At 45.6% G+C, this 57,671-nt stretch carries 45 protein-coding genes and 1 riboswitch (2 of these 46 cut by a window edge); of the genes, 23 read left to right on the top strand and 22 right to left on the bottom strand.

The genetic code is table 11. The features are described 5' to 3' along the window. Nucleotides 1-1,376: the 5' portion of a DPP IV N-terminal domain-containing protein gene (locus ACVBJC_RS11860; protein ID WP_447160968.1), read on the bottom strand. 865 nt of this gene lie to the left of the window's left edge; only the first 1,376 of its 2,241 coding nucleotides appear in the window; its start codon is at nucleotides 1,374-1,376; its stop codon lies off the left edge, out of view. 275 nt (nucleotides 1,377-1,651) lie between these two features. Here ACVBJC_RS11860 and ACVBJC_RS11855 point away from each other — a divergent pair, with 275 nt between their 5' ends. After that, the gene (locus ACVBJC_RS11855) at nucleotides 1,652-2,641 is read left to right on the top strand and encodes a class 1 fructose-bisphosphatase (protein WP_447160967.1); all 990 of its coding nucleotides are present in this window, start codon (nucleotides 1,652-1,654) and stop codon (nucleotides 2,639-2,641) included. A 752-nt stretch (nucleotides 2,642-3,393) separates the two neighbouring features. On the opposite strand, the gene ACVBJC_RS11850 is transcribed toward ACVBJC_RS11855, so the two are convergent. The 3 genes from ACVBJC_RS11850 to ACVBJC_RS11840 form a co-directional block, all read right to left on the bottom strand. Next, the gene (locus ACVBJC_RS11850; protein ID WP_447160966.1) at nucleotides 3,394-4,050 is read right to left on the bottom strand and encodes a hypothetical protein; all 657 of its coding nucleotides are present in this window, start codon (nucleotides 4,048-4,050) and stop codon (nucleotides 3,394-3,396) included. Next, on the bottom strand, nucleotides 4,038-4,739 hold the full coding sequence (locus tag ACVBJC_RS11845; RefSeq protein WP_447170439.1) for a hypothetical protein: 702 nt from the start codon (nucleotides 4,737-4,739) through the stop codon (nucleotides 4,038-4,040). The genes ACVBJC_RS11850 and ACVBJC_RS11845 overlap by 13 nt, the downstream gene beginning before the upstream one ends. A gap of 748 nt (nucleotides 4,740-5,487) precedes the next feature. Beyond that, nucleotides 5,488-7,278 carry a flavocytochrome c gene (locus tag ACVBJC_RS11840; RefSeq protein ID WP_447160964.1) on the bottom strand — a complete coding sequence of 597 codons (1,791 nt, stop codon included), beginning with the start codon at nucleotides 7,276-7,278 and terminating at the stop codon, nucleotides 5,488-5,490. 405 nt (nucleotides 7,279-7,683) lie between these two features. Between ACVBJC_RS11840 and ACVBJC_RS11835 the strand changes: the two genes are divergently transcribed. Together ACVBJC_RS11835 and ACVBJC_RS11830 are read left to right on the top strand one after the other, a co-directional pair. Next, nucleotides 7,684-9,702: an ATP-binding protein gene (locus tag ACVBJC_RS11835; protein ID WP_447160963.1), complete on the top strand. Its 2,019-nt coding sequence runs from the start codon at nucleotides 7,684-7,686 to the stop codon at nucleotides 9,700-9,702. A 72-nt stretch (nucleotides 9,703-9,774) separates the two neighbouring features. Next, nucleotides 9,775-11,157 (top strand): sigma-54-dependent transcriptional regulator, encoded by a 1,383-nt coding sequence (locus ACVBJC_RS11830; RefSeq protein ID WP_447160962.1) that lies wholly within the window; start codon nucleotides 9,775-9,777, stop codon nucleotides 11,155-11,157. 83 nt (nucleotides 11,158-11,240) lie between these two features. Here the strand turns inward: ACVBJC_RS11830 and ACVBJC_RS11825 are convergent, their stop codons facing one another. The 6 genes from ACVBJC_RS11825 to ACVBJC_RS11800 all read right to left on the bottom strand — a co-directional run bounded on the left by ACVBJC_RS11825 (nucleotide 11,241) and on the right by ACVBJC_RS11800 (nucleotide 21,778). Further along, nucleotides 11,241-12,503 (bottom strand): dicarboxylate/amino acid:cation symporter, encoded by a 1,263-nt coding sequence (locus ACVBJC_RS11825; protein WP_447160961.1) that lies wholly within the window; start codon nucleotides 12,501-12,503, stop codon nucleotides 11,241-11,243. A gap of 483 nt (nucleotides 12,504-12,986) precedes the next feature. After that, on the bottom strand, nucleotides 12,987-14,207 hold the full coding sequence (locus tag ACVBJC_RS11820) for a phosphoenolpyruvate carboxylase (protein ID WP_447160960.1): 1,221 nt from the start codon (nucleotides 14,205-14,207) through the stop codon (nucleotides 12,987-12,989). Between the two features lies 1 nt (nucleotide 14,208). Then, nucleotides 14,209-14,862: a hypothetical protein gene (locus ACVBJC_RS11815; protein ID WP_447160959.1), complete on the bottom strand. Its 654-nt coding sequence runs from the start codon at nucleotides 14,860-14,862 to the stop codon at nucleotides 14,209-14,211. Further along, complete coding sequence (locus ACVBJC_RS11810) at nucleotides 14,862-18,551, bottom strand: ATP-binding protein (protein WP_447160958.1); 3,690 nt, start codon at nucleotides 18,549-18,551, stop codon at nucleotides 14,862-14,864. Before ACVBJC_RS11810 ends, ACVBJC_RS11815 begins: the two co-directional genes overlap by 1 nt. A gap of 424 nt (nucleotides 18,552-18,975) precedes the next feature. Beyond that, complete coding sequence (locus tag ACVBJC_RS11805; protein WP_447160957.1) at nucleotides 18,976-20,346, bottom strand: alanine/glycine:cation symporter family protein; 1,371 nt, start codon at nucleotides 20,344-20,346, stop codon at nucleotides 18,976-18,978. Between the two features lie 207 nt (nucleotides 20,347-20,553). Further along, a riboswitch (glycine riboswitch) is annotated at nucleotides 20,554-20,687 on the bottom strand. Between the two features lie 386 nt (nucleotides 20,688-21,073). Next, nucleotides 21,074-21,778, bottom strand: a complete 705-nt coding sequence (locus tag ACVBJC_RS11800) for a DUF3581 domain-containing protein (RefSeq protein WP_447160956.1) — start codon at nucleotides 21,776-21,778, stop codon at nucleotides 21,074-21,076. A gap of 312 nt (nucleotides 21,779-22,090) precedes the next feature. Between ACVBJC_RS11800 and ACVBJC_RS11795 the strand changes: the two genes are divergently transcribed. The 6 genes from ACVBJC_RS11795 to ACVBJC_RS11770 all read left to right on the top strand — a co-directional run bounded on the left by ACVBJC_RS11795 (nucleotide 22,091) and on the right by ACVBJC_RS11770 (nucleotide 28,412). Continuing rightward, nucleotides 22,091-23,269, top strand: a complete 1,179-nt coding sequence (locus ACVBJC_RS11795) for a porin (RefSeq protein ID WP_447160983.1) — start codon at nucleotides 22,091-22,093, stop codon at nucleotides 23,267-23,269. A 177-nt stretch (nucleotides 23,270-23,446) separates the two neighbouring features. Further along, nucleotides 23,447-23,974 (top strand): FMN-binding protein, encoded by a 528-nt coding sequence (locus ACVBJC_RS11790; protein WP_447160955.1) that lies wholly within the window; start codon nucleotides 23,447-23,449, stop codon nucleotides 23,972-23,974. Between the two features lie 214 nt (nucleotides 23,975-24,188). After that, a complete protein-coding gene (locus ACVBJC_RS11785; RefSeq protein WP_447160954.1) occupies nucleotides 24,189-24,941 on the top strand; it encodes a hypothetical protein in 753 nt (250 codons plus the stop codon). A gap of 381 nt (nucleotides 24,942-25,322) precedes the next feature. After that, the gene (locus ACVBJC_RS11780) at nucleotides 25,323-26,096 is read left to right on the top strand and encodes a PepSY-associated TM helix domain-containing protein (protein WP_447160953.1); all 774 of its coding nucleotides are present in this window, start codon (nucleotides 25,323-25,325) and stop codon (nucleotides 26,094-26,096) included. 285 nt (nucleotides 26,097-26,381) lie between these two features. Beyond that, a complete protein-coding gene (locus ACVBJC_RS11775) occupies nucleotides 26,382-26,816 on the top strand; it encodes a GNAT family N-acetyltransferase (protein WP_447160952.1) in 435 nt (144 codons plus the stop codon). 423 nt (nucleotides 26,817-27,239) lie between these two features. Continuing rightward, on the top strand, nucleotides 27,240-28,412 hold the full coding sequence (locus ACVBJC_RS11770) for a sugar transporter (protein ID WP_447160951.1): 1,173 nt from the start codon (nucleotides 27,240-27,242) through the stop codon (nucleotides 28,410-28,412). Nucleotides 28,413-28,539: 127 nt separating this feature from the next. Here ACVBJC_RS11770 and mrcB read toward each other — a convergent pair whose 3' ends face one another. Beyond that, nucleotides 28,540-30,903 (bottom strand): penicillin-binding protein 1B, encoded by a 2,364-nt coding sequence (gene mrcB, locus ACVBJC_RS11765; protein WP_447160950.1) that lies wholly within the window; start codon nucleotides 30,901-30,903, stop codon nucleotides 28,540-28,542. A gap of 24 nt (nucleotides 30,904-30,927) precedes the next feature. Then, the gene (gene hrpB / locus ACVBJC_RS11760; RefSeq protein ID WP_447160949.1) at nucleotides 30,928-33,432 is read right to left on the bottom strand and encodes an ATP-dependent helicase HrpB; all 2,505 of its coding nucleotides are present in this window, start codon (nucleotides 33,430-33,432) and stop codon (nucleotides 30,928-30,930) included. A 168-nt stretch (nucleotides 33,433-33,600) separates the two neighbouring features. Here hrpB and thpR point away from each other — a divergent pair, with 168 nt between their 5' ends. Then, a complete protein-coding gene (gene thpR / locus ACVBJC_RS11755) occupies nucleotides 33,601-34,122 on the top strand; it encodes an RNA 2',3'-cyclic phosphodiesterase (protein WP_447160948.1) in 522 nt (173 codons plus the stop codon). Nucleotides 34,123-34,187: 65 nt separating this feature from the next. After that, complete coding sequence (locus ACVBJC_RS11750; RefSeq protein ID WP_447160947.1) at nucleotides 34,188-34,499, top strand: hypothetical protein; 312 nt, start codon at nucleotides 34,188-34,190, stop codon at nucleotides 34,497-34,499. A gap of 331 nt (nucleotides 34,500-34,830) precedes the next feature. On the opposite strand, the gene ACVBJC_RS11745 is transcribed toward ACVBJC_RS11750, so the two are convergent. Then, a complete protein-coding gene (locus ACVBJC_RS11745; RefSeq protein WP_447160946.1) occupies nucleotides 34,831-35,883 on the bottom strand; it encodes a winged helix-turn-helix domain-containing protein in 1,053 nt (350 codons plus the stop codon). Nucleotides 35,884-36,154: 271 nt separating this feature from the next. Beyond that, nucleotides 36,155-37,432 carry an aminopeptidase PepB gene (gene pepB / locus ACVBJC_RS11740; protein ID WP_447160945.1) on the bottom strand — a complete coding sequence of 426 codons (1,278 nt, stop codon included), beginning with the start codon at nucleotides 37,430-37,432 and terminating at the stop codon, nucleotides 36,155-36,157. Nucleotides 37,433-37,734: 302 nt separating this feature from the next. On the opposite strand from pepB, the gene sfsA reads away from it, so the two are divergent. From sfsA to ACVBJC_RS11695, 9 genes are all read left to right on the top strand, one after another. Further along, entirely contained in the window at nucleotides 37,735-38,439 is a 705-nt protein-coding gene (sfsA, locus tag ACVBJC_RS11735) for a DNA/RNA nuclease SfsA (protein ID WP_447160944.1), read from the top strand. A 159-nt stretch (nucleotides 38,440-38,598) separates the two neighbouring features. After that, nucleotides 38,599-39,042, top strand: coding sequence for an RNA polymerase-binding protein DksA (dksA, locus tag ACVBJC_RS11730; protein WP_248998233.1), 444 nt, complete (start codon nucleotides 38,599-38,601; stop codon nucleotides 39,040-39,042). Between the two features lie 54 nt (nucleotides 39,043-39,096). After that, nucleotides 39,097-39,975, top strand: coding sequence for a tRNA glutamyl-Q(34) synthetase GluQRS (gluQRS, locus tag ACVBJC_RS11725; RefSeq protein WP_447160943.1), 879 nt, complete (start codon nucleotides 39,097-39,099; stop codon nucleotides 39,973-39,975). Nucleotides 39,976-40,155: 180 nt separating this feature from the next. Next, the gene (pcnB, locus tag ACVBJC_RS11720) at nucleotides 40,156-41,460 is read left to right on the top strand and encodes a polynucleotide adenylyltransferase PcnB (protein ID WP_447160942.1); all 1,305 of its coding nucleotides are present in this window, start codon (nucleotides 40,156-40,158) and stop codon (nucleotides 41,458-41,460) included. Continuing rightward, a complete protein-coding gene (gene folK, locus ACVBJC_RS11715) occupies nucleotides 41,460-41,954 on the top strand; it encodes a 2-amino-4-hydroxy-6-hydroxymethyldihydropteridine diphosphokinase (RefSeq protein WP_447160941.1) in 495 nt (164 codons plus the stop codon). Before pcnB ends, folK begins: the two co-directional genes overlap by 1 nt. Before the next feature lie 135 nt (nucleotides 41,955-42,089). After that, entirely contained in the window at nucleotides 42,090-42,884 is a 795-nt protein-coding gene (gene panB, locus ACVBJC_RS11710; RefSeq protein ID WP_447160940.1) for a 3-methyl-2-oxobutanoate hydroxymethyltransferase, read from the top strand. A gap of 64 nt (nucleotides 42,885-42,948) precedes the next feature. Further along, nucleotides 42,949-43,800 (top strand): pantoate--beta-alanine ligase, encoded by an 852-nt coding sequence (gene panC, locus ACVBJC_RS11705; protein WP_447160939.1) that lies wholly within the window; start codon nucleotides 42,949-42,951, stop codon nucleotides 43,798-43,800. A 489-nt stretch (nucleotides 43,801-44,289) separates the two neighbouring features. Then, a complete protein-coding gene (locus ACVBJC_RS11700; protein WP_447160938.1) occupies nucleotides 44,290-44,796 on the top strand; it encodes a DUF4124 domain-containing protein in 507 nt (168 codons plus the stop codon). Nucleotides 44,797-44,881: 85 nt separating this feature from the next. Continuing rightward, on the top strand, nucleotides 44,882-45,220 hold the full coding sequence (locus ACVBJC_RS11695; protein WP_447160937.1) for a DUF4144 family protein: 339 nt from the start codon (nucleotides 44,882-44,884) through the stop codon (nucleotides 45,218-45,220). A gap of 128 nt (nucleotides 45,221-45,348) precedes the next feature. Here ACVBJC_RS11695 and ACVBJC_RS11690 read toward each other — a convergent pair whose 3' ends face one another. The 5 genes from ACVBJC_RS11690 to mpl form a co-directional block, all read right to left on the bottom strand. Further along, the gene (locus ACVBJC_RS11690; RefSeq protein WP_447160982.1) at nucleotides 45,349-46,119 is read right to left on the bottom strand and encodes an ABC transporter permease; all 771 of its coding nucleotides are present in this window, start codon (nucleotides 46,117-46,119) and stop codon (nucleotides 45,349-45,351) included. Between the two features lie 2 nt (nucleotides 46,120-46,121). Continuing rightward, entirely contained in the window at nucleotides 46,122-47,066 is a 945-nt protein-coding gene (locus ACVBJC_RS11685) for an ABC transporter ATP-binding protein (protein ID WP_447160936.1), read from the bottom strand. A 147-nt stretch (nucleotides 47,067-47,213) separates the two neighbouring features. Next, the gene (gene hpt, locus ACVBJC_RS11680) at nucleotides 47,214-47,747 is read right to left on the bottom strand and encodes a hypoxanthine phosphoribosyltransferase (protein WP_447160935.1); all 534 of its coding nucleotides are present in this window, start codon (nucleotides 47,745-47,747) and stop codon (nucleotides 47,214-47,216) included. 7 nt (nucleotides 47,748-47,754) lie between these two features. Further along, nucleotides 47,755-48,408, bottom strand: a complete 654-nt coding sequence (locus tag ACVBJC_RS11675; protein WP_447160934.1) for a flavin prenyltransferase UbiX — start codon at nucleotides 48,406-48,408, stop codon at nucleotides 47,755-47,757. Continuing rightward, nucleotides 48,405-49,799 carry a UDP-N-acetylmuramate:L-alanyl-gamma-D-glutamyl-meso-diaminopimelate ligase gene (gene mpl, locus ACVBJC_RS11670; protein WP_447160933.1) on the bottom strand — a complete coding sequence of 465 codons (1,395 nt, stop codon included), beginning with the start codon at nucleotides 49,797-49,799 and terminating at the stop codon, nucleotides 48,405-48,407. The genes ACVBJC_RS11675 and mpl overlap by 4 nt, the downstream gene beginning before the upstream one ends. Nucleotides 49,800-50,173: 374 nt before the next feature. Between mpl and ACVBJC_RS11665 the strand changes: the two genes are divergently transcribed. The 3 genes from ACVBJC_RS11665 to ACVBJC_RS11655 all read left to right on the top strand — a co-directional run bounded on the left by ACVBJC_RS11665 (nucleotide 50,174) and on the right by ACVBJC_RS11655 (nucleotide 53,172). Continuing rightward, the gene (locus tag ACVBJC_RS11665; protein ID WP_447160932.1) at nucleotides 50,174-51,490 is read left to right on the top strand and encodes an anaerobic C4-dicarboxylate transporter; all 1,317 of its coding nucleotides are present in this window, start codon (nucleotides 50,174-50,176) and stop codon (nucleotides 51,488-51,490) included. A gap of 128 nt (nucleotides 51,491-51,618) precedes the next feature. Beyond that, complete coding sequence (bluB, locus tag ACVBJC_RS11660) at nucleotides 51,619-52,263, top strand: 5,6-dimethylbenzimidazole synthase (RefSeq protein ID WP_447160931.1); 645 nt, start codon at nucleotides 51,619-51,621, stop codon at nucleotides 52,261-52,263. A gap of 195 nt (nucleotides 52,264-52,458) precedes the next feature. Further along, entirely contained in the window at nucleotides 52,459-53,172 is a 714-nt protein-coding gene (locus ACVBJC_RS11655; RefSeq protein ID WP_447160930.1) for an oxidative stress defense protein, read from the top strand. 348 nt (nucleotides 53,173-53,520) lie between these two features. Here ACVBJC_RS11655 and ACVBJC_RS11650 read toward each other — a convergent pair whose 3' ends face one another. The 3 genes from ACVBJC_RS11650 to ACVBJC_RS11640 form a co-directional block, all read right to left on the bottom strand. Beyond that, nucleotides 53,521-54,702, bottom strand: a complete 1,182-nt coding sequence (locus ACVBJC_RS11650) for a porin (RefSeq protein ID WP_447160929.1) — start codon at nucleotides 54,700-54,702, stop codon at nucleotides 53,521-53,523. A 236-nt stretch (nucleotides 54,703-54,938) separates the two neighbouring features. Continuing rightward, complete coding sequence (locus ACVBJC_RS11645; RefSeq protein WP_447160928.1) at nucleotides 54,939-56,798, bottom strand: diguanylate cyclase; 1,860 nt, start codon at nucleotides 56,796-56,798, stop codon at nucleotides 54,939-54,941. A gap of 326 nt (nucleotides 56,799-57,124) precedes the next feature. Further along, a protein-coding gene (locus tag ACVBJC_RS11640) for an O-acetylhomoserine aminocarboxypropyltransferase/cysteine synthase family protein (RefSeq protein ID WP_447160927.1) crosses the window boundary here: on the bottom strand, nucleotides 57,125-57,671 show its end. 734 nt of this gene lie beyond the right edge of the window; 547 of the gene's 1,281 nt are visible here — the last part of the coding sequence; the start codon falls outside the window, past its right edge; the stop codon is at nucleotides 57,125-57,127.

Below are 57,671 nucleotides of genomic sequence, written 5' to 3'. Positions count from 1 at the left end.
GGCGGCTGTGAAAGACTACTAAAATAATCGAGGTACACTGGTTTATTGTCGGCAAATACCGCCTCGTGCATACCGCTACGCTGGCTGATGCTTTCAACCTTGCCACCACTGAGTGCCACGCGATAAAGTTGCTTCTCGGTGACCTTAGTCTTGCGACCGGTGAAGTAGATATCTCCAGCTTTTTCGTCAACATATTCAACCGCATCGACCGCCCAATCACCAGAGGTTAGCTGGCGAAAAACCTTGCCATCTAGACCAATCAAATACAGATGATTAAAACCGTCTCGCTCTGACGCCCAGATAAATGCCTTTTGCTGCTTTAAAAAGTGCAAATCGTCATTGAGGTTGACCCAAGCTTTGCTGCGCTCTTTAACTAGGTCTTTACCGTTTTTAATATCATCAATTGCCACAACACGTAAGTCTAGCGCTTGCTGATCTCGGCTCTGCCACTGATAAGACAAGTGCTTACTGTCAGGTAACCATTTTACTCGCGGCAGGTAAATATCAGTGTCTTTACCTAAATCAACCCAAGCCACTTTTTTACTGTTAAGTGATACGACGCCCAGCTCAACGCTAACGTTATTTTCACCGGCATAGGGATAACGCTGCTCGGTCAGCTTAATTCCATCGGCATAAATTTCGTTGCGAGTCACCAACTCAACACCTGACTCGTCGATGCGAGTATAGGCAATCGCAGACTCATCGGGCGCCCACCAGTAACCCGTCATTCTGCCCATCTCTTCTTGAGCTACAAATTCGGCCATGGCATTTTTAATCGCGCCGCCGCCATCGGTAGTCAGCGCGGTGATCTTTTGCGTTTTTAAGTCCAACACATACAAGTTTTGCTCACGCACAAACGACACAAAATGCCCTTTAGGCGAGAGTCTCGCATCAGTCGCAAAGCCCTCACCCGTTTCAAGCAGTTTTACCTTGTTGTCATTGACCGAGTAGTAGTACAGCAAGCCCGCAGCGGGAATTAAAATCGCCTCACCATCGTCAGACCAAAAGTATTCCATGATCCCCTGACCATAAATACGCTGACGCTCACGGCGCGCCTTTTCTTCGTCAGACAATTCACCCGCTTCAAGCTTATCAGCATCAATCAATACGCTTTGCTTGCCGCTTGCTACGTCCATCTGCCATAAGTCATACAAATGTTGATTGTCTTTGCGTCCAGCAAGATAGGTAACACGCTTACCATCTGGTGACAGCTTTAGCCCGCGTGGGCTGCTTCCAGCAAGAGCAGGAGATGCGTACATACGCTCGATAGTGAGTGGCTCGGTGCCACCGGGGAGTGATGATGCTTGAGCAGTTGCTGTAGAGCTCAGCACCAAAGGCAAAGAGGCTAGCAGTAAACTCATCCAATTCTTTTTCATTATTATTCCCTGGATTAATCGCGAAATCTTATTCAGTCGTTCCAAATTGAAAGTTAGACTGAAAATTCGCCTACATTGTGCCTTAATCATTAGCAAAACAAAAACTATGCACTCAAACCCTGCTTTAGTCCTACTTGAGAGCAATCAAGCAGAAAACCAATCTTTACGGCTGAAAAAACTAGCGCACTGAGGTATCATCGCCACAATAATAAAGAATACACTTTTGTCCTGACCTCAAACTCAATTTACTCACGTAAAATTGTATAGGAAACAAGATGCAAACTCTGGCTGAAAACCTGACATCACAAGCAATTTCTCCTACTCTTGAAAAACTTATCCTTACCCTAGCTAACACCTCTAAAGAGATTAGCCACGCAGTACGCCACGGCGCACTAGCAGGCGTGTTAGGCGCAACAGAACAAGAAAACGTTCAAGGCGAAACGCAGAAGAAACTCGATATCATCACCAATGATATGCTCAAAGATGCCCTAAAGGCCGACGGCACAGTGCGTGGTATCGCATCGGAAGAAGAAGACTACGTGGTTGAAGCCGATGCTAACGGTGAGTTCCTAGTGTGTTTTGACCCACTAGATGGCTCATCAAACATCGACATTAACTCACTTGTGGGCACTATCTTCTCAGTATTACCAGCGCCAGCAGGCGAACTAACCGAGAAAAGCTTTTTACAAGCAGGTCGCAACCAGGTTGCTGCAGGTTACGTGTTATACGGCCCATCAACTATGCTAGCGCTAACCACAGGTAAAGGCGTACAGCTATTTACCCTAAACCCAGAAACTAACGAGTTTTTGCTAACAGATGGCGCAATGGCTATCAGCAAAGACACTGGCGAGTTTGCGATTAACATGTCAAACCAACGCTTCTGGGAAGCGCCAATGCAGACTTACATCAGCGACTTACTGCTAGGTCAAATTGGCCCACGTGAAAAGTCATTTAACATGCGCTGGATTGCAGCCATGGTTGGCGACGTACACCGCGTACTTTGTCGCGGCGGTATTTTCACTTATCCGACAGATAATAAGAACCCAGAAAAGCCATACAAGCTGCGTTTAATGTACGAAGCTAACCCAATGGCATTCTTGGTAGAGCAAGCAGGCGGTAAAGCGTCTACGGGTTATGAAACCATTATGGATATTGAGCCAACTGAGATTCACCAACGTGTAGCGGTTATCTTAGGCTCAGCCAATGAAGTTGATGCTTGTCTTGAATACCACGGTATTGATTACAGCGAAGAACCTGCTGTATAGGTAATAAGATAGGTCCTAGGTTCTAGCAAAAGCCGAAGAAAAAGCGCAATCCTATGTTAGTAGGGTTGTGCTTTTTTTTGCGCCTAGCTTTTTGGCACAGGGAGCTTGTTGTTATCAGGCTGCGCCTGACTTTTAAGTTAGACTGCGTCTAACAACTGAAGCAATCAAGCTGCGCTTGATAAACGTCGTTGCTATGCAACCTATCAGGCTGCGCCTGAACTCTAAGTTAGACTGCGTCTAACAACTAAAGTCGTGAGCTTCCAGCTCACACACGGCCAAGAGGGGATCAAAAAGCCAACAGCAACACTCTCTTGGCTAATTCATTCAAAAAGAGTCCCTGCCGCCCCGACGAAGTTACATGCATTAGATACGGGCCTCATACTCCTATAAAAATCGCCTAACGGCTCAGATGGGACATCCATGCCCCCCCGAGCCTGAACCATCACCCATGATGGTTCTACGGCATTTTTATCTACGTACTTCGGCAACTTCGATGGTGAATAGGTGTTTTCTGTAGGCTAAATCGTGAACGTTAGATTTAGGTGTTTGAATGTTTACTCTGACCCGACATATAAAGGAACGGCCTGTCCCGCGAAATCTATGCCCACATCCGTGTGGGCATCACGCGATTCTTGTTTATAAAGAGTTTCCAACGTATTTCGGCAACTTCGATGGGGAGTAGGTGTTTTCTGTGAGCTAAGTCGGGGTCATTAGATTAGATATTTGAATGTTTACTGTGACCCCTCATATCTTTATTGTTTCTGTGCACTTTTAGTCACATTAACTAAAACTTTTTCACGATCTTCATTTAAAATCGAAACTATCGTCAGTGTTTTGATATGCTCTTCTCTTGTTTTAGCGAGCAATAAACTATTTTCTTTAATATCACTTGTATTGTCATCAAGGTCTCCCAGTTTCGTTGTAATTTCACCGAGCTGTTTTGATGTGTCCGTTTGAAAAGTACTAACTTCATTTTTCATTGTTTCAAACTTTGAATCTAAATACCAATAGCCACCGACTACTGTTGCTAATGATATTGCCGCGATACCAACCAACCAGATAACATGTCCATTTTTATTGCTCTCCACAGCTCCTTTATAAGCTAAAAGCTCCGCATTTAGATCAACGATTCTTTGACTTTGTTCGACAAATTTTTGTTCCTGATCCGTTAACTTCCTGTTGATCACGGCTACATCTTTTTGATGTAGCTCAAATTTCATCTCAAAGTCGCTGTTTAGCTTATCTGTTTGCGTTAAAAATCCTTTTATCAATTCAGCTTTTTCATCTTCAGCCTTCACCGTTGATGTTTTAGAATCTATTCTTGACTGAGAGTCTACTGTCGAGCTAGATGTGCTACTACTACCAAAAATCATATCCTTAAAAGTAGAGTTACTACCTATTCTTCCCATGAACTTATATCCCTAAATGAATCCTCTGATAAAAGAATGAAACTCTTATCCAACAATACATCTATTTCTTGTTCATTTAGAATAATTTCAGGTTGCGGAACATTGTTAATATCCTGATTAACCAGCACCCCTTTAGTCGATACTCCATTGTGCACATACTCAATAATTTCATAGCTAACTATCTTATTGCAGATCTTATTTCCTATAGTCTGCAGTTTGTTTTTACGGATACTTAGTTCAGATAAGTCATCTTCAAGGGGTAACTTGTTAATTTTTTGAACAGCCTCAATGGGATTCTCTGCAGGAGAGAAATAGCTTCCCACAACGCCTACTCTTTGGATGGATAAAGTGGGAAGGCCAAAAATATAGTTAGCAATTTCCTTCGAGATTTCGATATAAGTTTGGTAAATCTCTGAATATTTGTAACGGTTAAAGTTTTGTCCTAGATCTACTTTAAAATCAAGACGACCGGAGGCAATTTCACACCTAAAAACGCTATTAGCTGATTTAAATGTGATGACTGGTATCGAATCAGAATGAATCCCCGGCGGGAGCGCTTGGATATTAGGCATAACATCAAACTGACGGATCTGCTCAGAAAGGTTGAAAAATAATTTATCAGGACGCTCAATCTCTCTTGAGAAAAAGAAAGCAGTTTGAAACATGAGAATATTCTTTGAAGTAATCATTTTATTAATTCTTTAACTAAATAGATAAGACTATAGATAATTTTAACAGCTAAAATGATTGATGTAATCTAGTCTAAATCACTTCGCCATTGATAATTTTGTCAATTTCTACGATATATTGGCCACAGGGCTTCCTTTATTGCCCTCAATTTTTAGCCCTACTTGAAATTGGGGCGTTGGTGCGATTACTAACAAAGATAGGACAGGCATAACTTCTTCTACTTTGAACGTGGCGACGGCTGGCTGCCTAGCTGGCCGGCGGGAGGGAGGGGAATCAAGCTTTCGGGCAAAATCGAGCTACCACTCTCACAAAAAACACCCAATCCCCATCGGAGTTGCCGAAATACGTAAATGAAAATGCCGTGGAAGCATCATGGATGATGGTTCAGGCTCGGCGGGACATGGATGTCCCATCAGAGCCGTTAGGCAATTTTTATTGGAGTATGAGGATCAACAACTTCGTCGGGGCGTCATGGTGGATGCAAGGAGGATAAGGACGAGCAGTCCTCCTTGCCAGGGGGTGGGATGGAATCCCACGACGTTGGTCAGGCGCCGCCTGATGCATTGCCAATGTGGAGCGAAGCACCACGACCTTTATCACGCCTTTGGCATCAATCACTCTCAACTGAAATTGAGAAAATAAAAAAGCCTCCATCTATAAGATGAAGGCTTTTGTTTTCTAGTCTGAGGCTGAAACTTAACTCAAATCCCAACCCCGACTAACAATCTAAGATTAGTTTTTCTTAGACTAATTCTTCTTAGAGTAAGCCGCTGCATTCTCACCAGCCATTCTACCGAAGGTGACGATATCAGAGATAGCGTTACCACCTAGACGGTTAGCACCGTGAACACCACCAGTTACTTCACCTGCGCCATATAGACCTGGGATAACTTGCTGCTTCGCGTTCATGATTTCAGCTTTAGAGTCAATCTTCACGCCGCCCATAGTGTGGTGAACACCAGGAGTCACTTCGATTGCGTAGTAGTTACCTTCGTTAAGAGCACGAGGTAGGTTAGGACGTTCAAAGTCTGCATCCTTACCGCTCTTAACAAGTGTGTTGTAGCGTGCAACAGCTTCAGTTAGGTTCTTACCGTCAATACCTGTCTGCTCACCTAGTTTAACTAGCGAGTCAGCACTTGGTACAACACCTAGACCGATGTACTTATCAATCTTACTTAGCGACTTACGTACTGAGTCATCAAAGATTAGGAAGGCTGATTTGCCTGTTTGGTTCAAAATCGCTGCAGAAGCCTTATCACGTGTGGTGATTTCGTTGACGAAGCGCTTACCTTCACGGTTAACCAAGATTGCGCCGTTACCACGAACCGCTTCAGTAACCATCACACCACCTTTAACAGATAATGTTGGGTGAGCCTGAATGTACTGTAGATCTGTCATCGCCGCGCCAGCATTACCTGCTACGTCGATACCGTCACCTGTGGCACCAGGTTGGTTAGTTGAGATGAAGCCTTTTAACTTAGGATCAAGTTTTGATACACGCTCGTTGTTCTTAGCAAAACCACCTGTTGCTAGGATAACTGCGTCAGCTTTAATCCAGTAGTAACCTTTGTACATGCCTTTAACGAGTAGGCCTTTAACATTGCCTTTATCGTCTTTAAGAATTTCGATACCACGGGTGTTCATACGCATATCAACGTCACGCTTAACCGCGTTATCGTAAAGTACTTGGATTACGTGAGCACCCACACCTGCACCACCTGTTGGACGGTGTGAACGGTTGGCTGATGCGCCGCCCATACGACCTACGTCGTTAAGATCTGCGCCCATTGCGGTTAACCAATCAACAGAACCTTTAGAGTGTGAAGTGAGTACTTCAACTAGCTCTGGCTCGTTTAGGTCACGACCACCTTTCATAGTGTCTTTGTACATAGACTCAACACTATCTTTAATGCCTTTGGCTTTTTGCTGATCAGTCCAAGCGGCGTTCATGCCACCTGCTGCAAGCTTAGCGTTACCGCCAATAACAGGTTCTTTTTCAATTAGAATCACTTTAGCGCCGTGATCAACTGCAGATACCGCTGCAGAGAAACCTGCGCCACCTGAACCGACAACAACCACATCAACGGTGTCACGTGGTGCTGCAGCAAGGGCTGCTTGACGATCTTCAGTGTCTTTTAATAACTCATCGATGCTTGGCTCATGACGTTCCCACTTCTTAGTGTAAGGCATGTCAAAGTCGAAGCTATGGCAAGAGTCACAGTAGACCATCGATTTTTCGTGAGCGCTGTGACAAGAAGTACAAGCCACTTCGCCAGGGAAATGAGAGTCATGGGCATTGTAGTGCTCATGTTTAGTTTCTTCAGCAACTTCAGCGAGTGTACCGTGGCAAGCTACACACTGTTCATTCTCGTAAGTTAAGCTGTCGTTTGAAAGCTCACCATCTGGCATGTGGCAGCTATCACACTCTTGGTTTTCACCGTGGAATTCTGCCAAGTTGTCTGCCGCAATGGCGTTAGACATAAAGCCTGCTGAGCCGAGAAGTGTTGCAATACACACTGCTTTTTTAAAGTTTTTCATCTCATTTCCTCGCCTTTTTATTGCTGTTCTTAGCAGCGCAAAAAGCTATCACGTTATATACGACAGTCATAAACGCTGTCTTAAATACTCAATTCGAGGTAATTGTCTGCCTATTGCGTTAAGGCATCAACTGCATGTACCAAGTAGCTAGAGAAACTGAACACTCGATCACAGCTTGTAAAAGCGTCCATGCAAACATGCATAACCTGATAGGCAGTTATGCAAAAATGCATAAGACTAGGTTAACAAGATCACAAACCGGCCAAACTCAAAAGCTAAAGATGCTTACAATGATAAAAACCTGATAAACCAAGGGTTCGGTAGCACTTAAAGCCAGTACGTATTGCTTTAAAAGCGAGAAACCCCGCACAGTTATGCTGCATAAGCTCATGCTAAGATTCAAATATGAAAACATTTGTTAACTTAGTTTGCAGTCTTTGCACTCTCTACATATTAGCACTCTCGCAGCCGTTGCATGCTGAAGAGCCACACCTTAAGCAAAACATCGTCTTTGGGGTTCATTCAAAAACTGCGCCGCTAGAGTGGCGTAACAACGGTGTCGACCAAGGCTTTAATCTTGAGTTAATGGACCGCATCGGCCAGCTCACAGGTAAACGCATTGTCACCCGCCGCAAAAGCTTTCAACAACTGCTCAATGATGTACATAATCCAGATTCATTAATTGATGTGATTGCGGTTGTGAGCCCGATTAGCATCGACAGAGAGTTGAGCCAGTCAGACCCTATTTACGCTACCCATGCCAAAGCGTATACCCTGCAAGGTAAGTCATTTATTAATGGCTGGGCTGATCTAGTAGGTAAACGTGTCGCCATTAAAAAAGGTGCGTTTGTCGATGTGTATATTTCAGGAAAAAAGCAGGACTTTACCCGCGTCGATGTCGACCTGTATGAAACCGGCTTTCAAAAGCTGATAAAAGGTGAAGTTGATGTAGTCATCGCTGAGAACTTCGTGGCTAGACGTTTAATGCCACTGTATCCATCAGTCCGTAGCTCAAGTGATCCGCTTATTTATGGCGCCTTCAACTTTGTGAGTAACCATAAGAATGATGCGCTGATGGCTCAGATAAATGATGCCCTCAGACAATTAAAGCTATCGGGTGAGTACGACCGCTTAGTCAATAAGTGGTTTGGTACTGGCCGCGAGAAAGTTGATCTGAACTCCGCTCAAAAAAGAATGTTATCGTTAGCCATCTTTGTCAGCTTGCTCTCTGCCGTCGGTATGCTACTCACCGGCTTTATCAGTCTCAGCCTACGTAAGCGTTCTAAGGCGCTTAAAAAAGAGCTAGCCCAGCGCAAAAAAGCCGAGTTAGCCATATCTAGCCTATCGAAACAGTTCCAGTCAGTGCTCGACGGCATTCCCCATGGTGTGACTCTGTTTAACCAAGACGGCGAATGCTTATGGAGTAATGACAATAATAACGACCTACTGACAAACTCTGAGTTTCACTACATTGATGGCGAAACCTTTAACTTGAGCCATGCGCTATCTGGCGCACTAGCTGAGCAAAAATCGCAAACCGCAGATATGCAGATCAACAATCAGTATTGGCAGTTGCAGTTACACCCTATCAGCAAACTACAGGTGGTAATTCTGCTAGAGGAAGCCACTGAGCAGCATAGGCTACGCCAAGCTAATGATGAAGCCAGCCGCCTGGCATCCCTCGGTGAACTGTCGGCGGGTATTGCCCACGAAATTAATAATCCTACCGGGATTATCGTCCACGCTATCGCCTTTATTAATGACGCGCTAAAGGATCTTTCTGAGGCCAGCAACCATTATCAGAAGCAGAACCCGTTTTGGACAGTGGCAGGCTTGCCTCCAGACTCTGCAATGGGCGAACTTGAGTTAAGTGGCCAGTCTATTCACGAGGGAGCAGAGCGGATAAGTCGCATTGTTAACGATCTCAAACGTTATGCCTTACCGAGCCTAGCCAACGAATATCAGCCAATTAGCCTTAATGAAGTAGTAGCGGTATCGCTGCGCCTTACAGCCAACCAGACTAAGATATTTAATGTCACTACCGACCTGCTAACTCCCTCACCTGTTGTTATGGGTGATGCCCAGCAGCTACATCAAGTGCTGATTAATCTTATCCAGAATGCCTGTCATGCCATAAGGCAGGACGCAGAGTGCTATGAATGCGGCAATCACATCGATATCAAAACCTGTGTAGAGCAGAGCCATATCTGCCTTGTCATTAGCGATAAAGGAGTCGGTATGGATAGAGCAACATTACAAAGAATTACCGAGCCCTTCTTTACCACCCGCCGCTCAAGTGGTGGCACTGGACTGGGCTTATCGGTGTGCAGCCGCATCATCAAAGAACACAAGGCCGACATGCAGATCAGTTCACGTCTTGGCGAAGGGACTGAGATTAAAATTCGCTTTCCGTTGGAGTACTAATTTCTTCATCAATACACCTTGAATTGAAAGCCACTGGGCTCTAGAACAGATATTTAATAGGATTGGTATCAAATGAAACTTGCTAGAAATATTCTTCTTGTTGACGATGAAGCCTCTTGGCTTAGAACGCTTTCTATCACGCTTAATCGCTTAGTACCGGAAGCGAAAATTGATACCTGCGTCGATAGCCGCCAGGTGATGAGTCGATTGCAGACCGGTGACTACGCCCTTGTGCTGCTCGATCTGACCATGCCATTTCACTCCGGCGAAGACTTACTAGAGATGATCCGTAGCGAGTTTCCTAAAACACGAGTGTTGATAGTCACAGGTGTGAACGAAGTTGACACTGCCGTGCGCTGCATTAAAAACGGCGCGTATGACTACTTTATTAAAACCGATAACGTCGACGACCTTGCCCGCACAGTGCGCCGCGCATTAGAAGTGGTTGGCCTTGAGCGGAACTACTTAAGGATTAAAGAAAGCTTTTTAAGCCGCACCTTAAATCGTCCCGAGGTGTTTAATAATATTCTCACCTGCGAGCCAGCGCTGCTTGACCAATTCCGCTATCTTGAGGCGGTCGCCTTAAGCCCTGAACCGATTTTAATTCAGGGTGAAAGTGGCACAGGTAAAGATGAATTTGCCAAATCGTGCCATCAGCTTATTTGTGCTGATGCGCCGTTTATTAACGTCAACTTAGCCGGTATTAGCACCTCAGCCTTTGAGCTGCAGTTATTTGGCCAAATTCATACTCAGGACGATGGCCAGATCAGTGCTCAAGCGGGGGTATTGCACCAGGTGCAAACGGGCTTACTCTATTTAAATGAAATTGGTGACTTGCCAATTGAAGCTCAAGCTAAACTTGTCGATGTGATTGAGCATAAACAGTATTACCCAATCGGTAGCGACAGAGCCTATCCGGTAATGTGTAAAATCATTACCTCGACCCAGCATGATCTGCTTGCACTTAATCAAGCGGGGAAATTTAGAAGTGATCTTTTATATCGCCTACGATCACACACAATCAAACTGCCACCATTGAGACAGCGTAAGCTAGATCTATCTATGCTTATCAATCACTTTATTAGCTTAGCAGCGAAGGATATGGGGCTTTCAGAGCCGCAACAACCCAGCTCACTGGCGCAGCAGTTATCGGAATACGATTTTCCTGGCAACTTGCATGAGCTTAAAGGCATGGTGTTTGATGCGGTCAGTCGCAGTGACGGGATCTCTCTTAATATCACCCCGTTTATGGAAGCAATGAACCTCAGCAAACCGGCTAATACGTCTGATAGCGACCAGTTTATCTTCCCTAAGAATTTGCCGACATTAGCACAGATGAGCGATGCGTTAATTCACGAAGCCTTGAACCGCACCGCTAACAATCAAACTGCAGCGGCGCAAATGCTTGGCATCAGCCAAAGCGCGCTAAGCCGGCGCATCACTAAAGAAAAGTAAGCAGCTTCTATGCTGTAAACTGAACACAAAAATGCCAGCAAATTGCTGGCATTTTTATCCTGAAATAGCGGTTCTAGTGCAGTTTAAGCTTGAGCTTGAGCCTGAGCTGCTGCGACCTTAGCCTCGCTGCTCTTTTCTGTTTCATCAACGATGGTCAAAACAGCAGTGTCACCCACCACGTTACAAGAGGTCAGTACCATATCGATTAAACGGTCAAGTGCTGCCACAATGGCGAAGGCTTCTACGGGAAGACCCATTTGGTGAATAAGCACCCCAATCATCACCATGCCGCCACCGGGTACACCACCAGCGCCAACTGACAGTAAGAAAACACTGAACATCAATGCTGGTAGCTGCTCCATTGAAATTGGTGCGCCGAACGCATTAGCCACAAAGAAGATAGCAATCGTGATATAAATCGACACGCCGCCCATGTTCATGGTTGCGCCAAGCGGCACACCAAAACCAGCTACAGCACGACTAACACCTAGCTTATCGGTTAGCGTACGCATGGTCACTGGGATAGTGGCATTTGAGCTCGCTGTCGACAGTGAAAACAAAATTTGCTCGCGGGTCTTAGCGCGAAACTCTTTTGCTGAAACTTGTGTGAACATGCCAACGGCAAATGGATACACTACGAAAATCCACAACAACAATAAGCCTAAGATCAACGCCAGATATTCAACCACACTGCCAAATATCGCCGCTTCAAGCGTCGCACCAAGCTTTAACATCAAGGCAAACACACCGATAGGGGCTAATTGCATCACGACGCTAATCAACTTCATCATGATCTTGTTAGCAACTTGAAAGCCATTTACCGCGCTTTGCGCCGCATCGCCTAAGGATTTAATCACGCCACCAAGTAGCAGCGCCATAAAGATAACCTGTAGCATGTTACCCGAGCTAAATGCCGCAACGGGGTTGCTCGGCACTATGCTCACCACTAAATCTACAAGGTTAGGTAGCTCAGTGGCGACAATATCGACACCGCCGCCACTGGACATATCGACGCCTTTACCAGGAGCAAGCAATAACGCCACCCCTAATGCCGCGACAATAGCCACTAGAGTATTGATGATGTAAAAACCGAATGTTTTACCGCCTAGGCGGCCGAAGCTGTTGAGATCCTTAAGCTCGCACACACCGCAAACGATACTGACGAACACTAACGGTACCACTAGCATCATGATCATATTAACGAACATGGTGCCTGCGCCTGAGGCCAAGTCAACGATAGTGCCAGAGAATAAGCTGATATCAGCGAGGAAGTATTGGATGATAGAGCCAAAAATTAGCCCTGAAAATAGACCGATAAAGATCCGAGTCGAAAGTGATTTAGTCATTTGCTTGCCTTATTAGGACATGTCTTAACGCATGCCTTCTATTGCCTTCAATTTTGATGAATTATAGGTTTTCATCTCTATGTGCCAAGGATAGTGAAACATGCTGGCAAAAATTTCAATCAAAATGGCATAATAAGTTTTTGATACAGGCAGGTAACCACTCAGCACAACAGTAGTCAAGCCATTGATAATAAACGCTTTTTGCCAACCATAAAACACGACTTAAATTTCACAACTTTTACACCAGCAACATATCTGCATCATTTTCCACACAGAAACTTAAAAACGGAATAGTCAAAAATACCACCAGCAAGCCACAAAAAGGAGAAATCAACCACAAAATACCGCACGCACAGCACGATACCTCCACCCCAAGACAACAACACCGATTAATGCTCATAAAAAAAGCACCTTAAAAGGTGCTTTTTATTAAGCTGTTTTGCGGCCTATTAGGCTTGCTTTAGCCTTGATTTAGACTGGCGATTACGCCAACCACAGCTCCACATCCTTAATGATGAAGTTACCGCTATACACAGGGTCTGGCTCACCGATATGCTCAAGCTCGAAGTAGCTACGATGCTCTTCTGGCAGGCCCTCATAACCGCAGATCACCTGATACAACCATGATTCTCTATCCCAAGGCAGACCATGCTCATCGAGGTAATCCAATGCTGACTGGCTCTTGCCCGAGTCGATTACGGCACAGAAATAGCCATCTACCGCTATCTTGAGCGGGTTATCGGGAATATCGAAATCTTCCACCTGGGTCAAATCTACTGAGACATCTTGCTCACGCATAACGCCAACATCATTTAAGCGGTCGATACGTTTAATATTTGAGACTATCTCTAATAACTCAGGCTCTAAGCTATGGTTTTGTACATCTACTGCCGCAGGCGCAAGAAGTGGCTCAGCGATATTAAACAACGCCGGGAGCTGCTTGTGGCTAACGTGATCTGCAGGGCGATAATCAGGGTGTAAGTCGGTATACAACAACCAACCTTTTAGCAATCGAGTACGGCCACGAATTTGACGAAAACGCCCAAGCAATTCAAGTAAACGTGCCTGCACAACACTAAGCTCTTGAGTACAGTCACTTAAGGTTTCTTGCAAGGTAGTAACCAGCAGCTTTCTAAGCTCTCGAATATCGCCAGCGATCTCACCGAGCTCACTAAACTGGAACATCTCAAGGCCATTTAGCAGCTCAGATACCTGGCTCTGAGCTAACTCATTTTCGCGGATTTTCGCGTTAATGCTGCCTACATAGCCAAATTCGTTGTTGATGCGGCTCCACAGCACACGAATTGAGTAACGTAGACCATCGGCAAAACTGTAAACATGTTCACTTAAGTCGGCAAGGTAAGCCTCAGAAGCTGCAAAGTCGACATTATGACGCGCCTCTTTATAGTGAGCAGCCAAGGTTTTAATGGTCGCCAGTGACGAGCCAACATTAGAGTCAATCTGGCGATTACGCTCATCGCTCAAGGCTTCCTCAAGCAAGGCTCGCACCGAACGCTTAAGGCGCAGCTCCTGCTCAGGCTCTGGTCGCCACAAGATATCGCTTTTCTGTAGCTTATCGATGGCGCCAGCGTTGCTCTCATCAATCGAGACCGAGCCTGACAAGTAAACGTCCATCACCAGCTCTGCATGGCGTCCAAGCTGTTTTAGCAGCTTAACACCAGCTTGGTGTAAGTTACTGCTCATATTAGATCAGATCCCTTTGCGTTGCGGTCTCGGCCTGCGCTTCAAGACTTAAGCCTTCGGTCTCATCGATAAAGCGGATCACTTCATACAGGTAATCGAGCTTACCGGTGGCGATATAAATTTGCTTCTCACTGTTAGGGCGAGTCAGATAACCTAGCTCGACCAAGCGCTTAAACACTAACTTTATCTGTGCATCTACATTGGTACTGGTAGAGCCAAACAGGCGGTAGTGACTGATTTTGGCTAACTGCTCACGAAATGCTGGCGTGTCTTCAATGCGGGTTTGCAGCTCAGTTAAACGCACCGCAACACCTTCAGAAAGCGGGGCGTCTTGGCCACTGCCCTCTTGCACTAACACTAGCCACTCCACCAGCGGGATAAGCGCATTACAGATATCTTTAAACTGCGATGAAATGACTTTACGCTCGCTATCACCTAGCTGCTGATAACCACAGAAAAACACTTCGCCTTCACTGGCAGAGCCGATAGTACGGTTGATCTGGTTAAGGTAGTTTTCAACATGTTCACGAGTCGACGGGCTTTTAAGTGCGCGCCAACCGTCTTCATCAGTGGTGCGGCAGATAAACTGACCTTTAAGTAAACGCTCGATCAGGGCGCTAGTCCCTACAATGGCGGTTTCGGTTACTTGGCTCATTACACGGCCTCCTGAGTGCGTCGCTGATTAAGTTTATCGGCGATAGGATTAACTTGAGGCTTAACCACCTGCAGTTTCTTAGTTTGTTTATTGATGATGTAACGGTTAGCAAACAGGCTCAACACCTCTGACTCTGGGTTCGGAAACGCGCCCAGTACTGAGATGTTGTTGTTCTCACAGGCATCAAAAATCTTCTTCACGTTACCGTGGTGCAAGGTACCTAGCTCATCAATCGGCCAGTGAATGGTCACCTCGGCGCGGCCACGAAGCAGACGGGTAAATGCCAGTAAGAACTTACACAAAATCAAGTAAGCCATACCGTGACTCGATGATTCATTTAGCTGTCTGTCGGTTCGAATAATCAAATCGCTATTGCCCTCTTTTAGGCGCAATTCAATCTCTAGCAGCTTAGCAATGCCACCTGACAGTGCTGCGCGGCCGATAATGTCTAACGCGCGGCGCATGCTGTTGGTGTAATCCTCGCCCGGTAAGTCATTAAAGCCATCGGCTTTCCAGCGCTTAAACGCCTTAACAAACTGCTCCAGCTCAGGCCAGAACTCAAGCTCACTAATGCGTGAACGAATTCTAACGGCTGATTCTGATACGCCGTCAAGGAACAGTTCTTCACCCACCTCGCGTGTAATACGCGCACTTTGTGAGGCGATACGGCGGTCGATATCGGCGAGTACATCGTAGAAGGCCGTTAAGTCGACACCAAAAATTCGCCCTTGCTCACGTAGCGCCATAATCGATTGCGGCACCATCACGTTCAGCAGCTGCTCTAGCTGTGGCACCAACTTGCGGTAATCGATAATGCGAATGCCTTTGTCATTAACAAAGCTTGATTCTTCACGGGCGCGCTCCCAGGTCTCTGATAAACCTGAACCTGATTTGCTGGCGATCACTGAGTCAAAGTGCTCAACATATTGCTTAACTGAGCCCATCATAGAATCACGCTTAAGCAGTTGGTCTTCACCTTGACGCAAACGCTCAGACAGGCTGCCCTGTGCATCATCATTATTTGGCGGTAGCTTAAGCTCGCTCAGTTTACGCATCACGCTGCGCAGTTTAGTTAAGTTCTCCGATGCTTCAATTTGCACCGCATCAGAGCGCTTACGCTCACCATCTAGCTCGTTACGCTTAGCTTTAACTTCGTTAGCTTTACTCTTTAGCTGTTGCTCTAGATCTAGGCTGGCATGTTTAACTTTGCTCAGCTCAGATTGTAGCTTTGGCTTACGTTTAAGCCAGGTGTGCTGATACCAGTCTTCGTAACGCAATACTTCGCTACGGCGCTGCTCGGCTTTACTGATATTGCTTTCTAGCGTGCGGATCTCCGCTTTTAGGGCAACGATTTTGGCTTCGTCGACACCACGAGACTTAAGCTCATTCTTGTACCACTGCTCACAGGCTTTTTGCTCGCTTGCAGCGTGATCTCGGCGGTTTTGAATATTGGCTTTCACTTGCCCAAGTTGATTGTCTAATGCGCCAACCACTTCTTGCCAGTAAGCATTTTTCTCCATGCGCGCTTCAAGCGCTTGCTCTTTTTGCTCTGCAAGCCACTCCTGCTGCTGGCTTTGCAATTGCTTGATATCACTATCGATACGGGCAAGTTGCTTTTGCGATGCTGCTTTGCGCTCATTCAGCGCTTGGTTAATCTTTTCTTGCTCGGCGCGCTTGTCATCAAACAGGCGACGCAGATCATCACGGCTATTCTTATAAGCCGTACGGGCAAACGTTAGCTCGCGCAGCAGGTTATCCAGCTCAGTGTTGCTAGCAACTAAGATATCTTCCGCTTCCGCTTGCAGCTCTTTAGCGCTGGCTAACATCTCTTCGGCAGCGGCGTGCTTAACTCTTAGCTCTTGCTCTGAAGCGGCATATTCTGGCGCGTCGATAGCTTTTAAGTCGAGTGCAATGCCGTATAGCGCTTCTAGGTTGTCGCTGTTTAACTTATCGCTAATTAGGCTTGGGTGTAGATCGCTACGGTGCAGTAGCTCAGAGTTAATCACCTTACCTAAGGTGTTTTCCCAGCCGTTAGCTTCTTTACGTAAAAACTCCAGCAAGGTATGCGACTGCGGGAACAAAATATGTTGCAGCTCTTCAAGCTCACTTTGGCGCTCGGTGACTCGAATACCGGCGACACGCAGGCTCTCGTTGGCTTGATCGCGCTTGGCCCTAAGCTTACGCTCCTCGCTCGATAGGCGATCGACTTTAGCATTGCAGGCCTCTTGATTTTCATCCGCGCCAGATATGCGCTCATCAAATACCGCAAGGGCAAGCTTTTCATCTTCTGAGTAAGTCACGCTGTCGACGCGAACCTTAAGCTCAGCAGCAGAGACTTTGAGCTGGTAGGCTTGCTCGCTAAATTGGGCCTGGCCTTTTTCGGTCGATTCACGCCACTCTTGCTCAAGCTCAGCAAGCTCACTGCGGCCCACCTCTCTTTGCTTATCGCGCGACTCTCGCAGGCTATCTTGCTCTTGATGCAAGTTTTCTAGCTCACGGTTAAGGCCTTCGCCAATCTTGCTGCGACGGGCGTTATAAGCCGCCTCAATATCTTGATGCTTTTCAGTTTGTAACTTATGACGCTCGCTTAGGTTCTCTAAACTGCCGCGCCAGCTCGGTAGCTGCTCTAAATCTAACTTAGCTTGTTCAATGTCGGCGTCTTGGAAGTTAGCATGCTGATCTTCAATTGAGTCCAGCTCATGCTCACACTTAGCCACGTCACCTTTGGCGGCTGACAAGTCGAGGTTAAGTTCGTCGCGCTGCTCTTTCCACTCATCATCTAACTGACGCAACTGAGCATTTAAAGCTTTAGACAGGTCTTGATGATGCTCCTGGCGCTCAATTTCTGTGGTTTCGTCTTTGCTATAACCACGACGTAGGCTAGCTAGGCGCTGCTCGGTACTGAGTAATTGGTTAAACTCTTGCTCCAGCTTTTCAAACTCTGGGCGAATTTGCTCAAACCCCTGGATAAGCTGACTCTCACGGATCCACGCTTCAACACGTTGTGGATTAAGGCGAGAGCTAGGCGGATTAACACCGTCCTCTTCTAAAATGGCTGCGATCATTGATTTGATCGTTTCCATCTTGCCCTCTTTCGAGTGCACCGCTTTAGCCAGTTTTTCGATATGGCGCAGTGAATGCTCAGCTTCACACAAGGAGAACTGGCGCGCATAGTTGCGCAGTTCATTGCGATTACTGCCGGTGCTTAATAGCGCGCGATCATTCTGGATAATGGCGCGATATTCGCGAGTATTGAGCAGATTAGTCACCGCCACACCTGCGCGCTTCATCTCACGGCCAAGTTCAGCCATGGTGTAACACTGAATGCTATCCCCCTGTTTTGTCTTGATGTAATCCTCAAGCTCAAACCCCTTCGCAATAAAGCGGTAATTAACCCCTTTACCATCACCCGCAGAAGCGAGCACAGCCTGATAAGCGAGGCCGTCAGACTTGATGTATTCATAAATGATGTAGCTTGAATCATGAGGCAAGTACCAGCGCTCAAAGCTGTCACGGGTTGATGGCACCACTCGACTCGGGTATTCACCATAAAAAACCGGTACCAACCGCTGTAGGGTAGTTTTACCCGATGCGTTAGTGCCGCAAATATTGGTGTGGCCATCCAGAGCCAGTTCTACCACGCCAGGTAGATGAGTATCGATAAGTATGATGCGATTTAAGCTTGGCATTGCATTCCTTAATCCAAACAGAGCCGTAACGGTAAGCGCTATGGGCTTACATTAAGCTAAAAATGTCAGGTCTAATGTTAGGGCTATAAAAAATTTTGATGGTCACTAAATTAAAGGAAAGCACCGCGCTTGGCAATCGTGTCTAAGCGACAAAAGAGGCGGTTTGCTGTAATTTTGTGACCAAGTATCTGAAGCGAGATCATACGCCATTTTTGGGTATTTAGATGCTCAATCAATCGGCAGTTAACAAGCGACGCCATTAGCGAGAAACTTAAACTGACAACCAATAAAAAACCCGTCTCACCAATGATAAGACGGGCTCGAATTTTGACTTTGGCTAAATTACTGAACTCTTTACAAAACGCTGCAGTTAAGCACTTTTTTGTTCTTGTTAGCGCTAAGCATTACTGAGTGTACGAGTCACTTAAGCCAGCGAGCTTTGCGTTGCTAAGGCTTGCTGCTTAGCAAAATACTTGCGCGTCTCTTTTAAGATCACGTGTCTTAAACCTAAAATTGCAATCAAGTTGGGAATAGCCATTAAACCGTTAACGGTATCAGCCAGCATCCAGATAAGATCTAAGTGAATAAAGGCACCACCAGCAATCAAGGCTAGAAAGGTAAATTGATAAAGCTTAACCCCCTTCTCACCAAGACGACTACCGGTTAGGTAATACCAACAGCGCTCGCCATAATAATGCCAACCTAAAATGGTGGTAAAGGCAAAACAAACCAGCGCAATAGTCACCACGTATTGACCTACGATTGCCGAACCTCCCGCTGCAAATGCCGCGCTGGTCATAGCGGCACCTGCGGTATCACCACTCCATACGCCGGTAATGATCAGCACAAGCCCTGTCATGGTACAGATCAATATGGTATCGAAGAAAGTCCCCGTCATGCTTACCAGACCTTGCTCAACCGGTTCGTTGGTCTTAGCCGCTGCAGCAGCAATCGGTGCGCTCCCCAGGCCTGACTCATTGGAGAACACGCCGCGAGCAATACCAATTTGCAGCGCCTGCGCAACGGTTGCACCAAGGAAGCCACCCGCTGCCGAGATAGGCGTAAAGGCTGAATGGATCACTAACTCAAACGCTGGCATGATCTGATCTGAAAAGGTAAACAGCACCCACATGCAAGCAAGTACATATCCCAGCGCCATCGTCGGCACCAGCTTTTGCGCCACGTTCGCGATGCGCTTAACACCGCCCAATGTCACCGCTGCAACCATTAAGGTAAGAACGACCGCGGTCACCCAGGCTGGCACGTCAAAGGCGATCGTCATGGCATCGCTAATCGCGTTAACTTGCGCAAAGGTACCAATACCAAAAAACGCGACACCCACACCGAAAATAGCGAAGATTTGAGCGAGCCACTTAAGGCCGAGACCACGCTCGATATAGTACATTGGACCACCGGCGATATTACCTTTTGCATCTGTGGTGCGGTATTTCACCGCCAGCATACATTCGGCGTACTTGGTTGCCATGCCAAAGAAGGCGGCAAGCCACATCCAAAAAAGTGCCCCGGGGCCGCCAATCTTAATCGCGGTGGCCACACCAACAATATTACCGGTACCAATAGTTGCCGATAGCGCGGTACATAAGGCAGCAAAAGAGGATAAGTCGCCCTTACCACTTGCAGGTTTAAACAATAAACCCAGCGCCATAGGCAGCTTAAAGACTTGAATAAGTTTGAGTCGAACTGTGAGATAAAGACCGGTACCGACCAATAGGCAAAGGGTAACAGGTCCCCAGACTATGGCATTGATATCGGCTAAAAGCGCGTGAAAATTCATGGTATTCCTCGAGTATTAAACAACAAAACTCTCTAAATAAGAGTTATTAATAATCGGAGGAGGAAAAGAAATGGCTGTTGCACATCACAGGCGTTTGCAACGAGCAATTGAGTCTAGCTAACATTACTAAACGTAAGTTAGGTAGAAAAAGGCGCAGCGACAAACGACAGTGACTGGTGTATGTGGTTAATATTAACCAACACAGTCATCCTCTCCTCTGTCCTTTTGCCTGAGCGTTTCGCGTTTACTCAGTGTATAGAGTAAACACTTTCGCCTTCGGCGCTGTGTGACAATTAAGCTTCGAACACTTAGCTGCTCACAGTCTCTCCAGAGGCTCGTCCAGTAACAGTCCTCACCACTATGTGGCACCTGAAAGAGTGCTTTGTTAACTGCGATTAGCAATAACAAAGTTGCCTCGTCGGTGTGGGGTTACTCCCCACTCTCCTGCTACCTTCATCCGAACGGATCCCAATCCTTGTCTAACCATTAGGGTCAGCAAGTGATGGGGACACGTAGAATGCGCCCTCTGCGCGCTGGCATCAAGTGAACTTAGTCACATTTTTAAGGTTAACCGTTCATTCGAGCGCTTTTAAATCAAGCTGGCGCTATTTTGTTCTAAAACTACAAAGCTAAAAAACATAAAAGCCACTCAAGCAAGTAAGCTTAAAGTGGCTTAAAGCAGGTATATAAAGCGCAGTTTTAATACCAAGTCGTATAAAAAGCTAACTTAGCCGAAGGCGATTCTGCGGCTTTCATAGGCATCAAACATCTTCTGCGCGGGCTCATCTTCGTATGGGCGCAGACCACTCATGACCAAGGTTTTAACCCCGGTACCGACTACGGTATCACCACTGAGTAGCTCAAAGGTTAGCGTCACATCGCCGCGTTTGCCTTCGATCGCTAGCTCTTGCTTAACCAGAGACAAGCTTACCTCGTTAAAATCTAGGGTGGTTAAATCAAAAGACATGCTCTCGTAGATCACCAAGGGGCGAGCAGGGTTAATCATCATCTGCTGCTGCTTCATCATAGGCACCAAAATGTGCATAAAATTAAGACCTGAGAACGCCACATATTTACGAATAAATGACTCTATCTGTGTCTCGCACTGACGCACATCACCGCTTCGATGTACTTCCAGATAACGTTTATCTTTGTCATCTCGGATATCAAAGTCTTCAGCAACAGCTACAGGAAACTGCAACTTGACACCATCGCCAACCATACCGGCAAAGTTGAAGGTCATTTTCTGGCTTAAACCATACTCATTAAGCACTAAGGCGAATAACAGGTCGCCAGGAACACAAAAGCGTTTGGCAGCAACATCATGAATTGGATTAAAATCTTGCGCGACGATTTTGGCAAAATCACTCGCCTGCTGAGGAGTGATAGATACAGATTGATTTTCTTTTTTAAAATAAGAACTTAGAAACATATTCACTCAAAAATCTATTTAGCCATAAAAATGACCAGACAGTGTATACCAAGATTCAATTTTCACTCACCCGATGACTTGGTGAATGCCGATGAAATGAACCTGCACCGTCGAACAGAATTTTTCAGTCTAAATAAAGCCTCCCTCTAACCCCATGAATAAAAATTAAAAAAACCACAAATCGCCCAAAAAACTCCCAATAAAACCCAACTCAAACACAAAGCTGAATGAGAATAGTTTGCATTATGATAAGCAATTGATACAATCTGCGACAAATAAAGCAAATTGATTTAACATTTGGGGAATGAAATGATGAAAAAAACCTTACTTGCCACAGCGCTAGTTGGCATGTTTGCGTCTCAAACTGCCGTTGCAGCCGATGATTCAGCAGAACTACGAAAAATTATCGAACAACAACAGCAAGTACTTCAAGATCTTGAAAAACGTCTCGACGAAACAGAAAAGCGTGTTGAACAAACTGCTGACGTTGTTGAAGAATCAGTCTCTGTATCGGTCACTGAAAGTTCGACGACTATCGGTGGTTATGGTGAGCTTCACTACAACAACATTACTGATAACAAAACTGGTAACGATAAGAAGTCCATCGATTTTCATCGCTTCGTATTATTCTTTGGCCACGAATTCACTGAAAATACACGTTTTTTCTCTGAGCTGGAAATTGAACACGCTCTATCGGGTAACGATAAGCCTGGTGAAGTTGAGCTAGAGCAAGCTTATATCGAGCATGACTTCAATCAAATGTTCACAGGTAAAGCGGGTCTATTCCTCATCCCTGTCGGCATCATTAACGAAACTCACGAGCCACCAGCATTTTACGGTGTTGAGCGTAACCCTGTTGAGAAGAACATCATTCCAGCAACATGGTGGGAAGCAGGTGCACTGCTAAATGTTAAAGCCGCTCCAGGCCTTGTATTTGATGGTGCTATCACTTCAGGTCTTAAAGTGGATGACACTTATAATATTCGTGGCGGCCGTCAAAAAGTTGCTAAAGCAGACGCCTCTGATCTTGCTTACACCGCCCATGTTAAATACACAGGTGTGACCGGTTTAGAGCTAGCAGCAACTGCGCAGTATCAATCTGATTTAACTCAGGGCGCTGCTGGCGTTGATAATGCCGCGGCGACATTACTGACAGCACATGCTATCTATTCTATTGAAGCGTTCACCGTTAAAGCACTGTATGCACAGTGGGATATAGACGGTAAAGAAGCAAAAGCCCTTGGTCGTAACGAGCAAAACGGTTGGTACATTGAGCCGTCTTACCGCATCAACGAAAGTTTTGGTGTGTTTGCTCGCTATAACGAATATGACAACAATGCGGGTAATAACGAAGACACTAAAATTGAGCAAACTAACGTAGGTATCAACTACTGGTTGCACGAGAACGTAGTGTTTAAAGCTGACTATGAAACCGTGGGCGGCGCTAAAGATGCTGACGGTTTTAATTTAGGTGTTGGCTACCAGTTCTAAGCTAAACAGCCCGCTCCCAATGACGTTAGCTGCAATGACGTTAGCTTCTGTGGGATTAGCTTTAACAACGTTAGTTTAAATGACGTTAAGCTAATACAGGCTGTTACCAAAAGAGCGTCCAACTCGGGCGCTCTTTTAAAATCAATTCGAATAAGCTGTTAAAATAAGTTGTTATATATGAAGTTACCCTTAGTCATTTTTATCACTGCTATCAGCTTATCGCTGCTGACAAGTGTGGCGCACGCTCGCGGAACCTATCAAACTCCTGAAGACTTTATATCTCAAGCCTTTAATAGCACAGTTCCTAAAGCTAAAGTGCTATGGATTGATGACGAGACCAAAAGCGTAATTGAATCGATTCTCGCCCATAGTTTTAAAAAAATGCGTCTGCGTTATTGGCAACAAGGCGATGAAAGTGTGTGGGTGATGAATGAACTCGGTAAAGAAGCCCCTATCACCGTCGGCATTCATGTTAAAAACCATCAAATAGCCCAAACTAAAGTCTTGGTTTACCGAGAAAGCCGCGGTGATGAAGTCAGGCATGATTTTTTTACTGACCAATTCAAGTCAGCCAAGCTCACCCCAGCACTCAAGCTTGATACCCATATCGACGGCATTACCGGTGCAACATTATCAGTAAGAGCGCTGACCAAGTTATCACGTATCGCGCTTTACCTAGATGGGTATATCACCACCAAAAACTAAGTAATAACAACGATAAAGTGAACCAGAGTAACCTCGAGTAAAACCATACCAGTAACGGCGCAACATAACTGCAGTTCGCAGACATGATCTCTGTTGCACCGGCGCTAATACTCAGATGCGCTAATGGTACATCTGAGTAAATATCACTACTCTTGCCAATAAAAACAGTGCTAAATTATGCTTACCGTTTGCCTTATCAATGGCAGAGTAACTAATGAATTCTAAAGTCAAAATACTAGCGACAAGTTTGTTATGTCTGAATATCAGTGGCTGTGAATATATCGACAATATATTGCACCCAGATGATGGTAATGAAGTGATCGTCGATAACAACTTCAGAAATGATGCGCTGCAACTCGGTTTATCTGATGACACCATAACCCGTTTATGTACAGCGACAAATAAGGTTAGCGTTAAATGCATCACCCAATTTAATGTTGAAACAAGTCAACAAGAAGTCAGAGTTGAATACGCTTACAACGATGTGATTCAGAAAAATGATTACGCCAAAAGCACCGCTGTAAGCCGAGTTATTTTTCATCTGCCCGCAGACGGCGCCACTGCCAATATTGAATTTGAAAACAGCCGAGTTTACCAGTTCAATGATGGTTATCAGTACACTTGGCAAGAACCCACTGATTTTGCTACAGCTGATTTGGTAAATGATGCCAAAGAGTCAATTGCAACACTCGATAATTTATCTGTGACAATTCGTGTATCTGATTCTCAGCTATCAAATATTTCTGCAGTTTCAATAAGTAATGATGATTATTCATTAACTGAAGCGCAAGATCTGATTAATGCAGCCAACAGCCTGTTATTTCCAGAATTAATCGTCAATGTCACCAGTAGTGAAGTAACAGTGCCCACCGATGCATCATTTGCGATGTTTACTACGGGTCATCGCGCTATTTTAGCTGATTATTCTTCTGTTTATTCAACCGCGATTGAACAAAGTTGGTTCTAGCTTTAAGGCTTAGTGAATGACCGACTAAATAGCCAACTAAGTGATTGATTAAGTCAGTAAGTGAGTAACTTTAAGTTAGTCTTTCCTTGAGTAGGCCTGCTGTTAGGCTGGCCTATTCGCTTGAACGACATTCTTACTCAACGCCATCAACCCCATTGCTTTATTCTCTATTTTGAGAAGTAAAGCACGACGAAAAACTAAACAACCCATTAGCAACAACATTTAACGGTTCAGTAGTGGCAGCGGTTGCTGTAAAGTAAATGAGCAGCATTCGTATTTAACGTCTTAACTGAGTATGCCCTAAGCAACCAATTAAGCAATGCGCCTTAAGCAACACAATGACGACTCATTAAAACAACTAGAAGGTCAACAGGCCCTAAAATGACCCGAAAACACCCAAATTTTAGAGTTAGACTATTACGTCAACTTCGCCCCTGGCACCGCAGAATCGGTATTTTTTCTACCTTGTTGGTTATTTTTATCGCTATCACTGGCGTGTTAATCAATCACAGCAATCACCTATCTCTCGATACCGCACATGTTAAGCAGACCTGGTTACTCGATTACTATGGGATAAAACCACCCACTGACGTTGCCATATACCAACTCAGCCCTTATCACCTCGCCAGCTCTGACAATGAGGTTTGGTTAAACGATAAGTTAATATTAGAAGCGGGCAGTGAGGTTTTGGCCGTCGCCGTCAACCAAGAGATGATTGTCGCCATCGATAGCCAACACCTGTATTTACTCTCCCCTCAAGGCGTATTACTTGAAACCCAAAGCTCAGCCACGGGGTTACCTGATCATATTCAGGCAATTGGATACAGCGAAGCGTGGTGGCTACAAACAACAAGTGGCCAGTATAAGGCCGATAACGATATTATCGAATGGACTGCGGTAGCGCCTTCGGCTGTTATTAATTGGGTTAGCCCTATAGATAACGCAGAAACAATCAAGGTTGCAGAGCAAATTAGATCGAGTCGGTTAACGTGGGAGCGGGTATTACTCGATATGCACAGCGGTCGATTCTTCGGTTCTCTCGGCCCTTGGATAATGGATCTAGTGGCATTAAGTTTATTGATTATGGCGTTTACAGGATGCTATATCTGGTTACAGCAAAAACCGCCTAGAACAAGGAAAGGTCCTAGGTCCTAGGTCCTTCTTTGTAATGTAGGTCGGCATTTATGCCGTCAATCCAGGTATGTTTAACGGCAAGGCTGATGGGCTAAAGCCCAACCTACATCAGAAACACCATACACATCTTTGACTGTATAGCAGGACGAAGTCCGCTCTAGCCGCGAAGCGTTCTAGATTCTAGGTCTTAGAGAAAGCAGGTTATAGGAAGGGCTGAGACGGAATAGCACAAAGCTAAGATGGTTTAAGCTGAGACGGAAAACTAAAGTAATAACACTAAAATAGTAACGCAACTTGGAAGTTGAAATGAAAGTTAAAATAGATGTGATCCATGGCGAATCTCAGTCCGTATTTGATGCTTTGGTTGATGGCGTCAGGCAACACAACTTTGCCCATATGGGGCCTGAAACCTCCAAAGCTCTTTCGGTGGTTGCCCATGACTCTAGTGATAGTAGTGGCAGCGGCAAACTTATTGGTGGCGTTGCCGGACGTACTATTTACGACAACTTTCTAATTAACGTGGTGTGGGTAGATAAAGCAGCGCGAGGCACAGGACTTGGCCGCAAGCTTATGCTGCAAGCCGAGACTGAAGCCAAAAAGCGCGGTTGCACTATGGCGCAACTCGATACCCTTTCTTTTCAGGCTCCGGTCTTTTATCAAAAACTCGGCTTTGAAATTATTGGCACTGTACCTAGCACCGCGAAAAGCCCCGAACGCTATTTTTTATTGAAGAGGTATTAAAATAAGGTTCTAGGAAAAGCAGGTTCTGGCTCCTAGAGCCTAGAGCCTTCTTTATAGTAGCTCGGCATTTATGCCGTCATTTCCCCTTTAGTTAATCCTCATCCGTGATGGGCTAAAGCCCAACCTACATTGAAAACACAATGCAGGCTCTTGCCAGTATAGCTGGACGCAGTCCGCTCTAACAGCAAAGCGTCCTCGCAGCGAGTTTACGAGTGCTCTAGGCTTTTAGCTTTTAGGACCTAGGTCTTAGGTCTTAGGTCCTAGGTCCTAGGTCCTAAATAATCAAAATAATATGCGTTAAGTCAAACTGTCTCACTGCTCACAAGTTAAACATTTTATATCTCACACCATCGCTAACCCTCTCGCCAAAAATCCGATTTGGGCGTAGACTTGCCGCCCTTTCAATTTTGGATCTTCAACCCGATGAAACAGCGCCTCCTCGCTTGGGCTCCAGTGTGGCTACTGGCACTAACGGCCTTCGTTTTTGTCTCTACTGAATTTGTTCCTGTAGGCCTATTATCAGCCCTTGGCCAAAGCTTTAATATGAGCGCGGTTGCTATCGGCCCGATGCTCACAGTGTATGCCGCCGTGGTTGCGCTGGCATCACTGCCTGCGGTGCTGCTGTTTGCACGCTTTGAGCGTAAAAAGCTGCTGCTTGGGTTAATGTCTATCTTTATCATTAGCCATGGGATCTGCGTCTGGGCGCCAAGCTACGACATCTTACTATCTGGCCGCATCGGCATCGCCTTAACTCACGCACTCTTCTGGGCTATCGCTCCGGCGCTAGTGGTACGTTTAGCCCCTGAAGGACAAGGCGCAAAAGCGTTAAGTATCTTCGCCACTGGCTGCGTATTGGCGCTAGTACTTGGTATTCCACTGGGACGAGTAATAGGCCAATTAATCGGTTGGCGTAGTATTTTCGCCTTAATTGGCTTACTCACTCTAGGCATGATGTTACTACTGTGGCGCGGTCTACCAAACTTACCCGCAACCCATGGCGGTAGCTGGAGAAGCCTACCAAGCTTGGCTCGTAATAAAGCGCTACTCTGGCTGTATCTGTTAACCATGACGCTCGTTACTGCACACTACAGCGTTTACACTTACCTAGAGCCTTTGTTGCAAGAGCACTTTGGCTACTCAGCCAATATCACCACTATGATTTTGTTGATATTCGGTGCGGCAGGATTAATTGGCAGTGCGCTTTTTAGTCGCTATCAAGCACGTCATGCTCAACAACTGCTTACCTTAGCGATAGTATCGCTCGGTACTTGCATGGCGATATTACCTTTCATTGCGAGTCAGATCTGGTTATTGCTGCCACTGTGTATTTTATGGGGTACGGGCATGATGTTGATGTGCCTATCTTTACAATCAAAGGCGCTCAAGCTCGCGCCAGATGCTACCGATGTGGCTATGGCTATCTATTCTGGTCTATTCAATGTTGGCATTGGTGGCGGCGCTTTGCTGGGCAGTATCGTTGCGGCAAAATATGGTGTCGTTCAAAATGGCAACTGGGCCGCTTTCCTGGTGGCTCTAGCCATTATTCCCTTGATTTATCTACTAAGGGCTCGTCGTGTGCAAACGCTAGCAGGCTAGTATTACTCGATTCTACAAACAAAGATGGCCAGAGATACAAAGCATCACTGGCCATCTTCACTTTATTAGCTAATACCTTAGCGCTTGACCTATTAGTCACCTACGTATTAGTTATTCATCTAATCAGTTATCCACCTATCAGTTTCTTCCACCAAGGCAGCGGTTCACCGCAATTGGCCGCAGGTTGATAGCTGTCTCTAAGTGCTGGCACCTTTACCACATTGGCGCATTGTGGCTCTTGCGCTTTACCTGTGTCACGCTCAAAGTAGCCCTGCACAACCCCATCAACTGGCGCCATACGTAAGCTTAATGGCGCACGATGATTAAGAAATGCCTGATAAACCGCCATAGCGCCGCTACTGCCATAGAGTCCGGTTTTGCCGTTATCATCTCGGCCAACCCAAATGGCGGCGACATTGCGCTCATCGAAGCCGGCAAACCAGGAATCGCGCGAGTCGTTACTGGTGCCAGTCTTACCCGCTAGCGTCACATAAGGGAATGCATTACCCAAACGTCTAGCCGTACCTGACTCAACCACTTGAGTCATGGCATATTTAACTAAGTAGTTACTGGCTGCAGGAATACTTTGCACCGCTTGCGGCCTAGAGGCTGCCAGCGGCTGGTTTTGGGCATTCAATACCGTAGTCACCGAATTTAAGTGGCGGTAACGACCATCATCGGCAATAGTTTGGAACACCTGCGCAACCATTAATGGTGAGCCATTGACTGCGCCAAGTAGCATAGAAGGATACTCAGGGATCGTATCTTTCCAGCCTGCTTTATCTAGCGTGGTTGCTACACTACTCACGCCTATCGCCATGCCAAGGTTAACCGTCGGCACGTTCATCGAGTTCTTAAATGCTGTCAGTAAAGGCACTTGATCTCGGAACTTTTTATCAACGTTTTGCGGCGACCAGGTCTTGCCTTGGCCATTTTTCAGCGTAATGGGCTGATCTTTTAAAGGCGTCATCAAGTTATATTGCTTACCATCATTCAACGCTGTGGCGTACACAAATGGCTTGATCAATGAACCTATAGGCCTGCGAATTTCTACCGCACGGTTAAAGCCTTTATAGCTTGGCACTTTATCGCCCACCATCGCAGCAATACCTGCCGAATACTTATCGGTCAGAACCATACCCACTTGCAGACTTTTATCATTTTTACCCAGCTGCTTTAAGGTGTGTTCGACCGCCTTTTCTGCCGCCTCTTGCGCCATTGGATCTAGCGTGGTGTAGACTTTTATCCCTGACTCTTGCAGTAAAGCGTCACCATAGCGGCTAGCAAGTTCATGCTTCACCACAGAAAAGAACGCAGGCAGTTTCTGGTGCACTGACTTGTTGGCTAATCGAAGCCCCAAAGGCGACTCTACCGCCGCTTGATACTGGCTCACATTCAAGTCACCAGCTTCCATTAGCAAACGCAATACTAAGTCACGTCGCTCCTGCGCACGCTCAGGGTAGCGCCACGGATTGTAATAAGATGGCCCTTTAATCACCGCCACCAAAAATGCCTGCTGCGGTACCGTCAATTCTGCAATTGGGCGACCAAAGTAAAACTGCGAAGCTAAGCCCATACCGTGCACGCCACGGGCTTTATCTTGGCCCATATACACTTCATTGAGGTAGGCTTCTAAAATCTCATCTTTTTCATAACGAAAATCGATAATGATCGCCATTAGCGCTTCGCGCAGCTTTCGACTCAGTGAGCGTTCACTCGATAGGAAGAAGTTCTTTGCCAGCTGCTGAGTCAAGGTAGAACCACCTTGTACTGTGCGCCCTGCGCTGATATTCACCATAGCAGCACGTAATATGGCGAACGGATTAACGCCGTGATGCTCATAGAAACTGCGGTCTTCAACTAAGATAAGTGCGTTAACAATAGGTTGAGGGATCTTATCGGTCGCCACAAACAGTCTATCTTCACCATCACCAGTGATAATTCTGTCGAGCAGCACAGGCTCTAGATGGAATACGGCCAATTGACGTTGATCGCTATTACGCGCTACAGATCCCACACCATTACTGTCGAAGGTAATCATCACCCTCTGCTCAGCTTGCTCGCCTTGAGGATGCAAAAATGGTCGACGCCATAGATCGATTTTAGTCTTGGATGCTGAAAACTCGCCGACCTGACGCGGATTAGCCACCTTACGATAGCCAAGCAATTTAAGCTCTGACATCAATTGCTCATGGCTCACTGCAGCGCCAGGATACAGCGCCATCGAGCGACTAAAGACCTGGGCTGGCAGATGCCATTTTTGCCCTTCAAACTTACGGGCAATAATTTGGTCAAGATAGATAGCATAAGATGCGATGATCACGGCTAAGACAAGGCCCAGCTTCCAGCTGATGGACCAGATTTTTTGCCCCCAACCACGACTCGTTTTCTTTTGAGTGGGCTTTCTTGTTGCTCGCGGTTTTTTCGCGACGGTTTTCTTCTTCGCCGGCGCTCTTTTAGCGCCTGTTTTAGGTGTAGCTTTATCTGTCATTATCGGTCCGCGACGTGCTCAAGCTTATTGCGAGCTAAACGTCTTCTTTTTAGTAAATTTGGTCGGTTGGGTATTGGCGGGATCATCGGGCCATAAATGCTTCGGATACCTTCCCTTCATCTCTTTCTTAACATGCTCATAGGGCCCTTGCCAAAAACTCGCAAGGTCAGCGGTTAACGCTAACGGCCTATGTGCAGGGGACAACAACTCCATCGTCACAATGAGTTTGCCCTGTGCAAGTATTGGGCTTTGTGGCATACCCAATGCTTCTTGTAGCCTTACGCTCAACAATGCGCGGCCGTTAGCATCATAATCGATGCGAACTTGCGTCCCTGTCGCCATTGGCCAGCTTCTTGGAAGTAACGCCTCAAGTTGCTGCTGCAACTCCCAAGGTAATAAATTAAGCAGCAGAGTATAACAATCTATTTGCTGTAATTGTGCCAAACTGCGCACGTCATCTAAGTAAGGGGCTAGCCAGTCATCAAGCTCATTTAGCAATGAGTCATTATCTAATGCTGGCCAAGCATGTTCTGGGCAGTACTGCGTCGCTAAGGCGACACGATTTTGCAATTGCTGACATTTGCTGTTGAAATTAACTAATGCCAAGCCCTTTAATCTTATCTGCTCTAAAAGGGCGCCCTTTATTAACCGCTTATCGACGACTTTAATCGCCTCTTTGGTTAATAATATTTGGCCAACTTTACGCTGTTTTTCAGCATAGAAACGCCCTTTTACCTCATCCCAGCCGCAATACTCTACGCTTTCAACCAAGCTGGCTAACTGGGTATCAAACAATTGCTCATTGAGCGATGCCGCTAAATATACCTTACCTTGGCTGCGACCTTCAGTTTCTTGCAGATCTGCAACCACTAACCAACTTGCCCCTGCTAGCGCATCTTCACTCGCCAGTTCAACACCACTACCGTTCGCCAATTGATATCCACTGACCCCACGGGCCTTGGCAATTCTGTCTGGAAAGGCAAAAGCCAATAACATGGCGATATCATCATTGCTGGCATGGCGCACCGCCTCGTTCAGATCAATGTTGCCTAACGCGGTGAGGTTTAATGTGCTGACCCAGTTACGGATCTGCTGGCGTGTCTCACCCTGAAGCGCTTCATGTAAGTAACGACTGATATCCGCCCCTTGCCTGCTACGACTTCGTGACTCCAAGGTTGCCGCCAATATACAGGCCAGCACGGCGAGATAAATATCTTGTTGTTGCTTCGCTTGCTGCTTAGCAAGCAATAACATGTGCGCCAATCTTGGATTACAACCAAGTTGGTGCGCGGCGCGGCCGTGGCTGGTAATTGAGTGTGAGTCACTCACCATGCCCATCATTTGAAGTAAGTGCCAACTTACATTTTCATTTGCCACCGATGGTGGGGTGAGCATTGGCAGCTCACCTAAGGATTTAACGCCCCAATAGGCACCGTCGAGTACCATTGACAGCAGATCGCTATGAACAATCTCTGGCTCATCGGCTTTTAATAACCGCCCATGCTCCTCTTGGCTCCATAATCGAGTACAAAAGCCTGCCATAAGACGCCCAGCTCGGCCCGCACGCTGTGCTGCCGAGGCCTGACTGATGCGCTTTAGTGATAACCGAGTGACACCGGTTTTGGGGTTAAAACGCGCCTGGCGTTTATAACCGGAATCGATGACCTGAGTGATCCCCTCAATAGTCAGACTCGACTCTGCCACGTTAGTGGCAAGTACCACTTTTCGCATCCCGCTTGGCGCTGGGGCAATCGCCAGATCTTGCGCCTTAGCACTAAGGCTGCCATATAGCGGACAGATAATGATCGTTTTAGGGTCTAAACGTGCGCTCAGCATGGTGTGTAAGCGATTAATCTCACCCTGACCAGGTAAAAATGCCAACAACGATCCTTGTGAATGCTCATTAAGGCTATTGATGATCACCTTCGCCATATGGTCCAGCCAGTGACCCTGACTCGGAACACTGCTATAACTATGCTCAACAGGAAAGCTGCGTCCTTCACTGTTAAGCATTATGGCCTCAGGCATCAGCTTGGCAAGCGGCAAGCCAGACAGCGTCGCTGACATGGCGAGGATTTTTAAGTCCTCTCTAAAGCTCGCTTGGATCTCTAGCGCCAGCGCCAAGCCAAGATCTGTGGTGAGATGCCTTTCGTGGATCTCATCAAAAATCACCATATCAATACCCGTTAACTCGGGATCTTGCTGGATCATACGAGTAAGAATACCTTCGGTAACGATTTCTAAACGGGTATTAGCACTGACCCGCGAGTCACCTTTGACTCGGTAGCCCACCTCTTTGCCTAATTCACCTCCCCGCTGCTTGGCAATAAACTGCGCAACATTACGTGCAGCTACCCGCCGAGGCTCTAGCATTAAAATTTTACCGCTTATTTCTGGCCAATCGAGCATATCAAGTGGCAGAGCTGTTGATTTACCAGCGCCAGTAGGAGCTTCGAGGATCACCTGCTGCTGACACTTAAAAGCGTCACGCAATGGTTGTAGCAGTGCATGTATTGGTAATGAGGTCACGAGAAGGTCTTTTATACCGTTATAATAAGTTCATGCCATGAGTGATTCGGGGAAAATGCCCGTTAATCTGCATGAATGAAATGAAACCCATGCTCGCTAGTGTACTCTAAAAGCCACCTAGGGCTAAACGTATCATCGGCTTTAATACCTAAACTTTGAGAACCTTAAATGCCAGCGACAACTAAACGTGTATTCTTAGGCTTTAGCCTCAATGCCGCGCAAACTGAGCAGATAACGGCGGTCCAAGCTCAACTTGTCGATACGGTGAGATTAGTTCCGAGTGCTAACCTGCATATGACGCTCGCCTTTTTAGGCGCTGCCACCCCAAGTCAACTGCAAGCACTTATCGATAGTGTCGATAAAATGAGTAAACCTACGTTTAGCGTCACGCTCGATACCCTGAGCCATTGGAGTAAGCCCAAAATTATCTGCCTCAAAGGGGATGCGAGCGACAACGGCTTGCGCCAATTCGCCCAAGATGCGCAGCTCATTGCAGCAAAGCTTGGCTTACATTGTAGTGAGCACAGTTATAACCCCCACATTACTCTTGCGCGCAAGGCTAAAGGTGAAGCAAGAACAGTCGTTTATCACCCCATCTGCTTACAACCGTTACAATTGCATTTGTTTGAATCCTACCCCGGCACCAATGGGGTCGAATATCCAACACTCCAGCACTGGGATTTAGCTTAAGCCTTTGTCATCGATTCAATCTGAGCTACCCTATGCAGTATTAAGTTCTTGCTAATGAGATAACGATGGAAAACACCGAAATAACCAAAGCGCAACTGCTTGCTCTACTCACTTCTTGGAAGCTAGGTGAGATCGATGCCGAAGCACTACAAAACTGGATGGTAACTCACTACGATCCACCAGAAGTGAAAATTGGTACAGGTGAAGCCGAGTGGACTCAAGAAGCGATGAATATCGTGATGAATGAGTATGAAATTGCCAAAATCGCCAAGTTTAGATTAGACAATGCTCAATACGCTATCGACTTTGTTAATTGCAGTGAGAGCAACTTTAATCAAACTAAGCATCTATTTATTCATGATGGATTTATCGATTAAGCGTCTTAGCCAGATTAACAAATCTGACAAAAAGCAGACAAAAAAATGCCACCTGGTTTAGGTGGCTAATCGAAGAAGCTTTAGTGTCTAACCATTGATAATCATCAAATGAAGCTAAACAAGCTAAGATAAATAGTGAGCAGTTAGAGCCCTAAAATTCGTTACCAACTCAATTCATTCATAAAAAATTGTGGGCCACTCTGCCTGCAGACAAACGATAACTTGTCGTCGCTTGCTGATTGTTTGCTGTCTCTATTGGTACCATAGACTCCCTTAATGACCCACTTACAAACTTTGAAATAATCTGAAAAGTGTTGAATTCATTCCAACCCTATCGCTTTTCAGGCTCAAAATGAGCAAGCACCAAGTTATATAACGATTCAGAGTCGAGCACGACGGCCTGCCCGCCGCTTTTATAAATCGCATCCACAACCCCCGCCGACTCGACATAGGTGTATAGATAAAATGGAGTCTTATTACCACTCGCCCTAATCGATTGTAATAACTTGAGCCCAGCTAATGAGTCTCCGTGGCGGCCCATGTCAGAGATCACCGCTTGATAGCTATACATAGATAACAGCATTAAGGCTTCTTCCGAAGTCACAGTGTTATAAACACCGATCCCCTTTTGCTCAAAAAAAGCTTTTTCTAGCAAATTATTTTCGGGATGGTCATCAACCCACAGCACTCGCCCTATCGAACCATGTTGTTCACTGTAAACCAGTTGCTTTACGGGTTCATTATGCTCAAGGGTTACACTGTTACCATGCTCGTGACTTGGACGACTAACATGCCAAAACTGCAATATCAGACCGAGTAGCAACAAAAATGCAATGACAAGCTTAGCAACGTTCTCCCACCAAACTGGCAGCCAGTTCAAACCGGCCTTACGCTGCGGATGTGAAGCTGCAGGCTGCGGCTTATCTTCTGCACGTTCAACCGTTCCCTTTTGCTCTGCTTTATTAGCGCGCTGCTTGTGCAACAATGCTTGTTGCTGGCTTTGCTGTGCTAACTCTGCCTGCTTTAACTCAACCTGCTCTAGCTCAGCCTGTTCTAGCTCAGCCTGAGCCATGAGCTGCTTGCCCAGCACCTGCTCTAAGCGATAACCGCGACCATGAACCGTATGAATGAGTGGGCCTTGGTAGCCAGCTTGGCTAAAGAGTTTTCGAGTATCGGACACAAGCTTAGATAAAGACATATCTGAGACGACCGTGTCTGGCCAGATAAGGCTTAAACAGTCTTGTTTACTGCAATGTTCAGGGTAGGCCTGCGCCAAGGTAAGCAACAGAGTGATATTTCGTTCATCGATAGCCACACCATTGCCATCGATATACAGTTCTAATGCTTCACTGTCTATGGAGAACTCACTAAAACTCAGCATCATTGGGAGAAGAGCCTATGTTTTGTTGAAATGGTAGTTAAGCAACAATACTGCAACATAACACAAGATTTGGCAAAGACTGATTGCTAGGCCTTTGGTATTAGTGGTTGATTATTAACCGCTAACCACCCACTGTCACCACAAAAAGAAAGCCCCGCTATTGCGAGGCCTTGAATGGTAAGTCGTTGTAATCTTAAAAATCGTTAAATCTTAATCAATCATCTTAATGGCACATTTAAACCACTCATTTTAGCAATGATCACAGCCTTACAAATTAGTCTTCAAGTAAACCCGCGATAGTCAACACCCCATGGGTCGTCGCGCCCGGAGACCAAAGGTGATCACCCGCATCAGAAAACGCCGAGGCTAAATCAATGTGCAACCAATTAGCTTGTGGCGAAACAAAGCGCCATAGGAACCCCGCTGCATTTGATGCACCGCCTGCTCCGCCGCCTTTCATTGGGCGACTGTTTGCCGTGTCTGCGTATGGGCTAGGGCAATTGTCTTTATGCCAAGGATCCAGTGGCAATGGCCAAACACGCTCACCCACAGCCAGTGCCTTTTGCTGTGCAAGCGCCAGCACTTCAGCCTTTGGCGAGAAAATCGCATTATAGTTAGTGCCAACCGCCATCACAGCAGCGCCTGTCAGTGTCGCAGCATCAATAATCAGTGGCGCACCGGTTTCTGATGCAGCTTGTAAACCATCAGCTAACACTAGACGACCTTCAGCATCGGTATTCACCACTTCAACTGTTACGCCATTTTTGTATTTTAAAATGTCACCTAGCTTATAAGCATGGCCACTAATCAAGTTTTCCGCGCAGCATAAAAACAGCTTAACGCGCTTATTAAGGCCAGATTTCATCGCAAGACCTAAGGCTGCGGTCACCGTTGCCGCGCCGCCCATGTCACATTTCATACCCAGCATGCCTTCTGAGCCTTTAATGCTATAACCGCCTGAGTCAAAGGTGATGCCTTTACCCACTAGTGCAACAGAGACTGGCGCGTCATCAGTTAATGGGTTGAAGTCTAACTCTAGTAATGCTGGGGGGCGATCACTGCCGCGACCTACAGCATGAATACCAATCCACTTTTTCTCTAATAGCTCTTCGCCTTCAATAATGCGATAGCTCACCTTGTCGCCACCGATAGCACTGAGCCACTTTGCCGCCTGCGTTGCCAGAACAACGGGAGAGAGATTTTCAGGTGTTTCGTTGATCAACTGACGCGCAAAAGTGGCGCTTTCTAGGCGACTAGTCAGCAATGCCTGAGTGGCATCATCGCCAGTCCAGTGAATAACAGGTGTTGTCATTGCGGTAGCAAAGCCTTGGGCAAATGCCCACTGCAGATCTAACGTCCATAGAGCGCCTGTCAGTGCCACTTGAGTGACCCCTTGCAGTTCGAGTTTGCGTGCGGCTTGCTGAACATGAAGCAGGGCGTCGCCCTCAATCAAATGAATACAGGCAACGTCGCCTTGAAAGGTAACATCTGCTCTGCCCCAATGGGCTGCAGCAGCTTCGTGAGTTAGGGTGACTTTCATTAAATCTATCATTCTAGGTCCTTTATATGAATCTATGTTGCCAAGACTGTAGCTATGTAGCCTGAGTTTTCGACAACCAGCCTATTTTTAGTGCAAGCAGTCTACTGGATCCTTATCTATTTCTAAAGGCAGCGCTTCAAACTGCGCAGCTATAGTAGTGGAACTATTTAAAGACAGGTTAAAGCCCTTAATACAAAATGACTGCTGTAGAACCACAGCTACAAAACCACTGATACAAAGCCTTCGCCATCCACCGCCAACTTTAACCAAAACTCTGTTAACCTATCGCAAAATCATTCATATAAAGAAGCCTTATGCAATTTATCCCTAGCTTCGAAAGTGGCGTACTCATCCAACGTTACAAACGCTTTCTAACCGACATTACCCTTGATAATGGTGAAGAGGTGACAATTCACTGCCCCAACACTGGCTCGATGAGAAACTGTTTATTTGTAGGTGAAAAGGTGTGGTTCTCCGTGTCTGACAATCCTAAGCGAAAATATAGCCGTACTTGGGAGCTAGCCGAAACACCTGAAGGCCATATGATTGGCATTAACACTGGCCGCGCTAATGCTCTCGCAGAAGAAGCGATTAACAACGGCGTTATCAGCGAACTGCAAGGTTATGGCTCACTACGCCGAGAAGTAAAATATGGTAGCGAGAATAGTCGTATCGATATTCTGCTCGAAGATGCTGATAAAGCTAACTGCTATATAGAAGTCAAAAGTTGTACTTTATTAGAAGAGGGGCAAGGTTACTTTCCAGATGCTGTCACTACACGTGGGCAAAAACACTTGCGAGAACTGATGGAAATGGTCCAGCAAGGTCAACGAGCCGTATTACTATTTGTTGTTCAGCATTCGGGTATAAATAGTGTGCAAGCTGCGGCGCATATTGACCCAGATTATGCCGCACTACTTAGCGAGGCTCATTTAAAAGGTGTAGAGATAATCGCCTATAAAGCCGACTCATCGCCTATAGAGACACGTTTGGTTAAATCCTGTCCAGTTAGGCTTTAATTCAAAATATAGGGTTGAAATTGTCCGTAATAGCGGACATAGTCAAAGAATAGACCCCGATTAACACAAATTATTTGCCTAGTATAAAGCTTTCTGGTATAGATAGCGGCCGTTATTAAATGACGCCCTACAACGCAAATGATTAACAGGAGATGCGTTATGCCTCAAGGCACTAGAAAACTTGGCGTGCTCGCTATCGCAGGTGTAGATCCTTACCAGGAAAAACCAGGTGAGGAGTACATGAACGAGGCTCAATTGGGTCACTTTAAGAAGATTCTTGAAGCATGGCGTAACCAATTGCGTGAAGAAGTCGATCGCACTCTTAATCACATGCAAGACGAAGCTGCGAATTTCCCAGACCCTGTCGACCGTGCAGCTCAGGAAGAAGAGTTCAGCTTAGAATTACGTGCTCGAGATAGAGAGCGTAAGCTTATTAAGAAGATCGAAAAGACAATGCAAAAGATTGAAGAAGATGATTTTGGCTTCTGTGAATCTTGCGGTATCGAAATCGGTATTCGTCGATTAGAAGCTCGTCCAACAGCCGATCAGTGTATCGACTGTAAAACGCTTGCTGAAATCAAAGAAAAGCAAATGGCAGGTTAATTTCTGTCTGAAGTGCGGAGCTTAGGCTCCGCTCTTTCGTTTTATTATCAGCACATGATTAATACGACTCCCTATATAGGCCGTTTTGCGCCGTCCCCATCTGGTCCTCTTCATTTTGGTTCATTAATCGCTGCCCTCGGCAGTTTTTTGCGTGCCCGCTCGCAAGGCGGAAAATGGCTGGTTCGTATCGAAGATATCGACCCACCACGTGAAATCTTAGGCGCAAGCAGTGCTATTTTGAAAACCCTTGAAGCCTATGGCTTAGAGTGGGATGACAGCGTGCTCTATCAGAGTCAACGCCTTGATGCATACCAAGCTAAAATTGAGCAGTTACTTGCTGATAATCAAGCTTATTATTGTCAATGCACACGCAAACAGATCCAAAGCATGGGCGGTAGTTACGACAGCCGATGTGGCACGTTATTACAGCCTCTGACACAAGGCGCGATTCGAGTACGTAATCCGTACGCAATCGAGCATTTTGTCGACCAGCATATGGGGCGAGTGTCAGTTGATAAAGGCTTTGCTAGTGAAGACTTTATTATCAAGCGTAGCGATGGATTATATGCTTATCAGCTCGCAGTCGTGCTCGATGATATTCATCAGCAAATTACTGAGGTGGTAAGAGGATGTGATCTGCTGGAGCCGACTTGTCGTCAAGAAAGCTTATATCAGATCCTAAAAGCACCGGTGCCCAAATGGCTACACTTGCCGTTAGCCTGTGCAGAAAAAGGCAGAAAACTGTCTAAGCAAAATCATGCTGCTGCGATCGATAATTTACACCCGCAAGCCAGTATTAACGCGGCCTTAGCTTTTCTAGGCCAACGTCCGGTGACTATGGAGTCTCACGTAAGTAAGATGATTGAACAGGCCGTGAGTCAGTTTGATTTGGCCAAGGTGCCAAAACAATCGGAAATACTGCTTGATACGTGAGATCAATCGTATACTCATTAAGCTTTAATTGAGTTATCATAGCGCACTTGTTTTTACCCAAATTAAGATCCAAATCAGAGGTGTCCCATTTTTCGCCGTATTAGCCAATTCTGTAAACAGCTATTTGAAGATAGTCCAAAAGCTGAAGAACACACACAGACAGGTCTTAGTTTAGAGGTCGTGTCTAGAAATGCGCACGCTATTTCTCGCAAACAGATCAGTGACAATGCGATCAAAGTACTCTATAGACTGCACAAGTCAGGCTTTAAAGCTTACTTGGTAGGCGGTGGTGTACGCGATATTTTATTGGGCTTGCAACCAAAAGACTTCGACGTTGTTACCAATGCCACCCCTGAAGAAATTAAACGCTTATTCCGTAACTGCCGACTAGTTGGCCGTCGCTTCCGTCTCGCGCATATCGTTTTTGGACGCGATGTCATTGAAGTTGCGACCTTACGTGGCCATCACGTTGATAGCGGTGAAAAAATCTCAAAGACTAATGAGTCGGGTCGTCTATTACGCGACAATGTCTATGGCAGTATTGATGAAGATGCCGAGCGTCGTGATTTTACCGTCAACGCCCTGTATTACGATATCAGCGATTTCTCTATTCACAGCTACGGCGGTGGATTACAAGATTTAGAGTCTCGTACTATTCGCTTAATTGGCGATCCTGAGACGCGCTATCGTGAAGACCCTGTGCGTATGCTACGTGCAGTGCGTTTCGCCACTAAACTGGATATGACTATTGAAGCGAAAGCCGCAGAACCGATTAAAGGTTTAGCGGGTTTGCTTAAAGATATTCCAGCTGCCCGCATGTATGAAGAAGTACTGAAGATGTTTTTCGCCGGAAAAGCGCTGCAAAACTTTAATATGATGCGTGAATTTGGCCTTTTCGAACCGTTATTCCCATTAGTAGAAACACTGCTAAAAGAATATCCAAACGGTGAAACCGCTAAGTTAATGCAAGAGATGATGCAAAGTACTGATGAGCGGGTCGCCCAGGATAAACCGGTTACCCCAGCATTTTTCTATGCAGCACTGCTTTGGTATCCATTGAGCCAGCGTGCCGATGATATTGCAGTAGAAAGTGGCCTATCAACCTATGATGCATACACTGCAGCTATGGGTGATATTATGGAGCAGCAATGCCGCTCGATTAGTATTCCGCGCCGCTTTAGCACTGTAACCAAAGACATTTGGCAGTTACAACTTAGATTCGAGCGTAACAAGGGCACCAAAGCTTATCGATTTATGGAGCACCCTAAGTTTAGGGCCGCTTACGATCTACTCTTGCTACGTGGCAATGCTGAAGGCGGCCTTACCGCTAAAAATGCTGCTTGGTGGAAGAGCTTTGTCGAAGGCAATGAAGATCAGCGCAATGTGATTGCTCGCTCAGCCAATAAAGGCGGCCGTAACCGTAATTCTAATCAACGCCGACGCCGCAAGCCTGGTACAAAACCGGCGCCAAATTCTGCAGAATAATGGCTCAAGTATATATTGCATTAGGCGCAAACTTAGCCGATCCGATTAGCCAGCTCAATAGTGCTTGTGAAGCATTATTGAGTTTGGCAAGTCCGGGCTCTCTTGTCATTTCTCCCTACTATCGCTCAGCCCCTATGGGAGATGTCGAGCAGCCTGATTACGTTAATGCTGTTGCTGGATTTCACACCCGCTTGCCTCCTATTGAACTCCTCGATGCATTGCAACATATTGAAAACCAGCAAGGCCGTTTACGCGCACTTCGCTGGGGACCAAGAACACTCGACCTCGACTTGTTACTCTATGACGATCAACACATCGATATTCCTCGCCTAGTGGTGCCCCACTATGGCATGCGTGAACGCAGCTTTGTACTGGTACCTCTGAGCGATATCGCCCCAGAGCTCATCTTGCCAGATAATACGCCGCTATCGAGTCTTATCAATAAGTCATTAAAAGCAGAGTTAGTATTGGCACAAGCGTCAACTGTGAAATAACAGACATTCAGTCAATGTTGATTTCTGCTAGTATGGCGAGCATCTGTTTAAATAAATATTCGACACCGAGATCATTGAAGTTGAGCCTTTATTGGCATATAACAACCTCACAAATTGGGTTTTAAAATTACCATTATGTCCAAAATTACAAGTTCTACACTGCGTACCTTTAAGCAAGAAGGTAAGAAATTCACTGCATTAACGGCCTATGATGCCAGCTTTGCTAGCGCGTTCGATAGTGAAGGTATTGACGTGTTATTAGTCGGTGATTCAATGGGAATGGTACTACAAGGACATAGCGACACCCTGCCAGTAACGGTTGACGATATTGCCTACCATACTCGTTGTGTACGTCGTGGTATTGAGCGTTCACTGCTGATCGCTGATATGCCATTTATGAGCTATGCCACGCCTGAACAAACCATGATTAATGCCACAACGCTGATGCAAGCTGGCGCTAGCATGGTTAAGGTTGAGGGCGGTAAGTGGCTGCTAGAAAGTGTCGCGATGCTGACTGAGCGCGGCATTCCAGTCTGTGCTCATTTAGGACTAACGCCGCAATCAGTTCATGTTTTTGGTGGCTTCAAAGTACAGGGTCGTGACGCCGATAATGCCCAGCGTATTCTTGATGAGGCTAAAGCCTTAGAATCCGCAGGCGCACAGTTGTTGGTTGTAGAATGTATTCCAGCACCGTTAGCAAAAGCGATTACTCAAGCACTTACTATTCCGGTGATTGGTATTGGTGCAGGTAAAGACACCGATGGCCAGATCTTAGTTATGCACGATGTACTTGGGATCTCTAGCGGCTATATTCCCCGTTTTTCTAAAAACTACCTCAAGCAGACCGGTGAGATCCGCGCAGCTGTTCGTGCTTATATTGACGAAGTGGCTCAAGGCGCTTTTCCTGGCGAAGAGCATACCTTTAACTAATTATCTGCTCCTAGTCCATCCACTGGGAGCGCATTTTCAAATTGAGTGTTAGAGCAGTAAAACCATGATCACGACTCAATCTATTTCAGATATCCGTGCGCAAATCAAAGCATGGCGTCAAAAAGGTGAAACCGTTGCATTTGTCCCCACTATGGGTAACTTGCACTTAGGCCATATCACCTTAGTCAAAGAAGCTAAAACCCGTGCCGACCATGTCGTTGCCTCTATCTTTGTCAATCCGATGCAATTTGGTCAAAACGAAGATTTAGATGCCTACCCAAGAACCTTGGCCAACGACCAAGCCGCATTGACGGCAGCGGGAGCCGAACTGCTGTTCACCCCAACGCCAGCCATCATCTATCCAAAAGGAGTGGATGCACAAACCTATGTTGAAGTACCGAGTATTTCAGAGCAGCTTTGTGGCGCTAGCCGCCCTGGTCACTTTAGAGGTGTGGCAACTATCGTCTGCAAGCTATTTAACATAGTACAGCCCGATATTGCGGTATTCGGACAAAAAGACTTTCAGCAGTTATTAGTGATCCGCACTATGGTTGAAGACCTCTCTATGCCGATTGAGGTTGTCGGCGTTGATACCATACGTGAAGCTTCTGGCCTTGCCATGAGCTCGCGCAACGGTTACCTAAGCGAGGAGCAAAAAGCTCAGGCATCACAGATTAAGCGCAGCTTAGACAAGATGGCCACGGCGCTCACTGCTGGCTTAGCAATTAAAGATGTTATAGCACAGGCGCAAGCCGAGTTAACCGAGGTAGGCTTTAAAAACGATTACCTTGATGTACGAAATGCCAATACTTTTGCTAGCGCGACTGCGGATGATAGCGAATTGGTCATTCTGGTTGCTGCCTATATGGGCTCGACACGATTGATTGACAATCTCGTCGTCAATTTGGCGAACTAACATTTATCTATCTGTGCTTGCAGTACTTGCGTTCAGTGCTTAAGTTCCAGTACTTGCGTTTAAGTGCTAGATTTAAGTGCTAATTTAAGTATCGGCCCATAAGCATTTTGATGCTGTGCAATTTAACGGTTCACAACTTAGTTTTGAGCCGTTTTTTATTGCACAAACATCAGCAGAGCTTGCCAAAAATGGCCATTCTCCACAGTTACAGCACCAATCACTAGATTAAAGAACCATCAAGCAATAGCTCCAAAAATCATCAAGTTAATAACTCATCCCTGCCTGCTATATAGGAGTTATCGATACTTTTAAAGTGCAATTTTTTAGTGTCAAAAAACTGGTGTTTTCAGTCAACTTAAGCCATAGTACGCACGTTGTTAATTTTTAAGTACTATTGTTAATCAAAAACAACCTGCACGCTAAATCAACATAGATTTACTGATATCGACTAAGTACTGTTATCGACGGTCAATAAGGATAGTTAGCCGGATGGCGAGAGTAATTTTCACTTTAATTTGCCTGATTCTTACTGCTTCTGCACAGGCCAATAGTATTTTTAAGTGCATAAAAAACGACAAAATCGTTTTTAGTCAGCAGTCGTGTCCAAAAGAATTCCGTCAGCATAAAATCGAGTATCAGCTAGGGATCACCACTGAAACCGATTCAGATAAACGCACCAAAGTGCAAGATCCGCTACAAGCCTTACTTAACAAAAAAACCATCTCTAAAAAACGCTTACTTCAACTACTTGATAGCGAAGTGTATCGCCTACGCCAAGAAAACAGCTATTACGAAATACTCAGAGCCAGCGAATTGCAAAAACTTGAACGTGACCGTTATTGGCAGAAGAAACCACTTAATGATCCTGAATATGTAGCATCACTCAAAGAGATGAATCTACACTTCGACCAACTCGTGCAAGTTAACGCTGATGCCATTACCCTGCTTAGTGATAGAAAATCATTGATAGAACAAGAAACCACTGCAGCAAACTAAGCAGTGATTGCTATCATCTCTTACCTACATATTTAAACAACATCTTTTAATGGCCGCCCGAGTCGACGACAAGGAGACTTTTCAAATGGATATCCAATCCCTTAATTGGCCTATTTTGTTAAAACAAAAGCAGCAAGACGAGCTTTTCTACCTTGACTCTATAGATGACTATGCAGAGCAGACAAGCATGCTCGCTGAGCTTCACAACGCCATCTTTATCGATAGTGATGGCAAAAGCTATCAGCTAGATAAGAGTCATCACACGCCATGTTTGCATTTGTGTTCACCTCAAATCGATTTTGAGACCCTGCTCCAATGGACACGTCTGCATGCTAGCCAAGCAGGACACTGCTGCACCAGTAAACTCAGTGCTAAGGATATAAGGTCATTGTTTGAGATTATCGCGTTTATCGAGCATCAATAAGCCAATACAAAGATCAATACTAATACCAACAGAAACAAAAACGCCAACAGCAAAACTGTTGGCGTTTTTTCAATCAGCATCTCAATTGCTATTATACCAATTGAGATGCTGTAAGCGCTCAGCGCTGATCAACTTCTAAGGCCAATGCCGCGAGAGATCAAGTAGTAAGCCACACTCCACAAACCAACACAGAACCCCACCATCACAGCTACAGATAAGGGGATGCTCATATCTGCGTATCCCAAGAAGCCATAGCGAAATACGTTGATCATGTACACAACAGGATTAAGTGCCGACACGCCTTGCCAGAAATCTGGTAGCAGTGACAACGAGTAAAACACGCCGCCTAAGTAGGTCAAAGGCGTTAAAACGAAGGTGGGTACAATACTGATATCATCGTAACTCTTCGCAAAGACCGCATTGATTAAGCCGCCCAAGGAAAACAGTATCGACGTCAGCAACACAGTCACGACCACTAAACCTGCATGATGAATGGTGATATCCACAAAGAACATCGCCACCATGGTGACAATAGCGCCCACGCATAAGCCACGGGCAACACCGCCGCCGACATAACCGGCGATAATCACATAATGAGGCACTGGCGCAACAATTAACTCTTCCAGGTTTCGCTGAAACTTAGCGCTGAAAAATGATGAGGCCACATTAGAATATGAACTGGTGATCACCGCCATCATGATAAGGCCTGGCGCGATAAACTCCATATAGGACACCCCGCCCATATCACCGATCCGCTTACCGACAAGATTACCGAAAATTAAGAAATACAGCGTCATAGAAATAGCTGGCGGTACTAGCGTTTGTACCCAAATACGGGTGAAGCGGTTAATCTCTTTGGTTAAAATACTTTTAAAAGCCGTGAAATACAGCGCATTCATATTCATTTCACATCTCCGCTATTTTTACCCTTTTCAACTAACTCAACAAACAGCTCTTCTAGACGGTTCGCCTTGTTACGCATCGATAATACCTGAATACCTAACTCGCTGAGTTGCACAAATACGCTATTTAAGCCCTGCTCTTTAGCCACATCAACTTCCAATGTATGGCTATCGCTAAGACGGCATTCGACGCCGACAAGCTGAGGCTCTATGCTCAAATCGTCTCTTAAATCGAGAATGAAGGTTTCCATATTTAGGCGACTAAGCAGCGACTTCATGCTAGTGCATTCCACCAGCACACCTTTGTCGATAATGCCGATATTACGACATAGCATTTCTGCTTCTTCTAAATAATGCGTAGTAAGAATGATCGTCACGCCCTGGGCGTTGAGCTCAGTTAGGAAGGTCCACATTGAGCGGCGTAACTCAATATCCACCCCTGCGGTTGGCTCATCGAGGATAAGCAGCTTAGGCTCATGCATCAATGCGCGAGCTATCATTAAGCGTCGCTTCATACCGCCTGAAAGCTCACGGGCAGCGCTATTGCGCTTTTCCCACAAATCGAGCTGACTTAGATATTTTTCGGCTCTAGCCAGTGCTACATCGCGTTTTACGCCGTAATAGCCAGCCTGGTTAACCACGATTTGCAGTACTGTCTCAAATTGATTGAAATTGAACTCTTGCGGCACTAATCCAATACACAGCTTAGCCAGTTCTAACTCTTTATCGATGTCGTGCTCGAACACAGAGACTTTACCCGCGCTCTTTTGTACCAGTGAGCTAATCACGCCTATCGTGGTCGATTTTCCTGCGCCATTGGGTCCTAAAAGTGCAAAAAAATCACCTTTATTTACCGTTAAGCTGATCCCTTTAACCGCTTCTACTCCGCCTTTGTAGGTTTTTTTAAGAGAGTCGATAACGAGGGCGGCTTCTGAATTTGCCATGGTTATTTCAATCCATTTGAAAGATATATAAAAACTCCCGCGATTGCGGGAGTCGATAAGGTAATTACGTCTCAAAATGAGCACTCAAATCAGTATGCAATCACAGCCTAATTCCAATGCCTATTTTGTTACGTAATTGATACCTAGTTAGTCCTCTAACGGGACAACTTTAGCGATGTAAGGCAGGTTACGGTACTGCTCTGCATAGTCGATACCATAACCAACGATAAACTCGTCAGGGATAGTAAATCCAATGAAATCAACTGGTACATCTACTTCGCGGCGTTCAGGCTTATCAAGCAACGTACAAAGGGCTAGGCTCTTTGGCTCACGTAGCATCAGCATTTCGCGCACCTTGTTCAAGGTATTGCCTGAATCAATGAGATCTTCAACGATCAGTACATCACGCCCCTGAATTTCAGACTGTACGTCTTTAAGGATTTTTACGTCGCGGCTGCTACTCATCTCATTACCGTAGCTTGATACCGACATAAAATCGATTTCAACATGACCTTTAATACGTCTGCAAAGATCTGCCATAAAAACAACAGAACCTTTCAACAAACCTACCATCAATAGACGGTCGCTATCAGCATAATGAGCATTGATCTGCTCAGCCAAAATATCCAATTTTTGATTGATCTCTTCAGCAGTGATCATCACTTCAGTGGTGTGTTTCATAAAACTCTCAGTAGTCGATGTCGCTAACGTTATGTTTGTCATAACCCCAACGATTCGTTAGTGCATGGTTAACGCCCAAATGGTCAAGAATTCGGGCGACCATGAAGTCTACCAGATCTTCAACCGATTTGGGATTATGATAAAAGCCTGGCGCCGCGGGCATAATGGTCACACCGAGCTTTGAAAGTGACAACATATGTTCTAAGTGTATGGCACTAAACGGAGTTTCTCGCGGAACAACGATTAATTGACCACGCTCTTTAATTACTACATCGGCAGCTCTTTCAAGCAAATTATTACTCATACCTGTGGCAACGGCCGCTAACGTACCTGTGCTACAAGGGCAGATAACCATCTGCTTAGGTGCGGCAGAACCCGATGCAGGCGGCGAAAACCACTCCTCTTTGCCAAGTACAATCAGCTCACCGCCGACGTCACCAAACTGCGCCAGTAGCTGCATCTTGGCTTTATCGCCATTAGCGCTCAGCTGCAAGCCTTGCTCTGTAGCCAATACTACCCTAGCGGCAGAAGAGATCATCAAGAACACCTGATAATCACTTTTCAATAAGATCTCGAGCAGTCTCAGTCCGTAAGGTGCACCAGATGCACCGGTCCACGCCAGGCTGATCGACTTTTCTGCTTTACGGTATGTTGAAGTCATGACTCATTATTTACCTGTTTGCTGCGAAGCTTAGTAAGCAGCTTTTGATGTAAGCCACCGAAACCACCATTACTCATTACAATAATAGTATCAGTGCTAGTCGCTTGTGCTGCGACCTTATCAACAATCTCATCAATATCGAATAAGATCTCGACCGGAATTGAAGCAGAGCGCATTGCAGAACTCACATCCCAGTCGATATTGCCAGCTTGATACAGATAAGCATTACTCGCTAACGCTAATGAGTTAGCCAAGGTATCTTTATGTACGCCGCTTTTCATGGTGTTCGAGCGCGGCTCTAAAATTACTGTGACTTTAGCGTCGCCTACACGCGCACGCATGCCATTAAGTGAAGTCGTAATCGCTGTTGGGTGATGGGCAAAGTCATCATAGACTTCAATCCCATTAACCGTATCAAGCAGCTCCATACGACGCTTAGGCGGTGCAAACTGAGTTAATGCAGCAATGGCAGCCTCAGGTTTAACGCCCACATGTCTTGCTGCTGCCATCGCCATAACGGCATTCTCAATATTGTGCTGGCCGATTAATTGCCAATCGAGCACACCTTGTGATTCACCATCGAAGAAGACTTCAAACTTATGACCATCTTCGGTCAAATTTACCGCATACCAACCCTGTGAGCTTTGTGCAAGATGATAAGTCTCTTGCTCGCTCCAGCAGCCCATATCTATCACTTGTTGCACGCTCGCCGCATCGGCAGGCCATATAACTTTGCCTTCGCCCGGCACGGTGCGTATTACGTGATTAAACTGACGCTGGATCGCTTTTAAATCATCAAAAATATCAGCGTGATCAAACTCTAAGTTGTTAATCACTAAGGTGCGAGGCTGATAATGTACAAACTTAGAACGCTTATCGAAAAACGCGCTGTCGTATTCATCAGCTTCTACCACAAAGAAAGGTGAACCACCAAGACGGGCTGACACCCCAAAGTTTTGCGGTACGCCGCCAATCAAGAACCCAGGCTCATAGCCACAATCTTCCAAAATCCATGCGAGCATGCTTGAGGTTGAGGTTTTACCGTGAGTGCCTGATACCGCTAGCACCCAGCGCTGAGGCAAAATATGCTCAGCTAAAAACTGTGGACCTGAGGTGTACTTAAGGCCACGATTTAATACCGCTTCAACACAAGGGTTACCTCGGCTCATCGCATTACCAATCACCACCAAATCAGGCGCGTCATCTTCACTGCTACCGAGCTGAGATGGATCGAAGCCTTGGATAAGCTCAATGCCTTGCTCTTCAAGTTGCGTGCTCATTGGCGGATAAACATTGGCATCACTGCCGGTGACTTTGTGCCCTTCTGCTCTAGCCAATAACGCTAGACCGCCCATGAAAGTGCCACAAATCCCTAAAATATGTACGTGCATACCAGTCACTCTGATGAATGAAAAATCTGCCTCATTCTACCCAATTGCGTGCCAGTTTGGCAGTTAACTCGCGTTTAAATCTGTTGAGTCACACTCGGCCTTAGCGCGGCATAGCTCATTTAAACTATTTACACCAGATTAGTGCCGTGATTTCTCGCCACTATTTCTCGCCACAGGGGGCATGTGTAACTTCACAGTTTTTGCCAAAACTTCGACAAATGATTGCGCCCTATCACCTTGCTGTCATCGCGCTATTTAAGCATTCGGTAACATACGGTATAACTCCATCTTAACAGCGAGCTTCAATGGCACGCTTTATCATTATCGCTCAGTCAATACGCCTGTTTGCGCAAAAATCCTAAAGGAACCCCGCTATGTTTTTCATACATATGCTCTTGTTGTTAACTGTAATTTTTGTGGGGATCCGCCACGGTGGTGTGGCCTTTGGTTTACTCGGTGGTTTAGGTGTTTCGGTATTAGCGTTTGCATTTGGCATTGCGCCAGGCTCGCCCCCTATCAATGTAATGTTGATTATTCTCGCTGTCGTTGCCGCATCAGCGACACTTGAGGCCACAGGAGGCCTCAAACTATTGGTTCGCTACGCCGAAAAGCTACTGCGCAAACACCCAAACCAAATCGTCTTTCTTGGCCCTCTTTGCACTTATTCATTGACTGTATTGGTGGGTACGGGTCACTCGGTTTACCCGCTATTGCCGGTTATCTATGATATCGCCTATAAAAAAGGCATTCGCCCAGAGCGCCCGCTAGCAATAGCCACTGTAGCCTCGCAGATGGGGATCACTGCTAGCCCAATTGCAGCAGCGGCAGCGGTCGTTATTGCCACCTCGATGGAAAACAATCTCGATATCAGCTTGGTTGACGTACTCGTCGTCACGATTCCGTCGACCTTAATAGGTGTGTTAGTCGCATCAGCCTGGAGCCTTAAGCGCGGTAAAGATCTGGATAAAGACCCAGAGTTTCAAGCGCGCCTTCAAGATGAAGAATTTAGAAATAGCCTAGTTGATAGCGAAGTTGAAACTGACGATGTAGCTAAATCAGACAGCACCGCGAAGAAAGGGTTAAGTATTTTTCTACTGGGTATATTGTCGGTTATTGCCCTAGCCATATTCAGCGAACAACTGCTGCCTGAAGGGGTCAAGATGTCGGTAGCAATTCAGTTTATGATGCTATCGGTTGGTGCGGTGATATTACTGGCGACTAAAATTGATCCGAAGAAAATCGTACACAGCAATGTGTTTATCGCGGGTATGACAGCGGTGATCATTATCTTCGGTATTGCTTGGCTAAGTGACACCATTATTGGTCATCACAAAGCGTATTTGATTGAATCAGTTAGCGATATTGTTCATGCCCATCCCTGGTCATTTGCCATAGCAATGTTTACCGCTTCGGTATTTCTTAAAAGCCAAGCAGCAACGCTGACCATCATGCTACCGCTTGGATTCTCATTAGGTATTCCCGCACCTGTTCTTATCGGTGTCCTGCCAGCTTGTTACGCATACTTTTTCTTCCCGTTCTACCCAAGTGACTTAGCCGCCATCAGCTTTGATAGAACTGGCAGCACCCATATTGGTAAGTACATAGTGAATCACAGCTTTATCATGCCAGGCTTTATCGGTGTGGTAACGGCAACGGTTATAGGCTACTTTATCTCTATGATGGTCAATTAGTTTTAAACTAAAATAAAGCTGATTTAGCAAACATATCGTTAAGTTCTAAGGCGTCATATTTTGTATATACGACGCCTTTTTATTATCTCGATTTCATGCAGAGAGCACTATTTCATGCAGATAACCCTATGAGCCGCCAATTTTCAGCCGATGACAGCCTTTTACTTGCCGATATTATTCAACTAAGGCGCGATGTAAGAGGTAATCGCTTTCTAGCTACCGATATTGATAATGACACCATGGATAAGCTACTCAACGCCGCCTTAAATGCCCCGTCAGTAGGCTACTCTCAACCTTGGCAATTTGTAGTCATCCGCTCTGATAACGTTAAACAACAAGTACATCAATCATTTGTTAAAGAAAATGCCGCTGGCGCTAAGCAGTTTAGCTCTACTAAACAGCAGCAATATCAGAACTTAAAGCTTGAGGGGATCATGGAAGCCCCGGTCAATTTAGCCGTTTTTTATCAACCAGTTTCAAAGCCCGTGCTGGGACAGACCAGCATGCCTGATATGGGGCGATTTAGCGTAGTTTGTGCGATTCAAAACCTCTGGTTAATGGCTCGCTCACTCAATATTGGTGTAGGTTGGGTCAGCATCGTCGATCCAGAAGCCATTAAAACAATACTCAATGCCCCCAGCAATAGTGAGCTTATTGGCTATCTATGTATTGGCTATGTTGAAGATTTTCTCTCTGAACCTGAGTTAAAAACTGCTGGTTGGGAAAAACAAAAAAACAAGAGCCAGGTGATATTTACCGAGAGCTTTAACTAATACCAAGCGGCATAAAACTATCGAGATAAACTAAAGAACCGCTCTGCTAGAAAAACCACATTAAAAAAAACTAATTAAAAAATAATTAAAAAAATAGTTAAAAAAATAAAACCCTTTTTAAAAATGACTACGTTTATACATAACAAGATAAACAAACCTTGATAAATCTCATCCGTTTTTACTTTTGGAGTCATTATGAAATCATCAATTATCGCAGCACTCATCTCAGGCCTTATTGCTTCAACTAGCATGATAAGTACCGCTCATGCAGCCGACGGCCTAGATTTTCCTAGCCTCAACACTGTAGGCACAAGCCAGCTCACCGTAAAAGCGGATATGGCAGAAGTTAATGTTGAAGTGGTGATTAAGGCAAAGACCGCACTGGAAGCCAAAACAGAATCAGATAAAGCCGTGGCTCGCTTTTTACAACGCCTAGAAAAAGCTGGCGTTAATAAAGAGCGAGTGCAAAGCGCCAATATCAGCCTACAACCGCAATACCGCTATGAGAAAGATAAGCCTAATCAGCTTACCGGTTATAGCGCTAGCCGCCGCATCAAGGTCACAGTGATGGATTTAGCTAAGCTTAATAGCATCCTTGATTCAGCCCTTGAGCAAGGGATAAACCGCATCAATAACATCGCGCTAAAGTCGAGTAAAGAAACGCAATATGTTGAACAAGCAAGAATGGCCGCGATAAAAGATGCCCAACAGAAAGCGAAGATGCTGGCTGAAGGGTTTGGGGAAAAACTCGATGGTGTTTGGCAGATTAGTTACTTTGAGCAGCGCCCTATTCAACCGGTAATGTTACGTATGAACTCTGAAGCAGCAAGCTTCGATGCAGCTCAAACTTACCAGCAAGGGCAGGTCGTGATCCAAGATAGAGTCGAAGTGACCTATCGCTTAAAATAGCCTTATTAGGTTAAATGAAGTAGAAAAAAGGCTTACCCAGTTTCAATTTCAACAAGGTAAGCCTTTAATGTTATTGAAACTATACCCAAACGACTTGAACATGCTCATTTCAGAGGCCTTGCGCGAGTTCAATTCTAGGCGTATTAGCGTAGGAATGGTAACTCCCTTTTAAGCTAGTGCAACAACGAAGTGGGCTTGCGCAAAGCCTTCTTCGATGGGGTTTAATGCACTTTCTGCTGCGTTATTGATCTTGCTAAGGGAACAACCATTAACTGCAATCAACGCCTTGCTTAAAGCGCATTAAATTCCCACTGAACCCTGCATCTTCAGGTGGCTTGGGTATATATACTACAGAATAAAGCGTACGCCTATTGCAACACCATCATCTTCAGGTTTACCCATCAGCTTTTCTTGCTCTTTATTAGTACTGTCAAAGTTACTCAAATCTTTACGGCCTTCAAGATAGAAAATAACACTGTTTTGCCAAATATAGTGCCCGCCGGCAACGAGTGATTCACGCTCAAAAATATCACCGTTATAAGCGTCTTCATATTCGTCACCCGCCTTTAAGATGTTGTACGAGATAAATACCTTAAAGTCATCTTCAAATAGGTAGGAGAAAAGTGACTCTAGACCCGTTGCATCCGGGATAATCCGCCCAATATTATCGGTATCATGGTATTGCTGTTGATTGGCATTTAATGCCGCATAAAACCCGTCGTCGTCCCATGCTCCCCAGGTAACACCGCCACCATAAATATAATCAGTTTCGGTTAGTCGCGAACCATTAGACGATCTCGCTTTAAACTCACCAAAGTTGGCACCAGCAGTGAAGGTCAGCCTATCGGTTGCATCAAGAGTCAGGCCTGCACCGTAGGTATAGTTATACTCAACATGAGTGACTGTTGCAGGAGTCGTTACCATTGCCGCTACTTGGTCTACCGGTTCGATAACATCGAAGGAGTCATCTTTTAACTGTGCCTGCAACGCAAAACTAAACATACCAAAGCTGTTACGGTACTGCAGTGCTTTATCGGCACGGCCCGTACCATTAAAGGAGCCATCTCCTTGATAAGTGTATGTACCAGATGCATTACCATCCCATACAAAGCCATAGTTAGTATTATAAACAACGTCATACCATGCCCCCCACTGCTTACCAATAGCGAGGGAGCCAAGCTTGTCATGACTAACACCGACATAGCCTAAGCGATTGCTAAGAAAGTTATCAGTGGTGGTTTCAAAGAAACTTTCACTGCTATATGACAGGTTCGTATCACCAAAAGGGTTTACCCCCCACTCGAGCTTAGCGTAAGCCTTCCAGTCATCAGACATCTCACGTGTAAAACCAATATTGACTCTAGAGCTACCGTTTACTACTTGAGTCTGTCCTTGGGTATCGATAATACGTGCATCAAGGTAGCCGCCAATTCCTATGGAGTTTTTATCATCTTTATAAATTTCAACAGCGAAAGCCGATGGCGTTAAAGCCAATGTGGCAAGGGGTAATATTGCTAGCGCTTTTTTCATGGGATCTCCAACCTTGGTTATCTATTCATCAATCCGTTTAGCGAACATCCTAACTGAAATAGTCTCGCGCTCTAGCACGAATAAAATTCAGCTCTCGCTAAATAAAAAACATAGCAAACAAATGACTTAATACAAGTTTTGGCAGACTTAATCACTTGAAAACAGTGAAATAGGCTTATACTCATTCAGTCACGGGGAAACATGTGGAATATGATAGGGGAATAGTGGTTTCGAACTTAAGCGTAACTCTGGATAAAGTACACCGCATTCTTGCCTGAAAATTTGGCCTTATAGAGTCCCTTGTCCGCCTGATTAACTAGCTCTGTTAAACACCTTTGCTGCCCAGTTAACGCCGTAACACCAATACTCACGGTCAACTCAATAGTCACATCGTCAAATGTATACGCTTGAGCGGCAATCCCCTCACGCAAACGGTCGGAGATCTGCATCGCCTCCTCTTGACTTGTCTCTGGCAAGACAATTAAAAACTCTTCACCACCAATTCGGCCAATTAAGTCTCTCTCTCTTAGCCAACGAGCACCACGTTTCGCCACCGCTTGAATGGCGAGATCACCAACATAATGGCCGTATTGATCATTAATGGATTTGAAGTTGTCGATATCGAAAATGATCACCGCTAAACGTCGCTGCTTCTTAAGCGCTTTATCGACCATACGCTGCCCAAGGCTAAAGGTATGCGCGCGATTAGCAATCCCCGTTAGAAAATCGGTTTGTGCACTAAGCTTAAAGGCTTTGCGTGATTGCCACAAAAACAAGATTGCGATCAGAAGGACTGTGGCCACTAAGAAGAAGATGCTTAACCTTAAGTCATAGATGCGCTCTTTATCGACCACCGCCGCTAAACTCAGCTCATTAATCGCTAGCTTGTTCGCTAGCAGTAGATTCTCGAATTCAGCGACTTTAGAGTTATGATCTAAGGCTAAATCAATCACTTCATTATCAATAATCTGATTATTAGTTTGCCGCTCTTGATCGATCACTTCTAGCAAGATGTTTACCGCAGTTAAGTAATGCTGCTCATCCAAGGCAATAATCGCATTAGCCTTTAGCGTCAAACTGGTCATATTTTTAGGGAAACTACGGTCTTGTTTAAAAATACGCGCCATCGCCGCTGCTCTTTCAACATCTCCGGTTCGCAAATAGGCTTCGGCTAAAAACAGGTAACCACTACTAATAAAGTACTGTTCTTGAGTGGTTTGTTGCAAAGATAACGCTTTTTCTAAGTGCTCAATCGCTGTGACATACTGGTGTGTTGCCAGTGCAACTCGACCTGCATTAAGCTGGGCAAAAAAACCAAAGTCGATAAACTCTGGCGCCGACTCCGTTAATTTAAATTGCTGCTCAATATTATGCTTTGCCTTGTCCCAGTCACCGAGCTTAACCGCTTCACTAATCATATTGTGCTGCATGTTAAACATATCTTGAATATCGTCTATCTCACTCCATGTTTGATAGGCTTTTTCAAAGTTGCTATAGCCACGTTTATGTAAACCGACCGTACGGTAAAGCGACCCTGTTGCGTTATAAATCATCGCCTTACGGTTATAATTAGTATTGGCTTCAGTTTCAATAAGCAGCATAGCTTCATCAAGCAAGGCAATGCCTTGATGAACATTGGTAACCTTGTTATAGCAAAAAGCATTTTGGGTCAGTGTTTTGGCTAGGAGCTCTTTATCGCTTTGTTGTCGGGCCAATACCAAGGCTTTTTTTCTGTCGACGCAATAAACCAGGGGATCGTTGCTCTTTAAGTAGAGAGCAAAAGAGCGCTCTAGGTAACTGTCGATCAAAACGTTAGATGCACCAAGCGGCTTTGCGATGGCTATAGCTTGATCGTAGCGGGCAATCGCTTGATCAAGTTGACGGTTTTTTTCATATTGCTGAGCATACAAAAAATGCAGTTGGGCTTGGTCTTGAATACTGGCGTGAGTAAAATTTAAATCGAAACTATCAAGAAGGGTCAGTCCATCGGCCGTAGAAGCGTCAGCAAGCTGTTGCTCTAAAGATTGTAATGATTGTGATACTTGCGCGCATATACCCGCTACAGAGGCCAAATAAGCCACTGTAAAAAGTATCATTGTCTTTAGCCATTTTGTTGCAACAAGCACTGCCAACCCTGGTTCTTTTACAAAAATCCTCAGCCAGCTTAACACAAACACCTATCCTGTATATAGGCTTGATTTAATAAGGACTTATCATTAGAAGCCCCCCTTTACATAGCCCATATTTTTTATGCTAAAACAGCAGAAAATCGCTTCATATTAATATCAATAAGCAGTGAAGATAACGGTAAATATCAATATTAAACACACAAAAGGCTAGCGACCTGCGCTAGCCTTTTGTACTGAATCGACACCAGCAAGAACATGACGGATTAACGCTTCACTACAGCTTGTTCTGTACATTAACTCGCTTTATCTAGTGCCTGCGCCACGTCGCTAATGATGTCATCAATATGTTCGATGCCCACTGAAATACGCACTAAATCCTCTGACACCCCAGCTTTGGCTAATTCTGTTGCATCCAATTGCCTATGAGTGGTTGAAGCAGGATGACAGGCTAAAGACTTCGCATCGCCAATATTAACCAATCGCAAAATCATCTGCAGTGCATCAATAAAGCGCCCCCCAGCCACTTTGCCATCATCGGCCTTTATTCCAAAACTGATGATCCCTGATGCCTTACCACCGGTAATTTTATGGCAGTTATCCTGAAACGGGCTATTTTCAAGCGCAGCATAGTTCACCCAGCTCACCTTGGGGTGCGACGCTAAATACTGAGCTAAGGCCAAAGCGTTGTCACAATGACGCTCCATTCTTAACGCCAAGGTTTCTAGCCCTTGTAACAGCAAGAAAGCGCTCTGAGGCGCTAATGCGGCGCCAGTATTACGCAGCGGCACAACGCGGCAACGGCCAATAAAGGCTGCCGGACCGAATGCCTGGGTATAAACC

It is taken from the genome of Shewanella sp. 0m-6 (assembly GCF_052977325.1).
The sequence above is the reverse complement of the archived record's forward strand: the minus strand, read 5'-3'. Positions and strand labels throughout refer to the sequence as shown.

Coding starts and splice junctions, on each gene's coding strand:
- ACVBJC_RS11855 (WP_447160967.1), top strand. CDS start 1,652: ATGCAAACTCTGGCTGAAAACCTGACATCACAAGCAATTTCTCCTACT.
- ACVBJC_RS11850 (WP_447160966.1), bottom strand. CDS start 4,050: ATGGGAAGAATAGGTAGTAACTCTACTTTTAAGGATATGATTTTTGGT.
- ACVBJC_RS11845 (WP_447170439.1), bottom strand. CDS start 4,739: ATGATTACTTCAAAGAATATTCTCATGTTTCAAACTGCTTTCTTTTTC.
- ACVBJC_RS11840 (WP_447160964.1), bottom strand. CDS start 7,278: ATGAAAAACTTTAAAAAAGCAGTGTGTATTGCAACACTTCTCGGCTCA.
- ACVBJC_RS11835 (WP_447160963.1), top strand. CDS start 7,684: ATGAAAACATTTGTTAACTTAGTTTGCAGTCTTTGCACTCTCTACATA.
- ACVBJC_RS11830 (WP_447160962.1), top strand. CDS start 9,775: ATGAAACTTGCTAGAAATATTCTTCTTGTTGACGATGAAGCCTCTTGG.
- ACVBJC_RS11825 (WP_447160961.1), bottom strand. CDS start 12,503: ATGACTAAATCACTTTCGACTCGGATCTTTATCGGTCTATTTTCAGGG.
- ACVBJC_RS11820 (WP_447160960.1), bottom strand. CDS start 14,207: ATGAGCAGTAACTTACACCAAGCTGGTGTTAAGCTGCTAAAACAGCTT.
- ACVBJC_RS11815 (WP_447160959.1), bottom strand. CDS start 14,862: ATGAGCCAAGTAACCGAAACCGCCATTGTAGGGACTAGCGCCCTGATC.
- ACVBJC_RS11810 (WP_447160958.1), bottom strand. CDS start 18,551: ATGCCAAGCTTAAATCGCATCATACTTATCGATACTCATCTACCTGGC.
- ACVBJC_RS11805 (WP_447160957.1), bottom strand. CDS start 20,346: ATGAATTTTCACGCGCTTTTAGCCGATATCAATGCCATAGTCTGGGGA.
- ACVBJC_RS11800 (WP_447160956.1), bottom strand. CDS start 21,778: ATGTTTCTAAGTTCTTATTTTAAAAAAGAAAATCAATCTGTATCTATC.
- ACVBJC_RS11795 (WP_447160983.1), top strand. CDS start 22,091: ATGAAAAAAACCTTACTTGCCACAGCGCTAGTTGGCATGTTTGCGTCT.
- ACVBJC_RS11790 (WP_447160955.1), top strand. CDS start 23,447: ATGAAGTTACCCTTAGTCATTTTTATCACTGCTATCAGCTTATCGCTG.
- ACVBJC_RS11785 (WP_447160954.1), top strand. CDS start 24,189: ATGAATTCTAAAGTCAAAATACTAGCGACAAGTTTGTTATGTCTGAAT.
- ACVBJC_RS11780 (WP_447160953.1), top strand. CDS start 25,323: ATGACCCGAAAACACCCAAATTTTAGAGTTAGACTATTACGTCAACTT.
- ACVBJC_RS11775 (WP_447160952.1), top strand. CDS start 26,382: ATGAAAGTTAAAATAGATGTGATCCATGGCGAATCTCAGTCCGTATTT.
- ACVBJC_RS11770 (WP_447160951.1), top strand. CDS start 27,240: ATGAAACAGCGCCTCCTCGCTTGGGCTCCAGTGTGGCTACTGGCACTA.
- mrcB (WP_447160950.1), bottom strand. CDS start 30,903: ATGACAGATAAAGCTACACCTAAAACAGGCGCTAAAAGAGCGCCGGCG.
- thpR (WP_447160948.1), top strand. CDS start 33,601: ATGCCAGCGACAACTAAACGTGTATTCTTAGGCTTTAGCCTCAATGCC.
- ACVBJC_RS11750 (WP_447160947.1), top strand. CDS start 34,188: ATGGAAAACACCGAAATAACCAAAGCGCAACTGCTTGCTCTACTCACT.
- ACVBJC_RS11745 (WP_447160946.1), bottom strand. CDS start 35,883: ATGATGCTGAGTTTTAGTGAGTTCTCCATAGACAGTGAAGCATTAGAA.
- pepB (WP_447160945.1), bottom strand. CDS start 37,432: ATGATAGATTTAATGAAAGTCACCCTAACTCACGAAGCTGCTGCAGCC.
- sfsA (WP_447160944.1), top strand. CDS start 37,735: ATGCAATTTATCCCTAGCTTCGAAAGTGGCGTACTCATCCAACGTTAC.
- dksA (WP_248998233.1), top strand. CDS start 38,599: ATGCCTCAAGGCACTAGAAAACTTGGCGTGCTCGCTATCGCAGGTGTA.
- gluQRS (WP_447160943.1), top strand. CDS start 39,097: ATGATTAATACGACTCCCTATATAGGCCGTTTTGCGCCGTCCCCATCT.
- folK (WP_447160941.1), top strand. CDS start 41,460: ATGGCTCAAGTATATATTGCATTAGGCGCAAACTTAGCCGATCCGATT.
- panB (WP_447160940.1), top strand. CDS start 42,090: ATGTCCAAAATTACAAGTTCTACACTGCGTACCTTTAAGCAAGAAGGT.
- panC (WP_447160939.1), top strand. CDS start 42,949: ATGATCACGACTCAATCTATTTCAGATATCCGTGCGCAAATCAAAGCA.
- ACVBJC_RS11700 (WP_447160938.1), top strand. CDS start 44,290: ATGGCGAGAGTAATTTTCACTTTAATTTGCCTGATTCTTACTGCTTCT.
- ACVBJC_RS11695 (WP_447160937.1), top strand. CDS start 44,882: ATGGATATCCAATCCCTTAATTGGCCTATTTTGTTAAAACAAAAGCAG.
- ACVBJC_RS11690 (WP_447160982.1), bottom strand. CDS start 46,119: ATGAATGCGCTGTATTTCACGGCTTTTAAAAGTATTTTAACCAAAGAG.
- ACVBJC_RS11685 (WP_447160936.1), bottom strand. CDS start 47,066: ATGGCAAATTCAGAAGCCGCCCTCGTTATCGACTCTCTTAAAAAAACC.
- hpt (WP_447160935.1), bottom strand. CDS start 47,747: ATGAAACACACCACTGAAGTGATGATCACTGCTGAAGAGATCAATCAA.
- ACVBJC_RS11675 (WP_447160934.1), bottom strand. CDS start 48,408: ATGACTTCAACATACCGTAAAGCAGAAAAGTCGATCAGCCTGGCGTGG.
- mpl (WP_447160933.1), bottom strand. CDS start 49,799: ATGCACGTACATATTTTAGGGATTTGTGGCACTTTCATGGGCGGTCTA.
- ACVBJC_RS11665 (WP_447160932.1), top strand. CDS start 50,174: ATGTTTTTCATACATATGCTCTTGTTGTTAACTGTAATTTTTGTGGGG.
- bluB (WP_447160931.1), top strand. CDS start 51,619: ATGAGCCGCCAATTTTCAGCCGATGACAGCCTTTTACTTGCCGATATT.
- ACVBJC_RS11655 (WP_447160930.1), top strand. CDS start 52,459: ATGAAATCATCAATTATCGCAGCACTCATCTCAGGCCTTATTGCTTCA.
- ACVBJC_RS11650 (WP_447160929.1), bottom strand. CDS start 54,702: ATGAAAAAAGCGCTAGCAATATTACCCCTTGCCACATTGGCTTTAACG.
- ACVBJC_RS11645 (WP_447160928.1), bottom strand. CDS start 56,798: ATGATACTTTTTACAGTGGCTTATTTGGCCTCTGTAGCGGGTATATGC.